Source organism: Flavobacterium adiutor (assembly GCF_048282555.1).
In the GTDB taxonomy this organism is placed as follows: Bacteria; Bacteroidota; Bacteroidia; order Flavobacteriales; family Flavobacteriaceae; genus Flavobacterium.
This window is the reverse complement of the sequence record NZ_CP182487.1, coordinates 1,153,427-1,211,097: the sequence shown is the minus strand read 5'-3', so window position 1 is coordinate 1,211,097 and position 57,671 is coordinate 1,153,427. Positions and strand designations below refer to the sequence as shown.

47 protein-coding genes and 3 tRNA genes (1 of these 50 cut by a window edge) are annotated in these 57,671 nt (G+C 34.7%); 33 read left to right on the top strand and 17 right to left on the bottom strand.

Going from position 1 to position 57,671, the window contains the following annotated elements; all coding sequences use genetic code 11:
• The first annotated feature begins 63 nt into the window (after positions 1 to 63).
• The 4 genes from rplT to ACNC7R_RS05310 all read left to right on the top strand — a co-directional run bounded on the left by rplT (position 64) and on the right by ACNC7R_RS05310 (position 2,428).
• Positions 64 to 408 (top strand): 50S ribosomal protein L20, encoded by a 345-nt coding sequence (gene rplT, locus ACNC7R_RS05325; RefSeq protein ID WP_008464948.1) that lies wholly within the window; start codon positions 64 to 66, stop codon positions 406 to 408.
• A 108-nt stretch (positions 409 to 516) separates the two neighbouring features.
• Positions 517 to 1,371: a hypothetical protein gene (locus tag ACNC7R_RS05320; RefSeq protein WP_417939928.1), complete on the top strand. Its 855-nt coding sequence runs from the start codon at positions 517 to 519 to the stop codon at positions 1,369 to 1,371.
• A complete protein-coding gene (locus ACNC7R_RS05315; RefSeq protein ID WP_417939927.1) occupies positions 1,343 to 1,915 on the top strand; it encodes a Crp/Fnr family transcriptional regulator in 573 nt (190 codons plus the stop codon). Before ACNC7R_RS05320 ends, ACNC7R_RS05315 begins: the two co-directional genes overlap by 29 nt.
• Before the next feature lie 78 nt (positions 1,916 to 1,993).
• Positions 1,994 to 2,428, top strand: a complete 435-nt coding sequence (locus tag ACNC7R_RS05310; RefSeq protein WP_417939926.1) for a carboxymuconolactone decarboxylase family protein — start codon at positions 1,994 to 1,996, stop codon at positions 2,426 to 2,428.
• Between the two features lie 83 nt (positions 2,429 to 2,511).
• Here ACNC7R_RS05310 and ACNC7R_RS05305 read toward each other — a convergent pair whose 3' ends face one another.
• The 6 genes from ACNC7R_RS05305 to ACNC7R_RS05280 all read right to left on the bottom strand — a co-directional run bounded on the left by ACNC7R_RS05305 (position 2,512) and on the right by ACNC7R_RS05280 (position 7,590).
• Positions 2,512 to 3,771, bottom strand: coding sequence for an asparagine synthetase B (locus ACNC7R_RS05305; protein WP_417939925.1), 1,260 nt, complete (start codon positions 3,769 to 3,771; stop codon positions 2,512 to 2,514).
• A 309-nt stretch (positions 3,772 to 4,080) separates the two neighbouring features.
• A complete protein-coding gene (locus ACNC7R_RS05300; protein WP_417939924.1) occupies positions 4,081 to 4,749 on the bottom strand; it encodes a response regulator transcription factor in 669 nt (222 codons plus the stop codon).
• A 90-nt stretch (positions 4,750 to 4,839) separates the two neighbouring features.
• Entirely contained in the window at positions 4,840 to 5,631 is a 792-nt protein-coding gene (locus ACNC7R_RS05295; protein ID WP_417939923.1) for a sensor histidine kinase, read from the bottom strand.
• Between the two features lie 151 nt (positions 5,632 to 5,782).
• The gene (locus tag ACNC7R_RS05290) at positions 5,783 to 6,550 is read right to left on the bottom strand and encodes a hypothetical protein (RefSeq protein WP_417939922.1); all 768 of its coding nucleotides are present in this window, start codon (positions 6,548 to 6,550) and stop codon (positions 5,783 to 5,785) included.
• A gap of 29 nt (positions 6,551 to 6,579) precedes the next feature.
• Complete coding sequence (locus ACNC7R_RS05285) at positions 6,580 to 7,218, bottom strand: hypothetical protein (RefSeq protein ID WP_417939921.1); 639 nt, start codon at positions 7,216 to 7,218, stop codon at positions 6,580 to 6,582.
• 21 nt (positions 7,219 to 7,239) lie between these two features.
• Positions 7,240 to 7,590, bottom strand: a complete 351-nt coding sequence (locus ACNC7R_RS05280) for a hypothetical protein (RefSeq protein WP_417939920.1) — start codon at positions 7,588 to 7,590, stop codon at positions 7,240 to 7,242.
• A 475-nt stretch (positions 7,591 to 8,065) separates the two neighbouring features.
• On the opposite strand from ACNC7R_RS05280, the gene ACNC7R_RS05275 reads away from it, so the two are divergent.
• From ACNC7R_RS05275 to ACNC7R_RS05250, 6 genes are all read left to right on the top strand, one after another.
• Positions 8,066 to 8,617 (top strand): phage tail protein, encoded by a 552-nt coding sequence (locus ACNC7R_RS05275; RefSeq protein WP_417939919.1) that lies wholly within the window; start codon positions 8,066 to 8,068, stop codon positions 8,615 to 8,617.
• Positions 8,618 to 8,652: 35 nt separating this feature from the next.
• Positions 8,653 to 9,207 (top strand): phage tail protein, encoded by a 555-nt coding sequence (locus ACNC7R_RS05270; protein WP_417939918.1) that lies wholly within the window; start codon positions 8,653 to 8,655, stop codon positions 9,205 to 9,207.
• A 56-nt stretch (positions 9,208 to 9,263) separates the two neighbouring features.
• A complete protein-coding gene (locus ACNC7R_RS05265) occupies positions 9,264 to 10,412 on the top strand; it encodes an ABC transporter substrate-binding protein (RefSeq protein ID WP_417939917.1) in 1,149 nt (382 codons plus the stop codon).
• A 3-nt stretch (positions 10,413 to 10,415) separates the two neighbouring features.
• Entirely contained in the window at positions 10,416 to 11,357 is a 942-nt protein-coding gene (locus tag ACNC7R_RS05260; protein WP_417939916.1) for a methionyl-tRNA formyltransferase, read from the top strand.
• 58 nt (positions 11,358 to 11,415) lie between these two features.
• On the top strand, positions 11,416 to 18,246 hold the full coding sequence (locus ACNC7R_RS05255) for an MBG domain-containing protein (protein ID WP_417939915.1): 6,831 nt from the start codon (positions 11,416 to 11,418) through the stop codon (positions 18,244 to 18,246).
• A 166-nt stretch (positions 18,247 to 18,412) separates the two neighbouring features.
• Positions 18,413 to 19,246, top strand: coding sequence for an outer membrane beta-barrel protein (locus tag ACNC7R_RS05250; protein WP_417939914.1), 834 nt, complete (start codon positions 18,413 to 18,415; stop codon positions 19,244 to 19,246).
• Between the two features lie 448 nt (positions 19,247 to 19,694).
• Here ACNC7R_RS05250 and dnaB read toward each other — a convergent pair whose 3' ends face one another.
• From dnaB to tgt, 5 genes are all read right to left on the bottom strand, one after another.
• Entirely contained in the window at positions 19,695 to 21,239 is a 1,545-nt protein-coding gene (gene dnaB / locus ACNC7R_RS05245) for a replicative DNA helicase (protein ID WP_417939913.1), read from the bottom strand.
• A gap of 140 nt (positions 21,240 to 21,379) precedes the next feature.
• Positions 21,380 to 22,333, bottom strand: a complete 954-nt coding sequence (locus ACNC7R_RS05240) for an acetyl-CoA carboxylase carboxyltransferase subunit alpha (RefSeq protein WP_417939912.1) — start codon at positions 22,331 to 22,333, stop codon at positions 21,380 to 21,382.
• Positions 22,334 to 22,445: 112 nt separating this feature from the next.
• Entirely contained in the window at positions 22,446 to 23,333 is an 888-nt protein-coding gene (locus tag ACNC7R_RS05235; RefSeq protein ID WP_417939911.1) for a DMT family transporter, read from the bottom strand.
• Entirely contained in the window at positions 23,320 to 24,408 is a 1,089-nt protein-coding gene (locus tag ACNC7R_RS05230) for an LptF/LptG family permease (protein ID WP_417939910.1), read from the bottom strand. The genes ACNC7R_RS05235 and ACNC7R_RS05230 overlap by 14 nt, the downstream gene beginning before the upstream one ends.
• Positions 24,409 to 24,497: 89 nt before the next feature.
• Positions 24,498 to 25,628, bottom strand: a complete 1,131-nt coding sequence (gene tgt, locus ACNC7R_RS05225) for a tRNA guanosine(34) transglycosylase Tgt (protein WP_269237213.1) — start codon at positions 25,626 to 25,628, stop codon at positions 24,498 to 24,500.
• Positions 25,629 to 26,025: 397 nt separating this feature from the next.
• On the opposite strand from tgt, the gene ACNC7R_RS05220 reads away from it, so the two are divergent.
• The 3 genes from ACNC7R_RS05220 (at position 26,026) to ACNC7R_RS05210 (ending at position 28,465) form a co-directional block, all read left to right on the top strand.
• Positions 26,026 to 26,343, top strand: coding sequence for a hypothetical protein (locus ACNC7R_RS05220; RefSeq protein WP_417939909.1), 318 nt, complete (start codon positions 26,026 to 26,028; stop codon positions 26,341 to 26,343).
• Positions 26,344 to 26,582: 239 nt separating this feature from the next.
• Positions 26,583 to 27,437, top strand: a complete 855-nt coding sequence (locus ACNC7R_RS05215) for a transketolase (protein ID WP_417939908.1) — start codon at positions 26,583 to 26,585, stop codon at positions 27,435 to 27,437.
• 74 nt (positions 27,438 to 27,511) lie between these two features.
• Positions 27,512 to 28,465, top strand: a complete 954-nt coding sequence (locus ACNC7R_RS05210) for a transketolase family protein (RefSeq protein WP_278010864.1) — start codon at positions 27,512 to 27,514, stop codon at positions 28,463 to 28,465.
• 64 nt (positions 28,466 to 28,529) lie between these two features.
• Here ACNC7R_RS05210 and ACNC7R_RS05205 read toward each other — a convergent pair whose 3' ends face one another.
• On the bottom strand, positions 28,530 to 29,744 hold the full coding sequence (locus ACNC7R_RS05205) for an FKBP-type peptidyl-prolyl cis-trans isomerase (protein WP_417939907.1): 1,215 nt from the start codon (positions 29,742 to 29,744) through the stop codon (positions 28,530 to 28,532).
• 79 nt (positions 29,745 to 29,823) lie between these two features.
• Between ACNC7R_RS05205 and ACNC7R_RS05200 the strand changes: the two genes are divergently transcribed.
• Positions 29,824 to 30,213 (top strand): RNA-binding S4 domain-containing protein, encoded by a 390-nt coding sequence (locus tag ACNC7R_RS05200; RefSeq protein ID WP_417939906.1) that lies wholly within the window; start codon positions 29,824 to 29,826, stop codon positions 30,211 to 30,213.
• Between the two features lie 182 nt (positions 30,214 to 30,395).
• A complete protein-coding gene (locus ACNC7R_RS05195; protein ID WP_417939905.1) occupies positions 30,396 to 30,896 on the top strand; it encodes a phosphoribosyltransferase family protein in 501 nt (166 codons plus the stop codon).
• Here ACNC7R_RS05195 and ACNC7R_RS05190 read toward each other — a convergent pair.
• The gene (locus ACNC7R_RS05190) at positions 30,888 to 31,406 is read right to left on the bottom strand and encodes a shikimate kinase (RefSeq protein ID WP_417939904.1); all 519 of its coding nucleotides are present in this window, start codon (positions 31,404 to 31,406) and stop codon (positions 30,888 to 30,890) included. The two genes, ACNC7R_RS05195 and ACNC7R_RS05190, sit on opposite strands and share 9 nt — an antisense overlap.
• A gap of 126 nt (positions 31,407 to 31,532) precedes the next feature.
• Here ACNC7R_RS05190 and ACNC7R_RS05185 point away from each other — a divergent pair.
• From ACNC7R_RS05185 to ACNC7R_RS05110, 16 genes are all read left to right on the top strand, one after another.
• Positions 31,533 to 31,605 (top strand) — tRNA-Lys (locus ACNC7R_RS05185).
• Between the two features lie 39 nt (positions 31,606 to 31,644).
• A tRNA-Lys gene (locus ACNC7R_RS05180) sits at positions 31,645 to 31,717 on the top strand.
• A 42-nt stretch (positions 31,718 to 31,759) separates the two neighbouring features.
• A tRNA-Leu gene (locus ACNC7R_RS05175) sits at positions 31,760 to 31,842 on the top strand.
• Positions 31,843 to 31,991: 149 nt separating this feature from the next.
• A complete protein-coding gene (locus ACNC7R_RS05170; RefSeq protein WP_417939903.1) occupies positions 31,992 to 32,897 on the top strand; it encodes a LytR/AlgR family response regulator transcription factor in 906 nt (301 codons plus the stop codon).
• 101 nt (positions 32,898 to 32,998) lie between these two features.
• Complete coding sequence (locus tag ACNC7R_RS05165) at positions 32,999 to 34,153, top strand: acyltransferase family protein (RefSeq protein WP_417939902.1); 1,155 nt, start codon at positions 32,999 to 33,001, stop codon at positions 34,151 to 34,153.
• Between the two features lie 336 nt (positions 34,154 to 34,489).
• Positions 34,490 to 35,053 (top strand): gluconate 2-dehydrogenase subunit 3 family protein, encoded by a 564-nt coding sequence (locus ACNC7R_RS05160; protein WP_417939901.1) that lies wholly within the window; start codon positions 34,490 to 34,492, stop codon positions 35,051 to 35,053.
• Between the two features lie 45 nt (positions 35,054 to 35,098).
• Entirely contained in the window at positions 35,099 to 36,802 is a 1,704-nt protein-coding gene (locus tag ACNC7R_RS05155; protein WP_417939900.1) for a GMC oxidoreductase, read from the top strand.
• A 17-nt stretch (positions 36,803 to 36,819) separates the two neighbouring features.
• Positions 36,820 to 37,974 (top strand): Gfo/Idh/MocA family protein, encoded by a 1,155-nt coding sequence (locus tag ACNC7R_RS05150; protein ID WP_417939899.1) that lies wholly within the window; start codon positions 36,820 to 36,822, stop codon positions 37,972 to 37,974.
• Positions 37,975 to 37,984: 10 nt separating this feature from the next.
• A complete protein-coding gene (locus ACNC7R_RS05145) occupies positions 37,985 to 39,037 on the top strand; it encodes a sugar phosphate isomerase/epimerase family protein (protein WP_417939898.1) in 1,053 nt (350 codons plus the stop codon).
• Between the two features lie 18 nt (positions 39,038 to 39,055).
• The gene (locus ACNC7R_RS05140; protein ID WP_417939897.1) at positions 39,056 to 39,418 is read left to right on the top strand and encodes a c-type cytochrome; all 363 of its coding nucleotides are present in this window, start codon (positions 39,056 to 39,058) and stop codon (positions 39,416 to 39,418) included.
• A 12-nt stretch (positions 39,419 to 39,430) separates the two neighbouring features.
• Positions 39,431 to 40,894, top strand: coding sequence for a Gfo/Idh/MocA family protein (locus ACNC7R_RS05135; protein WP_417939896.1), 1,464 nt, complete (start codon positions 39,431 to 39,433; stop codon positions 40,892 to 40,894).
• A 30-nt stretch (positions 40,895 to 40,924) separates the two neighbouring features.
• A complete protein-coding gene (locus tag ACNC7R_RS05130; RefSeq protein ID WP_417939895.1) occupies positions 40,925 to 41,635 on the top strand; it encodes a 3-keto-disaccharide hydrolase in 711 nt (236 codons plus the stop codon).
• 40 nt (positions 41,636 to 41,675) lie between these two features.
• The gene (locus ACNC7R_RS05125) at positions 41,676 to 42,905 is read left to right on the top strand and encodes a nucleoside permease (protein WP_417939894.1); all 1,230 of its coding nucleotides are present in this window, start codon (positions 41,676 to 41,678) and stop codon (positions 42,903 to 42,905) included.
• 19 nt (positions 42,906 to 42,924) lie between these two features.
• On the top strand, positions 42,925 to 43,815 hold the full coding sequence (locus ACNC7R_RS05120; protein WP_417939893.1) for a hydroxypyruvate isomerase family protein: 891 nt from the start codon (positions 42,925 to 42,927) through the stop codon (positions 43,813 to 43,815).
• A 17-nt stretch (positions 43,816 to 43,832) separates the two neighbouring features.
• Positions 43,833 to 44,705 carry a sugar phosphate isomerase/epimerase family protein gene (locus ACNC7R_RS05115; RefSeq protein ID WP_417939892.1) on the top strand — a complete coding sequence of 291 codons (873 nt, stop codon included), beginning with the start codon at positions 43,833 to 43,835 and terminating at the stop codon, positions 44,703 to 44,705.
• A gap of 391 nt (positions 44,706 to 45,096) precedes the next feature.
• Positions 45,097 to 46,503 (top strand): leucine-rich repeat protein, encoded by a 1,407-nt coding sequence (locus ACNC7R_RS05110; protein WP_417939891.1) that lies wholly within the window; start codon positions 45,097 to 45,099, stop codon positions 46,501 to 46,503.
• Here the strand turns inward: ACNC7R_RS05110 and ACNC7R_RS05105 are convergent.
• Positions 46,484 to 47,269 (bottom strand): IS982 family transposase, encoded by a 786-nt coding sequence (locus ACNC7R_RS05105; RefSeq protein WP_417943144.1) that lies wholly within the window; start codon positions 47,267 to 47,269, stop codon positions 46,484 to 46,486. The genes ACNC7R_RS05110 and ACNC7R_RS05105 overlap by 20 nt on opposite strands.
• A gap of 210 nt (positions 47,270 to 47,479) precedes the next feature.
• Between ACNC7R_RS05105 and ACNC7R_RS05100 the strand changes: the two genes are divergently transcribed.
• Positions 47,480 to 49,165 (top strand): COR domain-containing protein, encoded by a 1,686-nt coding sequence (locus ACNC7R_RS05100; protein ID WP_417943143.1) that lies wholly within the window; start codon positions 47,480 to 47,482, stop codon positions 49,163 to 49,165.
• Between the two features lie 108 nt (positions 49,166 to 49,273).
• Here ACNC7R_RS05100 and ACNC7R_RS05095 read toward each other — a convergent pair whose 3' ends face one another.
• Genes ACNC7R_RS05095 through ACNC7R_RS05085 form a run of 3 tightly spaced genes read right to left on the bottom strand, consistent with a single transcriptional unit; the run spans position 49,274 to position 56,009 of the window.
• Positions 49,274 to 53,263, bottom strand: a complete 3,990-nt coding sequence (locus ACNC7R_RS05095) for a T9SS type A sorting domain-containing protein (protein WP_417939890.1) — start codon at positions 53,261 to 53,263, stop codon at positions 49,274 to 49,276.
• A 40-nt stretch (positions 53,264 to 53,303) separates the two neighbouring features.
• Entirely contained in the window at positions 53,304 to 54,065 is a 762-nt protein-coding gene (locus tag ACNC7R_RS05090; protein ID WP_417939889.1) for a LytR/AlgR family response regulator transcription factor, read from the bottom strand.
• A 12-nt stretch (positions 54,066 to 54,077) separates the two neighbouring features.
• The gene (locus ACNC7R_RS05085) at positions 54,078 to 56,009 is read right to left on the bottom strand and encodes a tetratricopeptide repeat protein (protein ID WP_417939888.1); all 1,932 of its coding nucleotides are present in this window, start codon (positions 56,007 to 56,009) and stop codon (positions 54,078 to 54,080) included.
• A gap of 291 nt (positions 56,010 to 56,300) precedes the next feature.
• Here ACNC7R_RS05085 and ACNC7R_RS05080 point away from each other — a divergent pair, with 291 nt between their 5' ends.
• A protein-coding gene (locus ACNC7R_RS05080; protein WP_417939887.1) for a PKD domain-containing protein crosses the window boundary here: on the top strand, positions 56,301 to 57,671 show its start. 2,994 nt of this gene lie beyond the right edge of the window; only the first 1,371 of its 4,365 coding nucleotides appear in the window; it begins with the start codon at positions 56,301 to 56,303; the stop codon falls past the right edge of the window.

Genomic DNA, 57,671 nt, shown 5'->3' with positions numbered 1-57,671 from the left:
AGTATGGCTTTCAAGTTCCTTTGATTCAATTCAGGACGCCTGCTACAAAAACACATTAAAATTATGCCAAGATCGGTAAATTCAGTTGCTAAAAGAGCAAGAAGAAAAAAAATAATGAAGCAAGCCAAAGGTTTCTTTGGAAGACGTAAAAACGTTTGGACAGTTGCTAAGAATGCAGTAGAGAAAGCGATGAGCTACGCTTACCGCGATAGAAAACAAAACAAAAGAAATTTCCGTTCATTATGGATTCAACGTATTAACGCTGGTGCCAGATTAGAAGGAATGTCTTATTCTCAATTCATGGGAAAAGTTAAAGCTAACGGAATCGAATTGAACCGTAAAGTTCTTGCGGATTTAGCTATGAACCACCCAGAAGCTTTCAAAGCTATTCTTAATAAAGTAAAATAAACGTTTTATAAACTCAATTTAGAATTACTTACTTATCATAAAAAAACCATTCGTTTATTCGAATGGTTTTTTGTTTCTACTATCTTTCGATGCCAACACAATGACACAATGAAGAATCTTTTTGTAATTTTATTTCTTATGCAAATACTTTTAGCCAAAGCTCAAGAGAAGAATCTGAACAAGAATTCCATACAGACAGTTATTGGTGCAATTGATAAACGTGATGTAAATTGCCTATCAGAAATTAAGAGAGCTAAAGTTGATTTTAAAAACCATGAAGTATTCTACGAACTAATTCCCGAAGGATACCTTGATAACGATTATGATAGACACTATCCTCATCTAATAAAATTACTCCAAGAAAAAAGAATTGACTTTTGTGAAACTTATGACTTTGACTCGTGTTGGAGTTCCGATGATGAGAATAGATATCTATTAGTTACGAATTGTTACTGTAAAACATCTAATGAATTGTTGAATTTAAAATATGGAAAGAACTTTACCAAAAATATTGAAAGAACGGCCGATAGTTTGTATGTGCTAAGTAGAATCGACATACCTTTTGAATACTCCAATGGAGTAGATGATTATTGCAAGATATATCCAAAAGCAGTGGATTTCTTAGATCAAAAGATTCAAATTCAAAAAGATTTTTTCTCCTTTTTCGTATTTCCTGAAAAATTTATTCAAAGCGATGACAAAAGAGATTTTTTTGCCAAAGCTAAATTCACAATTAATAGAGACAATTCAGTATCTAACATTCTTGTAAAGATTGAATTTAAAGACAAAAAAAATGAGCATTTTCACGATTTAATTGTAGGTCAAATCACTGAATTTATTAAACATGCTGATTGGCAAGCTGCTGTTAGCAATGGCATAAAAGTAAACAGCAATTTTGATATTAATTTCTACAATCAATCTAAACACAGAAGTAATGCAAAACACACTTATCCTTCATATTGAAAAATTCGTTACTCTTGAGCCTTCAGATGTTTATAAATTAGAATCATGTCTAGAAGTTTCGAAAGTAACAAAGAAAGATCATGTTTTAAAACAAGGACAAATCTGCAATACAATATATTTTGTTGTTAAAGGCTGCATGAGACAATACATTATCAATTCTAAGGGATCTGAACAAACGCTTCAGTTTGGCATTGAAAACTGGTGGATTACTGATTATTTGAGTTATCACAATCATACCCCATCTAACTTTTATCTGCAGGCTGTTGAGAACTCAGATATCATTGCTATTGATAAAAATGTTTTAGAATCGCTATTAATTGAGATTCCAAATCTGGAGCGATATTTTAGAATCGTTACTCAAAAAAGTTTTGGTGCTATACAAATGCGAATTAAGTTTTTGTTTACGATGTCGGCAGAAGAAAGATATCATCATTTTAATGATCATTTCCCTGAATTTGTACAGCGGGTTCCTCAATACATGCTTGCCTCCTATTTAGACTTTTCTGCAGAATTTATGAGTAAAATAAGAGCCGGTAAAGTCTGAACAGAATTTCTTGAAGCAGTTCAAGTTTTTTAAAGTATACGTTACTGACCTTTGTAATGAACTTTAAAACATATAAAAATGAATTCAAGAATAGTTATTCCGCAAGTGGCTCCAGAAGCCTACCAAGCCTTAATGAATTTAGAAAAATACATTTCCACAACTTCACTAACTTCAACTCATAAAGAGCTAATTAAAATTCGTGCTTCACAAGTAAACGGTTGTGCTTTTTGCATCAATATGCATACAACTGATGCACGAAAATTAGGTGAAAATGAACAGCGTATTTACCTTACCAGCGCATGGCGAGAAGCTGATGTATTTAGCGAAGAAGAAAAAGCAATTTTAGCTTTAACTGAACAAGTGACTCTAATCAGTAATCATGTTTCTGATGAAGTTTATCAAAATGCTGCCAGTCTATTTGATGAAAAATATTTGGCTGAGATCATCCTTACCATCATTACGATAAACTCATGGAATAGATTAGCTATCACAACAGGATTAAGAGCAGTTTAATTCTTATTTAAAACAAACAAAAAAGGCTTTTTCATAAACTTTGAAAAAGCCTTTTCATTTTTTTTTACCTATCCAGAGCATAATTACGTTTTTAATTTTTTCTTTTTTGCTGCCGGAAATAGAACGTTATTTAAAATCAATCGATAGCCCGGAGAATTTGGATGCAAATCCAAAACTGTTGGCGGATCACCTACCTGATGCTGATAATCTTCGGGATCATGTCCGCCAAAAAAAGTAAACATTCCTTTTCCTTTCTCTCCATGAATGTAGCGTGCTTCACCATTAAGTTCACATGTTCCCATAATTAAAACATTAGATTTGATCAATCCTGAATCGAATGAAGTAGTCTGACCCATGAATCCTTTTACCAATTGTGTATGATTTTGACACAGCATGCTTGGTATCGGATCCCATTTTGCGGAATATTCCATTAAAGTAAAATAATCTTTATCAGGTGTGATTCTACGTTTTGTAGTCATATCAATGTCTGAGAACTCGTATTGTTCCGGTCTTCTTTCAAGTGCGAAATCTTTAAAGGCAAAAGAATTTCCATAGTTTAGTTTTGCCTGATAATTTGGTTCACTCGCATCTCCATCAAACATTGCTTCACAGATATCCACTCCATCTGCTGTCAAAGAAATATCAAAACTATCCGTTGCAGAACACATAGCAAACATAAAACCTCCTCCAATAACAAAATCTCTGATCTTTTTAGCTACAGCTCCTTTTTCCTGCGAAACCTTAGAATAGCCAAGCCTGGCTGCCAATGTCTCTGCATCTCTCTTTTGTTCAATATACCAGGGCGTAGTTTTGTATGCAGCATAAAATTTACCATATTGCCCCGTAAAATCCTCATGATGTAAATGCAGCCAGTCATAAAGCAACAACTGGTCACTTAAAACCTCTTCATCATAAATTGGTGTAAAAGGAATTTCAGCATAAGTCAAAACCAGAGTTACAGCATCATCCCAAGGTTGTTTTCCTTTAGGCGTATAAACAGCAATTTTAGGGGCTTTTTCTAAAATGACTGATTCCATGTTTTGTGAAGGGCTTGAAATTTGATCCAAAATTGAAATTTGTTCACTATCTGAAAGTATCTCAAAACTTACACCACGAATTTTACACTCTTTACGAATTTCATCAGCATCTGGCAATAAAAATGATCCACCCCGATAATTTAAAAGCCAACTGGCTTTATAATCTTTATTTAGACACCAATAGGTAATTCCATATGCCTTAAGATGATTTTGCTGCGTAGTTTCATCCATAGGGAGAAGTATAAAAGATGCTTTTGAAGACATAGACACTAAGAAGACTACTATACATATTAAGCTCTGTTTCATTTCGGTAAACTATTTTGTGTAAAGGTATAAAGGAAGTATTAAAAACTATATTGGAAACACTATTTATCGCTATAAATCATCGTTTTTTTTTGACGAAACAAGTAAAAACAGGTATAAATACTTACAATCAAAAAAGATATTCTAATTAAATTTGACATTCAATAATAAAAGTTTGAAATACAATGAAAATCAATGAAAGTGATAAAGAATCAAAACAATTAAATATGCTACAAAAAATAGCTCTTTGTATAATAGCCATAACTGTTATAACGTATTATGTACTGTCTATTCAATTTTTAACCAGTTAACTTAAAGAGTTAAAACTGCAATTTCATTTTGAATAGCGTATACAACCAATCCAGCAATATTTCTAGACTCAGTTTTAAGCAATAAATTATTTCTGTGTCCTTCAACCGTTCTTGGACTCAAGAAGAGTTCTTCGGCGATTTCAGCCGTGGTTTTTTGATTGCAAATAAGTTGAAGTATTTCGATCTCTCTTGGTGATAAAAAACCAGACTCTAAATTGACTCTAGAATTTTTTGAAGGATGCATAGTATCCTGTATTGTCTTTAAAATTTTCTCATTATAAAAAAATCCTTTTTTTGCAACTTCATTAATTGTGTTTATTAAATCTGTGGGAGTTGTATTTTTCACTAAATAAGCAACTGCTCCCACCTGAATCATATTTATCACGAATGATTTAGTATCATAACTAGTTAATGCAATAATTTTAATATCAGGGAAAAATTTTCTAATAACTTTAGTAGCTTCAACACCATTTAAAACAGGCATTTTCAGATCCATAATAATAATGTCTGGTTTAGTCTCACTATTATTCAAATTTGAAATCAATTCTTCTCCATTTGAAGCTTCAAAAAGAACTTCAATATTTTCTTCTCTTTGGAGTAAGAAAGAAATTCCTTTACGAAATAAGATTTCGTCATCAACTAAAACTATTTTAATAGCAAGATCATTCATTTTTTCATGAGTTTAAATCTTCTTAAAATTTCGAAATTACAAAATTATATTATCAACAAAACTAAAAAACTAGTATTTATAACAAATAAGTTAAAAAGTAAAACAAACCTCAATACCTTTATTTACTTCAGAATTTATAGTAATGTTTCCATTTAAAAAAGAAATCCGACTATCAATATTCTTCATTCCTAACCCCTTATGATTTTCGGCATTTTCTGAATCAAAACCGACTCCATTATCCTTATAAAAGCAGGTATTTAAACCTTTAACCTTATCAAAAATTATAGAGATTTCAGATGCCTTACCATGACGCAAAGAATTATTCATCAACTCTTGCAGAATCCTAAAAACATGTAAATGTTTATCTTTTTCATTTTCATCAAATTCAATTTTGTTTTGATAAAATACTTTAACCGATTTACTACTTTCAAATTCCTCACACAATTCTTCAATTCCGGCATGAAGTCCGAATTTATCAAAAACAGGAGGCAATAAATTATGGGCAATTTTTCTTGAATTATCTAATGCTTTTGCCGTAATATTGATAATATTATCGGTAATTTCTTTTATTTCAGTTTGTTTTAGATTGGGAGAGGTAAGTAAATAACTATTTAGTGAAACTACGTTTAATTTTGAGCTAATATCATCATGCAGATCCTGGGCTATTCTTTTTCTTTCTTCTTCCTGAGTAATAATAACAGCACGCAACTGTTCTTGTTGATGTGCTAATACTAAATCTTTTTTTTCTAATTCCTTTTGAATAATTTTTTTTCTGGAAAAATAGAAAAAGACAATCAAAGCAACTGCTACGATCATAAAAAAAAGGGAGATATACAAAATAATTGCGACAACTTCTTTTTCAGGAATGGAATTTACATTCATATAAATTGTGGTATTTTTTTATTATCGAATATAATAGTATATCAAAGATATTGATTTATTTTATCAATGAAGTAGCATCCTGTTAATTCTAAATAAAAAGTCTCCATCAAAAAATTGATGGAGACTTTTTATACTCTTCCTTATTTAGATACTATTCCACTGTATTTTCTTTTTCATCTTCTTCAACACAAGGTGGACATGGGCGTGTACCATCGTATATATCTCCCGTTTCTTCAGATTTGAATGATGTCTTTTTTAAATGATTACTTTTATCAAGCCCAATCAAAATAATAGTGGCTTTTCCTTTAGGATTAATCCCAAAAAATGCCCCTAAATTTACATTCCCCTGATACAGCATGGCTTTGACAACTTCGGCTTCTAAACTAAAATAACGAAAACGATTACCTTTATATGAAGTAGCTTCGTCAAGTTGAGAAATATTGCTAAGCTTTTTTTGCCATTCACTAATCCAGAGGAAAGCATCAACAGGAGTCAATAAATGTGAATTTAATAATTTTGTTCTCTTTGCAGTTGAACTTACAGATAATGCACTAAGATTCGTAAGTTGATCTCTAAAAATTGATTCTTTTAATATTGCAGACTTAACTATTCCTAATTCAACACCGGATTCACTAATTCCAGCTACTTGCATTTGTATTGTATTGTCAATAAATCCTAATTTGAAATGCACCTCAGTTATATCTGATTTTTCCAATAATGACTTCATTTCACTAATTGAAAACAAATAACCTGCCACCTGTTTTTGCGAACTTGCAAAGTTATTATCGAGCTTAGAAGATAACCAATCTTCATTTTGTAAAACTGATGTAGAGGCAACATCTTCCTGATTATTTTCATTTTGACAGGATAATCCAATAGCAATCAAAATATAAAACCCGAATATTTTTATTTTTTTCATAATTTAAAACTTCATTAAATTAAATAATACTATTTAACCTGAATAAAAGCTTTTTGGGAAAAGCTTGTTTTCCATTCATATAAAATAAATAATTGGTAAACCAGAAATAAAAAGGCATTTAATTTCCATGAAAGATATTTTAAATCATCACGCAAACTTATCGTTAGATTTCCTACTAAATACAAAATTGTAGAACCTAACATAAAAAAAATCACAGCTATAGTAATATAATAGTAAGATTTATGTTCAGTAAGCATATTATAAAAATGTATTAATGCAAAGGCTACTATTAACAAAGAAGCAATGGTTATTGCAAACAAGTTAAATTTTAAAAATTGCCTGTAATCAATAAAAAGCTGAATGCATAAAATAAATAAAGCGGCATATAAACTACGCTTTACTATTCGCTTTTGAGATTTTAATTTTACAATCGATTCATAAAATAAACTTAACAAAATCATCTGACCGATAACAAATATATTGATTACAAACAAATTATCAAATCTTAAATGGTACATAAGTTCCATAGTAATCTGCATTGTAAAAGAAAAAAGCAAATAACATATAAAAAAAACATTAACTCCATCCTTACAGAAAAAACTATAGCTGTATAAAATCAGATTAATTAGTAAGAATAAGTAACCTGAGTAAATTAAAAAATCTATCATTGATATTAAATTTCAGCATAATTAAAAAGGCGGAGAAGGACGCGTACCGTCATAAACAACATATTCTGTTGTTTTAGCTACTCCCTGATTTGAAGGTGGTCCGTATACATCAATATACTTCCCTGTTTCTTTATCTAGGTTTGCTCCAACAAAAAGCAATGTTTTTTCATTTTGATCATTAATACCTATATAAGCACGAACAGCATCCGTATTAAGCTGTAATACTATTTCTAAACTTTCTCTCGGTATCAAATAAGATTTCACCTTAGTGTTACTGTCTTCAATTGTAGTATCATGATCGTATCTCTTTTCCCATTCTTTCGCAACTGTTAATGGAATTTCAATTGGTCCCGGAAATTTTTCTTCTGACATAATTTAATTGGTTTTTGGTTAAACGTTAAGATTAATTATAAGCTAAACTAAGGAATTATTTTAAAACATTAGCTCTTACAAATAAAAAACAACCACTTAAGAATAATTAAAATCATTGACGAACAATTAGTTATACACCTATTTGTGTGAAAACAGGTATAAATACGTGTATCAGTTTTTTTATTATGATCTAATTTTGTTAACAAACATTAACAAAAAATTATGTAAAAAATTTCCCGAAAAGATTCTTTGAGCTGATTTATTAAGTATAAAGTAGTTTAAATAAAAAAAATCCGTCTTGTAACATAAAAAAGGGGTTTTATGACATATTCTTACTAAAAAAATCTACAAAAAGATATTTTTGAAAAGTTGGAATACTTAATCTTCATACATTATCTCATCGATGTTTGCATCAAAGAGATCAGATTAAAAGGCAAAACATATAATTTATTTTTTAACTATATAACTACAATCTATGTCTACAGAACCATTTATTGGAGAAATTAAAATTTTAGCTTTTAATTTTGCCCCAAGGAATTACATGCTTTGTGCGGGACAACTTCTTTCCATCTCAGCTAATTCGGCTTTATTTGCTTTATTAGGAACCAATTATGGTGGAAATGGTATTCAATCTTTTGGCTTGCCCGATTTAAGAGGGAGGGTTCCCGTTAGTCAAGGTAGTTTTAACCAACAACCTTATTCAATGGGCCAATTAGCAGGAACTCCAACCACCACATTGTTAAGTAGTAACATGCCTATGCACACGCACCCCGCAGATGGAATAACAGTGTCAGAACCTGTTGCAGCTACGGGTGGTGATACCGATAGTCCTGTAAATGCGTTTTTACCTAAAACAGGAACCGACTTCTATTCTACTGTTTCTACTCCAGGAAGTCACTATGGTTTTTTACAAGCCTCTGGACAAACATCAATAACAGGATCAGGATCGTCATTCTCTATAATGAATCCTTATTTAGTGATCAACTATTCAATAGCGATCTATGGTATTTTTCCTAGTCGAAATTAAACAAATAACGTATAACTTTAAAACTATTTTACATCATGTCTACAGAACCTTTTATTGGTGAAATTAAAATTTTCGCATTTGACTTTGCACCTGTTGGCTATTCATTTTGTGCTGGACAAACGATAGCAATTGCTCAAAATACAGCACTATTTGCTCTTATAGGAACAACTTATGGTGGTAACGGACAAACTACTTTTATGCTTCCTAATTTACAAGGAAGAGTACCTGTAGGACAAGGGCAAGGACCTGGACTTCCTAACTATGTTATGGGGCAACAAGCAGGTAATACAACAGCTACATTGACTACTAACAATTTACCACCTCACGTTCACCCAGCGCAAGGTATTACGATAAATATGCCTGTGGCTACTACAGGAGGAGACACTGATTCACCTGCTGGAGCCTTTTTAGCACAAGCTACAGGAGATTTTTACTCTTCTGTCGCTACTCCAGGCAACCATTATGGAGCGTTGACTGTAGGAGGTCAAACAGGTATTTCAGGTAGTGGATTTCCATTTAGTATTATGAATCCATACCTAACATTAAATTATTGTATTGCTACAGTAGGGATATTCCCAAGTAGAAATTAATTAAGCTTTATTAAGAGGAAGTTGACTAAAATTTCCTCTTTTTTTATCCTTTTTATATGCAAAAAATTGGTTTTTTATTGCCTAGGTCTAGTTTTTACGACACCATGGGTTTTGATTTATTTGAAGGCTTACGTTCTGGATTACAACATATTGAAAAATATGATGTAAAAATCATCATCGAGAACATAAGTTTTGGAGCCGATAAACAACAATGTTATCGCTGTGCCGAGAAGTTAGTGTTAGAAGAAAATGTAGCTATTGTAGTAGCTTATATTGGACATCGAATGGCTGAATTGCTAAAACCACTTTTTTTAGCGACTAATAAAATTCTATTAGTTTTAGATCCAGGAGCTAGCATGCCTCAAGAATGGCCTACTTGTTCGTCTATATTTTATCACTCTCTTCAAAATGCGTTTGGGGCATGGTTAACCGCTCAAAAAGCAGTCAAAGAAGGTTACCAAACAGGTGGAATGGTAACGAATTACTACGATGGAGGATACCTGCATACTTACGGTATTACCAAAGGTTATGAATGGGCAAAAGGAACAATTTGTTTCAATCACGCTACAGGATTCAAACCAGAAGATTTTACTATGGAACCTTTACAAAACCATTTGAGCCAAAATCCTAATAGTGCTTTATTAAGTCTTTTTAGTGGTGACTTTACTCAATGGTACTTTGCTGAACTAAAGAAATGGTTTGAAAATCAAGATGTACCTGTTTACTTATCTCCTTTTGGATTAGAAGAAACAATGCTAGAAAACGCGGTATTTGCAAGTAATAAAATAAGTGGAGTAGCTGCTTGGTCAAGAAACATCGCTACTCCAGAGAATAAAACTTTTATGGACACTATCGTGACATCTGGTCGTAAAGCGAACCTATTCAATTTGTTAGGATGGGAAAGTGCTTCCATCATTAATAAAATTTTAGAGCTTTTTGAAATTCACAAAAACAATACATCATCAATAGCGGCTGAACTTATGTCTTTTGATTTTGAAAGCCCAAGAGGTAAAATCAGTTTTGATTCTAAGACCAATACTACTGTAAGTCCTTTATATGATGTAACTGTGATAGAAAATATGGGGAACTGTGAAATTGTTGTAAATGGTAAAATAGATAATATAAAAACTGAATTCGAAACATTCTCTACTTTGAATCTTGATAATGCTGTTTCAGCTTGGTTCAATAGCTATACTTGCAATTAGTGTATGGAAGAAGTTAATAAAAAAATAGTGATCCTTTGTGGTGGAAAATTTGCTTTTAAAGCCATACAAGCTTTGGCTAATGAAAAATTTTTATATGGAATTGGGATTGGCAAAGGAAATCAACTAGTGGTGAACGCTTTGGAAAGAGAATGTGAAAATAACGGACTGCATTTTCAATCGTTTGAGAATAAAAAAAAGATGCAAAACATGAGAGAATGGTTAGATACTATACAACCTGACTATATTTTCTCCTTTTCTTTCCCTTTTTTATTGTCAGAGGATGTTTTGGCATATGGTCCAGAAAAATTTATCAATTTTCATCCAGGCAAACTTCCACAATATAGAGGTCCAATGCCTATTTTTGAAGTGCTACGGAATCAAGAAAAAGAAACTGCCTTTTGTGTTCATTTTATGAATTCAAAATTTGACGAAGGTAATATCATATTTAATGATCCCATTACTATTCTTCCACAAGAAACTTATGGAAAACTTGCCGTACGTATGAGCGCAAGACTTGCACAAGTCGCTGTAAACGTAGCCCATATGGTACAATTTGCAAGTAAAATTCCTAGTATCCCTCAAGAAGAGGAAAAATCTTGTTATTATGAAAAACCAGAACTGACAGATACCTACATTCAATGGAGAAATATGGATGCGGGTCAAATTATTGCACTTATAAATGCATGTAACCCATGGAATGGAGGTGCTGACACTAGCTTATTAGGAGAACAAATAAAAATTATATCCGCACAAATCGAAGAACAAAAACACGATAACAATACTATGCCTGGAATGATACTTTCTACTCAAAAAGAAGGATGCATTCAAGTTGCATGTATTGACAACCAACTCATAGCAATCCAATTGATTAGTACCGATGAAGGAATCATGAGTGCGGAAGAATTTAAAGCGAATAGAAATTTAACGCTACATTCCTTTAATTAACCCTATCCTTATGACTATAAATAAATTAAAAAAAAAATAAATATTAAATCTAACTGTTATGAAACAAAAAATTACTTTGTTAGTCACTTTACTACTATTTTGCTTTGCGGGTGAAGCGCAAGTGCAATTTTGGAGTGACACTTTTGAGACTGGGTCTCCGTCCAGCGGGATGCGAACCCCTGAAGAAAATGGAGGTACAACTTCACCAAGTACTGCCTATTTTAAACTAACCGATGGTTCTACTATTTCACAAGTAGTTCCGTTTACTGGTAAGGATGGCACCAATTTTTGGGCTGGAGAAGATCACAATGCTGCGGGAACTGGATTTACTGCGAGTGGTGCTCAAGGAGCAGCTACGAATAGCCCTAATAACGAACTACAAATATTATGGTCAAACATTAATATAAGTGGTAAAACTGGTTTAAGTTTTAAAGGATTATTAGCAGCGAATAGTACTAACGAACCTTGGGATAATACACAAGCTTGTAATAGTGGTGTTGGAACAACCAATACCGATTACATTATTATTGAATACAGTATAGACGGAGGACCATACACTAGTTTGATTCGTTTTTTTAACAGAGGAAGTGCTAGTGGTGTAGGAGATAAATATCTTTTTGAAGATACAGATGGCGATGGTTGTGGTGATGGAACCCAATTAACTAATGCGTTTAATGAATTTACTAAGTCTATCGCAGGGACAGGAACTACAATGAACTTATTAATTCGTGTTTTTTCTGAAGGTACAAATGAAGAATGGGGTATAGATAACTTTCGTTTGTTTGCCACACCCGCTTGTACAGCACCAGTGGTAACTACACAACCTAGCAACGTCACGGTTTGTAATAATGGTAATACTACATTCTCAGCAACCGCAACTGGTGCGACGGCTTACCAATGGCAGGTAAATACGGGTTCTGGTTTTACAGATATTACAAATAGTGGTGTTTACTCGACTGCTACAACAAATATCTTAACAATCACAGGGGCAACTTCTGGCATGAACGGTTTTTTATATCGCTGCGTGGCTAAAGATGGTTCTTGTAGTACCAATTCAAGTTCAGGTGTATTATCCGTAGCTACGATTACTCTAACAGCAGCATCTCAAACAAACATTGCTTGTAATGGTGGTTCAACTGGAGCTGCAACAGTAAATGCTGCTACTGGAGGAACAGGACCATATACCTACAACTGGACACCAGGCACTCCAACAGGTGATGGAACAGTTTCTGTTAGTGGTTTGACTCCTGGAGTCTGGACCTGTACAGTAACAGATAATATGGGTTGTTCGACGACTCGTGATTTTACAATTACACAACCAACGGCTATCAGTACGGCAACTGCGGCGCAGACCAATGTATCATGCAATGGAGGAAATAACGGAACTGCTTCTGTGACTCCTTCGGGTGGTGCTGGTGGATATACCTATCTATGGAGTAATGGTGCTACTACTGCTACAGTAACCGGATTAAGTGCAGGAACTTATACCGTAACAGTAACCGATGCTAACGCATGTACCGCTACTCGAAACTTTACAATTACACAACCAACGGCAATCACCACAACAGGTTCGCAGACCAATCTATCATGTAATGGAGCAACTAATGGAACTGCTTCTGTAATTGCTTCAGGTGGTGCTGGTGGATATACCTATCTATGGAGTAATAGTGCTACTACTGCTACAGTAACCGGATTAAGTGCAGGAACTTATACCGTAACAGTAACCGATGCTAACGCATGTACCGCTACTCGAAACTTTACAATTACACAACCAACGGCAATAACCACAACAGGTTCGCAGACGAATGTATCATGTAATGGAGCAACTAATGGAACTGCTTCTGTAATTGCTTCAGGTGGTGCTGGCGGATATACCTATTCTTGGGCTCCTTCTGGAGGAACAGCTGCCACAGCAACCGGACTTGCTGCAGGAAATTATACCGTAACCATAACAGATGCTAATGCATGTACTGCAACACGCAACTTTACTATTACACAACCAACGGCAATCACCACAACAGGGTCGCAGACCAATGTATCATGTAATGGAGGAAATAACGGAACTGCTTCAGTAACTGCTTCAGGTGGTGCTGGGGGATACACCTATTCATGGGCTCCTTCTGGAGGTACAGCTGCCACGGCAACCGGACTTGCTCCAGGAAATTATACCGTAACCATAACAGATGCTAATGCATGTACTGCAACACGTAACTTTACTATTACACAACCAACAGCAATCACCACAACAGGGTCACAGACCAATGTATCATGTAATGGAGGATCTAACGGTACTGCTTCAGTAACTGCTTCAGGTGGTGCTGGGGGATACACCTATTCATGGGCTCCTTCTGGAGGAACAGCTGCTACGGCAACCGGACTTACTCCAGGAAATTATACCGTAACCATAACAGATGCTAATGCATGTACTGCAACACGCAACTTCACTATTACACAACCAACGGCTATCACCACAACAGGATCACAGACCAATCTATCATGTAATGGAGCAACTAATGGAACTGCTTCAGTAACTGCTTCAGGTGGTGCTGGCGGATATACCTATTCTTGGGCTCCTTCTGGAGGAACAGCTGCCACAGCAACCGGACTTGCTGCAGGAAATTATACCGTAACCATAACAGATGCCAATGCATGTACTGCAACACGCAACTTTACTATCACAGAACCAACAGCAATCACCACAACAGGGTCGCAGACCAATGTATCATGTAATGGAGGAAATAACGGAACTGCTTCAGTAACTGCTTCAGGTGGTGCTGGGGGATACACCTATTCATGGGCTCCTTCTGGAGGTACAGCTGCTACGGCAACCGGACTTGCTCCAGGAAATTATACCGTAACCATAACAGATGCTAATGCATGTACTGCAACACGCAACTTTACTATTACACAACCAACAGCAATCACCACAACAGGGTCACAGACCAATGTATCATGTAATGGAGGATCTAACGGTACTGCTTCAGTAACTGCTTCAGGTGGTGCTGGGGGATACACCTATTCATGGGCTCCTTCTGGAGGTACAGCTGCTACGGCAACCGGACTTGCTCCAGGAAATTATACCGTAACCATAACAGATGCTAATGCATGTACTGCAACACGCAACTTTACTATTACACAACCAACGGCTATCACCACAACAGGATCACAGACCAATCTATCATGTAATGGAGCAACTAATGGAACTGCTTCTGTAATTGCTTCAGGTGGTGCTGGCGGATATACCTATTCTTGGGCTCCTTCTGGAGGAACAGCTGCCACAGCAACCGGACTTGCTGCAGGAAATTATACCGTAACCATAACAGATGCTAATGCATGTACTGCAACACGCAACTTTACTATTACACAACCAACGGCAATCACCACAACAGGGTCGCAGACCAATGTATCATGTAATGGAGGAAATAACGGAACTGCTTCAGTAACTGCTTCAGGTGGTGCTGGGGGATACACCTATTCATGGGCTCCTTCTGGAGGTACAGCTGCCACGGCAACCGGACTTGCTCCAGGAAATTATACCGTAACCATAACAGATGCTAATGCATGTACTGCAACACGCAACTTTACTATTACACAACCAACAGCAATCACCACAACAGGATCACAGACCAATGTATCATGTAATGGAGCAACTAATGGAACTGCTTCTATAATTGCTTCAGGTGGTGCTGGCGGATATACCTATTCTTGGGCTCCATCTGGGGGAACAGCTGCTACGGCAACCGGACTTGCTCCAGGAAATTATACCGTAACCATAACAGATGCTAATGCATGTACTGCAACACGCAACTTCACTATTACACAACCAACGGCTATCACCACAACAGGATCACAGACCAATCTATCATGTAATGGAGCAACTAATGGAACTGCTTCAGTAACTGCTTCAGGTGGTGCTGGCGGATATACCTATTCTTGGGCTCCTTCTGGAGGAACAGCTGCCACAGCAACCGGACTTGCTGCAGGAAATTATACCGTAACCATAACAGATGCCAATGCATGTACTGCAACACGCAACTTTACTATTACACAACCAACGGCAATCACCACAACAGGGTCGCAGACCAATGTATCATGTAATGGAGGAAATAACGGAACTGCTTCAGTAACTGCTTCAGGTGGTGCTGGGGGATACACCTATTCATGGGCTCCTTCTGGAGGAACAGCTGCTACGGCAACCGGACTTGCTCCAGGAAATTATACCGTAACCATAACAGATGCTAATGCATGTACTGCAACACGTAACTTTACTATTACACAACCAACAGCAATCACCACAACAGGGTCACAGACCAATGTATCATGTAATGGAGGATCTAACGGTACTGCTTCAGTAACTGCTTCAGGTGGTGCTGGGGGATACACCTATTCATGGACTCCTTCTGGAGGAACAGCTGCTACGGCAACCGGACTTGCTCCAGGAAATTATACCGTAACCATAACAGATGCTAATGCATGTACTGCAACACGTAACTTTACTATTACACAACCAACAGCAATCACCACAACAGGATCTCAGACCAATCTATCATGCAATGGAGGATCTAACGGTACTGCTTCTGTAATTGCTTCAGGTGGTGCTGGGGGATATACCTATTCTTGGTCTCCATCTGGGGGAACAGCTGCTACGGCAACCGGACTTACTGCAGGAAATTATACCGTAACCATAACAGATGCTAATGCATGTAGTGCAACACGCAACTTTACTATTACACAACCAACAGCAATTAATTTCACAACTACAGTTTTGTCTGGTTATGATTATAATACTGGATATAGTGAAACTATAGTAGCTTCAGGAGGAACAGGATCTAAAACGTATGCAGTTACAGCGGGAAGTTTGCCTTCTGGTTTCTCGCTATCAACAGCTGGACAGATAACAGGTACTTCAACTCAAATTGCTGATAGTAATTTTACGGTTACCGCTACTGATGCTAATAATTGTACTGCTAACTATGTTTATGTACTGAAATTAAATCAAATCCCAATTACGGTAACTGCAACACCTTCTCAAACTAAAATATATGGAGAGAATGATCCTGTTTTAACTTATACAGTATCACCAAGTTTGCTTTCTGGAGATTCATTCACAGGATCTTTAACAAGAGATAGTGGTGAAAATATTGGTAATTATGCTATTAATCAAGGTTCGCTTTCAGCTGGATCTAAATATTTAATTACTTATGTGGGTGCTAACTTTACTATTACCGCAAAACCAATTACAGTAACAGCAACTCCATCACAAACGAAAGTTTACGGAACAACGGATCCTGTTTTTGCTTATACAGTTTCACCAGGTTTAGTAGGTAGTGATGCCTTTACAGGAGCTTTAACTAGAGTTACTGGGGAAAATATAGGAACTTATGCTATTAACCAAGGAAGTTTGAGTGCCGGATCTAATTACACGATTAGTTACGCAGACGCTAACTTTACTATTACGGCAAAACCAATTACAGTAACAGCAACTCCATCACAAACCAAAGTTTATGGAACAACAGATCCTGCTTTTGCTTATACAGTTTCACCAGGTTTGGTAGGTAGTGATGCCTTTACAGGAACTTTAAGCAGAACTGCTGGAGAGAATATTGGAAACTATGCTATAACACAAGGAAACTTAAGTGCCGGTTCTAATTATAACATTACTTACGTAAGTAAAGATTTTACTATTACGGCAAAACCTATTACAGTAACGGCAGATGCTTCACAAACTAAAGTATATGGAACTACGAATCCGATTTACACTTATACGGTTTCTCCAAGTTTAGTAAGTGGTGATTCTTTCACAGGAACTTTAAGCAGAACTGCTGGAGAGAATATTGGAAACTATCCTATAACACAAGGAAACTTAAGTGCCGGTTCTAATTATAACATTACTTATGTAAGCAAAGATTTTACGATTACGGCAAAACCAATTACAGTAACAGCAACTCCATCACAAACTAAAGTATATGGAACAATGGATCCTATTTTTACTTATACGGTTTCTCCAAATTTAGTAAGTGGTGATTCTTTCACAGGAGCTTTAAGCAGAACTGCTGGAGAGAATGTGGGTGTTTACGCTATCACACAAGGTACCTTAACTGCCGGTGGAAATTATACCATTATGTATAATGGCTCTAATTTTACTATTACAAAAGCAGATCAGGTAATTACCTGGAATCAGACTTTGGGATTAGGTTGTAATGGAGAAACTAGTATTGTTTTGACTGCTGTTGCTAATAGTGGTTTAGCAGTAAATTATACTTCTTCTAATACTAACATTGCTTCTGTTTCAAATAATTCATTAATTTTTCAAAATTATGGGTCGGCGACTATAACAGCATCACAACCAGGTAACATGAATTACAACGCAGCTCCGGCTGTAGTTTTACCGGTAGTATCTAGTCAGCCTAACCTGATTAGAAAACAGTTTGAAAATATTATATTCTTTGACAATAGTTCTAAGAGTTTTAAATCGTATAGCTGGTATAAAAATGGGGTTCTAGTTCCGGGACAAACTTCACAATATTTCAAAGAAAATGGCCCTTTGAATGGAACTTATTACGCGGTAGCAACAAAACTAGACGGAACATTAATTACAACCTGTACCTTAAATTTATCTACTACAATAGAAGAAGAGTACATAAGAATTGTTCCAAACCCTGTTAGAAGTAATGCTACTTTCCAATTGATAACGAATGTTAGTTCAGGCAGATTACAAAATGCACGTATTGAACTGTATAGCTTAACAGGTAACTTACTGACTACTATTACAAACCCAAGTCAAAATACTATTGACATGAATGCTCCGAGCGTTGAAGGAATTTATATTGTAAAAATGACCTTAGCAAATGGTAAATATTTTACAAAAAACCTTCTCGTTAAAAATTAAAAATAATTTACAGAATATGACATCCTCATTTTTAATGAATGAGGATGGATTGTTCTAATTTAAAAACAAGTATGAAATCGTCATTAGCAACAAATTTGTGTGAACAAAAAACAATGAGTAAAAAGGCGATAACGTATAGGGTCACTAAAAAATAAATTTTACATCTATGAAACTCAATATTAAAAACATAATTGGAACTATAGCTTTCTTTATTTCCCAAGGAATAGCGGCACAGTTTTATGTAGGTATACAGTCGGGAATAGGGAATATAAAGAGTGATATTGCTGGTATACAAACAGGTAATCGCCTTGGCGGAGCTGTAAAAGCAGGTTATATCTACTCTTTAAATACTCATTTTGGTATCGGTTCAGGAATAGAGTTCTCACAATACAAACAAGAAGTTGCTCTTTCTCAGCCGTCTGCAACACTCAGTAGTTTTGAAGTTGATGCTTCCACTTCAGCATTTTTTTACAATGTTACCACGAACAATTATAGAGAAAAACAAACTTTACATGCTGTGCAAATCCCTCTTTTTGTGCAGTATAAAACAAATATCAACAAGGGTATTGATTTTAATTTTAGAGCCGGAGCTAAATATTTTTTACCTGTAAACTATAAAATTAAAGCAACAGCCGATTACGTAAATGGTAGCGCTTATTATCCAGATGTAAACCTGACTATTGATGATTTACCAGAATATGGTTTTGGTAGTCAGGATAATTATTCCTCATCAGGAGAGTATAAAACCAAAGGAATTATAATGAGTTCTTTTGAGTTAGGATTTACATTTGATGTAGGCAGAAAGAATTCGTTATATGCCGCCATGTTTCTGGAATATGGATATGGTACAATTTTAGACCAAAACAAGAATGAATCCTATATTGGTTATAACCCAACATCTGCATCTGATAGAAAAATTAATGGCTTGTACAGTACGGATAAAGATGCTGAAATTAAACCTGTAGCTTTTGGTGCAACAATAGGATGGAATTTTAAATAAATTTACTTTTTAAAATAACACAAAAGGTCTTGACTCTAAAATCAAGGCTTTTTTTTTGCAAAACATCTCGCTTTTCAAAGTATTCTTTTAATGTGTATTTAAACCAAAGTCCGAATTAGAAATCTACTACATCTGAATTCTTCTTCAAAACCAGGCACTTAATCCGATTTTTAAAATCAAAATAAAAAAGTATTCCTCATTTAAAAATAGTCCATGAGCACTTGCTTTTATTGAATTATTCAGCTTCATAACAATGTCTAATGCGGACTCTGGGTTAAAACTTGCAAACGGTGTTTATTTTGTAAACGAAAAAACGAATATAGTAGTTACACATAAATTAGTTCTGACGCAATAACGCAAAAGCTTCTATACTCCTTTAAACTCAAAAGAGGAAAAAATCCAATGATTCTCCCCTCTTCTATATAATAAGTTTTATTTTACACTTTTTTTAAAATGGCACATCGCTATCATCATCGTCATCATTTAGATTACTTCCAAAAGCTTCGTTAGCAGACGGCAGATTTTTAGTTATATACTGATTATCATCATGATTCATTTTTGATGGCAAATCATCGTAACTTCCTGAAAAATCATCAAGGTTATCAAATTTACCAAGGTGTCCTAAAAATTTTAATCGAATGTTTTCAATACCACCGTTACGGTGTTTAGCAATCATAATTTCTGCCTGACCAGCTGTTGGCGATGCTTCATCATCATCCCATTCGTCAATTTTATAGTATTCAGGTCGATATAAAAACGAAACGATATCAGCATCCTGCTCGATAGCTCCCGATTCACGAAGATCCGATAACAAAGGTCTTTTACTTGACCCACGGGTTTCTACAGCACGCGATAGCTGAGAAAGTGCAATTACAGGCACATTAAGTTCCTTTGCTAAAGCTTTTAAGTTTCGGGAAATTGTAGAGATTTCCTGCTCACGATTTCCTCCCCCTTTATTATTTCCACCTGCAGTCATCAACTGTAAATAATCAATAATGATGATTTTAATATTGTGTTGTGAAGCTAAACGACGGCATTTTGCTCTTAAATCGAAAATAGAAAGTGATGGGGTATCATCAATAAACAAAGGTGCTTTCTCTAAGTCTTTTACTTTGGTACTCAACATGGTCCATTCATGAGGTTCCAGTTTACCCGTACGTAATTTCTCTGATGACAATCCTGTTTCTGACGAAATCAACCTTGTAATCAACTGAACAGAAGCCATCTCCAGAGAAAACAAAGCTACTCCGTGTCCGAATTGAATAGCGATATTTCTGGCCATTGAAAGTACAAACGCTGTTTTTCCCATAGCAGGTCTTGCTGCAATGATAATTAAATCACTTGGCTGCCATCCTGAAGTCAGTTTATCTAAATTCGTAAAACCAGTTTCTACACCACTTAATCCCTCTTTTTTAGAAATTTCTTCAATTTTCTTTTTAGCTTGTAAAACTAAACTTTGTGCTGTTTCAGAACTACGTTTGATATTCCCTTGAGTTACTTCATATAGTTTTGACTCTGCCTGATCTAATAAGTCAAAAACGTCTGTAGTTTCATCATACGATGCTTCGATAATTTCAGATGAAATTCTAATCAAACTTCGTTGAATAAACTTCTGAAGAATGATTCGGGAGTGAAATTCGATATGCGCAGAAGAAGCAATCTTTTGTGTCAGCTGAATTAAGTAAAAGTCGCCTCCTGCTAACTCTAATTTACCATTCTTTTTTAACTGACTGGAAACAGTAAGCAAGTCAATTGGCTGCGTTTCTGTGAAAAGCTGAATAATAGCTTCAAAAATATATTTATGTGCATCTTTATAAAATGCATCAGGCTGTAAAATATCAATTACATCATCTACCCCTTTTTTATCAATCATCATAGCGCCAAGAACAGCCTCTTCTAAATCAAGCGCTTGCGGCGGTAGTTTTCCTTTTTCTAAATTAATTATGGTGGTTTTATCTACCTTTACAGGGTTTATATTTTTGAAATTTTCCATTTAGCGAAATTAGCGAAATTTAAAAAAATATTACTATCTAGTTATAAGTAATATTTGTTTATAAGTAAGTCTTTTTTGTTCATAACCAAAAAAAAATCCGAAACTGTAAGGCTTCGGATTTAATATCATTTAATATGAATTTATTCTTTATACTCGCCCATATTACTGTATTTGTCCATTCTCTGGGCAATTAAATCGGCTGTTGATAAATCTTTCAATTCATTATATCCTTTGGTAATATATTCAGCTACAGTTTTAAAAGTAGTTTCTCTGTCATAATGCGCACCGCCAAGTGGTTCCGGAATAACATCATCCACCAAATTTTGTTTTTTCATATCTGATGAAGTCAGCTTTAAAGCTTCTGCTGCTCTCTCTTTATACTCCCAGCTTTTCCACAATATAGAAGAACATGATTCAGGTGAAATCACAGAATACCAGGTATTTTCCAACATATATACTCTGTCACCAACACCTATCCCTAAAGCTCCTCCTGAAGCACCTTCTCCAACAATGATAGTAATGATTGGCACTTTCAAACGAACCATTTCAAAAATATTTCTGGCAATAGCTTCTCCCTGTCCTCTTTCTTCTGCTTCAAGTCCAGGATATGCACCCGGAGTATCAACCAGAGTCAAAACCGGGATTCCAAATTTTTCAGCCATTTTCATTAAGCGCAAAGCCTTTCGGTATCCTTCAGGATTTGCCATACCAAAATTACGGTACTGGCGTGTTTTAGTATTAAAACCTTTTTGCTGGCCCACAATCATAAACGACTGACCGTTTATTTTTCCTAATCCGCCAACCATTGCTTTATCATCTTTAAATCCGCGATCTCCGTGAAGTTCTAAGAATGTATCTCCACAGATAGCCCTAATATAATCCAGAGTATAAGGTCTGTTTGGATGTCGGGATAATTGCACACGCTGCCAGGCAGTAAGATTTTTATATATTTCTTTTTTAGTTTGCTCTAATTTTTTGTTGATTTCCTTACAGGTAGGTGTTACATCAACATCAGATTCTTTTCCAATTATAACACACTTTTCCAGTTGTTCTTCAAGTTCTTTGATTGGAAGCTCAAAATCTAAATATTCCATGGATTTTTTGAATTTTGTTTTTAAATCGAACCGCAAATATAAAAATATTATATCATTGGTGTAAATAATTCACACTAAAGTATTAATACGCAATTTATAAATAAGTAAAATATTACTTTTTTTTCTTGTTTTGAGAATGTTTGAAAACACCATTTAAAATAACAGTAATTACAATTATAAGAGCTCCAATATAAAACTCAGTACTCATCTTTTCTTTTCCGCCAAGTATAAAATAAGCCAGTATAATTCCGTAAACAGGCTCTAAATTAGTAGTTAACATAACAGTATAAGGTGTTAAGCGCTGCATTACTTTTACAGAAGCTGTAAATGCATAAGCCGTACAAACCGAAGCTAAAATGAGTAATAAAACCCAATTATTTAACGAGATTGTAAAAAATTCTGCGGTAAATTTTCCCTGTACTAAAAAATAAAGAGAGATAAAGAAAACGCCAGCACCAAATTCATAAAATGTTATAAGCGAAGGCTCATGATCTGAGATTAATTTACCATTTAGTAAAGTAAATACAACCCCTAATATGATAGATGCCAATGCATAATACACTCCTGTAAGATATTTTATTTCTACCTGTAGTATCAAAGCTAATCCAGCTATAATAATTAGTCCAAAAAAAACTTCGTACCACAATATTTTTCTTCCGTAGAAAAGCGGCTCTAACAATGAAGCAAAAAAAGCCCCTAATGAAAATATGGAAAGCGTAATCGAAACGTTTGAAACGTGAATAGCTTTAAAAAAGAATATCCAATGCAGAGCAATTAACAAGCCCACAAAAACCAACTTAAAAAGTTCCTTTACCGGAACCCGAAAAGATTGTTTTTTGTAAATAATAAAAGCTCCTAAAAAAATTAAGGCCAGCAACATTCTGTACCAAACCAAATTATCGGCATCAATAGTAATCAAAGCGCCAAGAATTGCCGTAAATCCCCATATAAAAACTATTAAATGAAGATTTAAATAGCTTTTTAAGTTATCGTTTCGCATTGCGTAGTAAGTAAATTGCCAGAGTCCCGAAAACAATATTCGGAAACCATACGGCTAAAAAAGGTGAGAAAGTTGATTTTTCGGCAAGAGTACCAAAGATTTTATCAAAAAACACGAATGAAAAAGCAATTGCAATCCCTATCGCCAGATTAACTCCCATTCCGCCACGGCGCTTCATAGACGAAACCGCAACTGCAATGATAGTCAAAATGAAAGCAGAAACTGGCACACTGTATTTTTTATACAATACCACCAAATAGGTATTGATGTTTCCGGAACCTCTTTTGCGTTCCTTATCAATAAAATCAATTAATTCACCTAAAGAAAGCGTTTCCGCAATATAGACAACCGGAGTTAAATCTGCCAGTTCAAACTTGAACTTCACTGGTTTTTCAGGGTTTTTCTCTATTATATCGTTGAGTTCTCCGACCGTTCTTTTGGTATAATCATATAAAATATAAGTCTTCTTTTTAGGGTCCCAAGTAATTCGGCTGGCAGTAATTTTATAGGTAAGTTTATCTTTTTCAAAATGCTCCAGTGAAAAGTTAAAAGCCGTTTTAGTTTCTTCATTAAAACTATTTACAAAAATAAAATCATTATCATTAATCTGTCTGTAAACATTAGTGTTTTCACCACGCATAAGTTGCTTACCATTCCCCTTTAGATAAGTATACCTAAAATTATTAAATCCTTCACTGGCAGCAGGAACTATAAAGAATCCCATTACTAATATAAAAGTAGAAACAATTGTAGCTCCAATTATAAAGGGTCTTAAAAAACGTGCAAACGAAATACCAGAACTTAAAATAGCAATAATTTCGGTATTATTTGCCAATTTTGATGTAAACCAAATTACCGATAAAAACAAAAATATCGGAAACAACATATTGATAAAATAGATTGTAAAGTTGTAATAATAGAAAGCGATTTCCATAAAAGGAATTTTATTCTCCAACATCTTATTTATCTTTTCAGAAACATCAACTACGATTCCTATTGGCGCAAACAAAAGCAGCATCACAGAAAAAGTCCCGAGATATCTTTTTAAGATATATTTATCTATTATTGTTAACATATATTTTTATGTTTTTTTGTTTCAGGTTTCAAGTTTCACGTTACTTACAGAACCTGAAACTTGAAACTAAAAAAACTTGAAACTTTTTCTTAAAGTCTTTGACTCATATTTTTAACCATCATTTCTTTCCATGGCCTGAAATCTCCTGCTAAGATATGCTTTCTGGCTTCTCGAACCAGCCACATATAAAAACCAAGGTTATGAATTGTAGCAATTTGTTTTCCCAAATATTCATTTGCGGCAAATAAGTGACGCAAATATGCTTTTGAATATTCTGTATCTACAAAAGTATGTCCCATTTCATCAATTGGTGAAAAATCAGCTTCCCATTTCTTATTTTTAATATTGATAGTCCCGTTTGCCGTAAACAGCATTCCGTTTCTTGCATTACGTGTTGGCATAACGCAGTCAAACATATCAATTCCTAACGCAATATTTTCTAATATATTAATAGGAGTACCAACCCCCATTAAGTATCGGGGTTTATCTTCCGGAAGAATTTCACAGACCACTTCTGTCATGGCATACATTTCCTCTGCAGGTTCGCCTACTGATAATCCTCCAATTGCATTTCCCTGCTGACCTGAATTCGCAATATATTCTGCCGACTGACGGCGTAAATCTTTATAAGTACTTCCCTGAACAATTGGAAAAAACGTTTGCTCATAACCATATTTATAAGGAACTTTCTCTAAATGATTAATACAACGATCTAACCAGCGATGTGTCATATGCATCGAACGCTGTGCATATCTGTAATCGCAAGGGTAAGGCGTACATTCATCAAAAGCCATAATAATATCAGCCCCAATCGTACGCTGAATTTCCATCACATTTTCGGGTGTAAAAAAGTGGTATGAGCCATCAATATGTGACTTAAACTTCACTCCTTCTTCCTTGATCTTTCTGTTTGAAGAAAGAGAATATACCTGATATCCTCCAGAATCTGTCAAAATATTACGATCCCAATTCATGAATTTATGCAATCCGCCTGCTTTTTCAAGAATCTCAGTCTGTGGACGCAGGTATAAATGATAGGTATTTCCAAGGATAATATCAGGGTTAATATCGTCTTTCAATTCACGCTGATGCACTCCTTTTACAGAAGCTACTGTTCCAACAGGCATAAAAATAGGCGTTTCAATTACACCGTGATCTGTAGTAATGCTTCCTGCCCTCGCTTTCGATTGCGGATCTTTTTGTAATAAATCAAACTTCATCTGTTTCTTTTTTCAGGGTGCAAAGATAGTTTAATTTCAGGGAAATTTTATCAATTAGAAAATTTGTCAATTAGAAAATTAGAGAATGTTTCTCAGAAACATCAAACCTGAAATCTGAGACATTGGAATTTTTAATTTCAACCTCTGAATTTAAAATTTATTTTGGGCGTTCCACAAGGGTCAGGCTCATTCGGTATATTCCCAATTAATAAAAACTAAGACTAAAAAGCCTTGCTTTTGTAAATCGGGAGATACTGCTACTATCCCTAAAACAAAAGCCTCATCAGAAAGTTAACTGATAAAATAATGTAAAAACTGCAAGAATCAAAACATAAAAATGTAACTGTTTCAGCGATTCCTTTTGTAATTTTAATACACAACTAAAAAATTACAAATCATGATAAATTCAGAAGACAAACAAAATCAAATCAAGGATGCTCAAATCGAAAAAAACATTGAAAGAAATCTCGAAAACTTAGATTATCCGGAAACAGAAGACATCTACAATCAGCAGGAAAACCTCGAAGACATTGATCCGGAAGAAATCTCAGGCGAAAGAATTATCCTCAATCCGGAAGATCACGAATGGAAACAAAATAGTGACAAACTCGGTAACGACCTCGATATTCCAGGCTCAGAACTTGATGACGTACAGGAAGAAATTGGCTCTGAAGACGAAGAAAACAATTTTTACAGCGAAGGTGATACCGAATAAAACCTGAAACTCAATTTAAAATTAAAGTCCCATTTGGGGCTTTTTTAGTTTTAATTATCATCAAGAAACAACAAAACAGAAACATCTCTTTTCGAAAATTCAAATCATTTCAGTTATTTTTTTAAGATTAATAAAAAAAGCACCGGAATTTCACAATTGCAGCAAACTAAAGCAGAAAATCATTTGTCAGCCCGCAAAATAAAAATTACTTTTGCACCAGTTTAACTTTTACATATAAAATGAAGCCTAACACACAACAATTAAGCGATTTAACGATCCAGGTAAGAAGAGATATTCTTAGAATGGTACATGCTGTCAACTCAGGTCACCCAGGTGGTTCATTAGGTTGCACCGAATTTTTGGTAGCATTATACCAAAATATTATGGAACGTAAAGAAGGTTTTGATATGGATGGAATCGGAGAAGACCTTTTCTTCCTTTCAAATGGCCATATTTCACCTGTATTTTATAGCGTTTTAGCAAGAAGCGGTTATTTCCCTATCTCAGAACTTGCTACTTTCAGATTATTAAACTCTCGTTTACAAGGACACCCTACAACTCACGAAGGGCTACCTGGAGTTCGTATGGCTTCCGGATCATTAGGACAAGGTTTGTCTGTCGCTCTTGGTGCTGCACAGGCTAAAAAATTAAATGGTGATAACCATTTGGTTTATACTTTACACGGAGATGGTGAATTACAGGAAGGTCAAAACTGGGAAGCTATCATGTATGCTTCTGCAAAAAAAGTAGACAACCTTATCGCCACAGTTGACCTTAACGGAAAACAAATCGACGGAACAACTGACGAAGTTTTAGCAATGGGAAGTCTGCGTGCTAAATTTGAAGCTTTTGACTGGGAAGTTATTGAAATTACTAAAGGAAATGACATTGAAGCCATCATTGACGGAATGAATGAAGCCAAAGCAAGAACAGGAAAAGGAAAACCTGTTTGCGTATTACTTCATACCGAAATGGGTAATGGTGTAGATTACATGATGTACAGTCATGCATGGCACGGTAAAGCACCAAATGATGCTCAGCTTGCAACTGCTTTAGAACAAAACTATAACACTGGAGCCAATTCAGATTATTAAAACAAAGCTTTATGCTTTAAGCGCTAAACCTGGTTTATCGCCTAATGCCTAATGCGTACAGCAAAAAAACAAAAATGAAAAAATACACAAATACAGGAAGCAAAGATACCCGTTCAGGTTTTGGAGCGGGAATGACTGAACTAGGTCAGAAAAACGAAAAAGTGGTAGCATTATGTGCTGACCTGATTGGATCATTGAAATTTGACGAATTCAAGAAAAACCACCCGGAGCGCTTTTTCCAAATCGGGATTGCAGAAGCCAACATGATCGGAATCGCTGCAGGTTTAACAATTGGAGGGAAAATTCCGTTTACAGGAACTTTCGCCAACTTCTCTACAGGAAGAGTTTACGACCAGATTCGTCAGTCTGTTGCTTATTCTGATAAAAATGTAAAAATCTGCGCTTCTCACGCTGGTTTAACTTTAGGAGAAGACGGTGCTACTCACCAAATCTTAGAAGATATCGGATTAATGAAAATGCTGCCTGGAATGACTGTAATCAACACTTGCGATTACAATCAGACAAAAGCTGCTACTTTAGCTTTAGCTGATCACCACGGACCTGCATATCTACGTTTCGGACGTCCGGTTGTACCTAACTTCACTCCTGCTGACGAACCATTCGTAATTGGAAAAGCAATTTTATTAAACGAAGGAACTGATGTTACAATCGTAGCAACAGGACACTTAGTTTGGGAAGCTCTTATTGCTGCCGAAGCTTTAGAAGCAAAAGGAATTTCTGCAGAAGTAATCAACATCCATACTATCAAACCTCTAGACGAAGAAGCTATTTTAAAGTCAGTAGCTAAAACCAAATGCATCGTAACTGCTGAAGAGCACAACTATCTTGGTGGCCTTGGAGAAAGCATTTCAGGCGTATTAGCTTTAAACAATCCTACTCCTCAGGAATTTGTTGCTGTTAAAGACAGTTTTGGTGAATCCGGAACTCCTGAGCAATTAATGGAGAAATACAAACTAAACAATCAGGCGATTGTTGAAGCTGTAGAAAGAGTTATCAAAAGAAAATAATACTTCATTTTCTTTAATAAAAAACCTCGAAATTAACATTTCGAGGTTTTTTTATTCTATCTTTTTAATTCTTTTTATAAGGATAAGAATTATCTAAGTGTATTCTTAATCTTCCTGAAGCAGTATAATCATCGTCTGTAAACTTTCTAGGATTACTCCATGATTCAGGCAATTTATCATTAGTAAGCTCTCCTGTAGGTTTTCGAGGAATTCCTCTTTTCTCACTATTTAAAGCTTCATTTGTATTTGGTGTTGCCGGATCATCTACAACAGTAAAGGCTTCAAATGGAAAATATTTACTTGGGCCATAATTTACTTCTACACCATTTTCCATAACCTTACCTACTTTTCCAGTTGGCTTTGTAATTTCTAAAAGAGTCGTATATCCATCTCCGTCATCATCTATGTCTATAAAATCCGCCAGACCATCTTTATCAGTATCGTCAGGATTTACCGGAGCAACAGGATACAAAGTTGTATTACGATAATCACGAACAAAACCATCTCCATTTATATCTTCATCAACATCCAATACACCATCGCCATCATGATCCAATCTTTGCAGTTTATACAATTTAAAACTAAACACCAAAGGTGAATAAGACGGAATAGACCCATTTCCTGTATTATAATATCCTAAACCAGAAGGTATAAACATTACACCTGCACCGAAATCCATATAACTAATATTCCCATCTTCTTTTCCAACGGCATTTCCAGTCTTAAATTCAGGAAAAATCTCTGACCACCCTAACACAACTCCAGTTAAATCTGTAAAAGATTGCGGATACACAAGTTGTTCGAAAAAAGTAGCCTTAACATATGCAGAATGCTTATCAGTTTTAGCTACATCTTTTAAATAACTACCGCTATAAGAAGCCAAAACACCATCTGTATTCATAGGTGAATCACCCGTTCCTTCTCTTAACACTAAATAATAATATTGATAAGTTATACCATGCAAATCAACATTTTTAGATTTTAATTGAGGATAGACCGCAGTTCCTACATTAGCCTTATAAGACATAATCGGGACTTGCGTCATTGGATCTTTAATAGAGTCAATAACCACATCCATGTCTTCCACATTACCAGAACTTTCGGTAACAACTATATAATGTGTATTCAAATATCCCTCTATAGTTGCTTTATCAGTTGCATATTGAGTAGCAAAATCTCTCAATGGCTCAACTTGAAAATCATCATCATCATTTTTATTACAAGAAACCAAAGCAGTTGCAGCAATCAGTAAAATAAAAAAATATTTAAATTTATTCATTATTGTTAATTTTTTAGGTGCGCAAGATACAATATTGATTTATTTTTGTAAAGAATTTAACTCTGATTTTAGAAAAATTATGCGAATAGATAAATACCTCTGGTGCGTGAGATATTACAAGACACGAAATATGGTTACAGAAGCTTGTAAAAAGAACCATATCACCGTAAATGGACAAATAGCAAAACCCTCTAAAGAAGTTTTTCCTACAGACAGAATCACATTTAGAAAAGATCAGATCACACAAATTATAACTGTACTGGATATCCCCGAAAGTCGCGTCGGAGCAAAATTGGTTGACATATATCGTAAAAACGAGACACCGCCAGAAGCTTATGCTCATTTAGAATTATTAAAACTATCCAAAGAACATTATCGCAAAAACGGAACCGGACGACCAACAAAAAAAGACAGAAGAGATATTGATGAGTATGGAGAGGATTTTTTTGACGAAGAAGAAACAGAATAAATCCTAATTTTCAAATCCAAAATTCCAACATCGAAATTCAATTTCTCACAACTTGAATTTAAAATTAAAAAATTGAGATTTCCTTTTATATAACATTGGAATTTGCACCCGAGCGACAGCGAATTGGCGAAGCAATTTTTATATTGGAATTTAAATTAATTATATTAGCAAAAAAATAAATCATGAGCCAAAACATCATCTTAACTAATCAGGAAATTGAACACAAAATAAAACGTATCGCCTATCAGATTTATGAGACTTTTGTTGATGAAGATGAAGTTGTAATAGCCGGAATTGCAACTAACGGATGTGTTTTTGCAGAAAAAATTGCTTTAGCATTAAGCAATATATCTACCCTTAAAGTATCTTTATGTGAAGTCATCATAGACAAACAGAACCCACAATTACCCATTCAGACTTCGTTGAGCGTATCAGAATACGAAAACAAAGGTCTTGTATTAGTTGATGATGTATTAAATTCAGGAACCACATTAATATATGCTGTCCGTCATTTTCTCGACGCCCCTTTAAAGAAATTCAAAACCGCAGTACTTGTTGACCGAAATCACAAAAAATATCCTGTAAAAGCCGATTTTAAAGGCATTTCGCTTTCCACATCTCTATTAGAGCATGTCAAAGTTGTTTTTGACGAAAACGGAGGCAATTACGCTTCTTTAAGCTAATATCTCTAAAATATCCTGAACTGTTTCCTCAACGGTTTTATCATCGACAGAAACTTTATACTGCGCATGGTTGTAATAAAAGCTTCTGTCGAATAAATGTTTCGCAATAAACTCTCTCATTTCCTCCTCATCCATATTCGCAATTAGCGGTCGCTTGCTTTTATTATATACTAATCTATTATATAAAGTATCTATTGAAGCTTTTAAATAAACTGAGATAACATCATCTCTCTTTAATAACTCATGATTATTAGCGTAACATGGTGTCCCGCCACCCAAACCAATTATACTATTTTCTGAAGACTGAAGTAATTCTACAAACATTTCGTGTTCTAATTTTCTAAAATAGATTTCTCCATACTTCTCGAAAATCTCTTTTATAGACAAATTTGCTTTTTTTTCAATGCAATTATCCAAATCCAAAAATGGAATATTGGTTGCTTTTGATAAATTTTGGGCAATTGTAGACTTTCCGCAGCCCATATAACCTAATAATATGATTTTTTTCATTTTAATAAAACCCTATAAACTAAGGCATTGTGAAATTTGGTTAAAAAAAGACAAATTTATAATAAATTTGCTTGCAAATAATAAAATAAACTCCTTATATTTGCACCCGCGTTCAAGAAACATAATGACTCGATAGCTCAGTCGGTAGAGCACATCACTTTTAATGATGGGGTCCTGGGTTCGAGCCCCAGTCGGGTCACAAATTTTGTGATTAACAAATTCAGTTTCTTGAAGCAATGACTCGATAGCTCAGTCGGTAGAGCACATCACTTTTAATGATGGGGTCCTGGGTTCGAGCCCCAGTCGGGTCACAAAAGGTCGAGTATTTATTTACTTGACCTTTTTTCTTTTCCGGCCATGTGGAGAAACGGTAGACTCGCCATCTTGAGGGGGTGGTGCTCGCAAGGGCGTGAGGGTTCAAATCCCTCCATGGTCACTATAAAAAAGAAAGCCTGAGAATCTAAATTCTCAGGCTTTTTTATGATTCGGAATTTTGGATCAAATCCCATCATGGATCAAATCTAATAATTCAAAAGCAATGAGATTGTTGTTTTTTGTATTTTTATTCCCAAATAAATCCATAACATGCCTTTCTACATCAATACACAACATTTGCGAAATGAAATTGAATACCCACGACGATATCAATCTCAAAATCTCGTAAAAAGTTCAGCTATTGTTTTTCTTATCATTTTACTATTTCTTTTAGCATTCAAACCATTTGGAGTTTATGATCCAGAACTTAGGATGCATTATTTCTTTATTTGCTTTTTACATGCATCAGCTCCATCTCTCATTTTGTTTATTTATTTTAGAACACTAAATTATTTTAGAGCACTAAAAAATAAAACAGAATGGACTTTAGTGAAAGAATATATTTGTATTGGAGTATTATTAGTTTTTATTGGCATAACCAGCTTTTTAATGCGTGATTTACTTTATACAAATTCAAACAACTGGTCGTGGAAATATCTTTTTGAGGAAATTAGAAATTGCTTTGTAGCCGGTATCTTCTTTTATTTCTTTCTAAGATTATCGAGTTTTTATTTTGAGTCCAAAAAAGGATCTCCATTTATTCTTCAATTTACTCCTTTAGAAATTGAACCCGAAAAAACAGTTATAACACCTAATCGTTTCATTAGCACACAGGTAAAACAAGATGATTTTAACTTAGATATGAACCAGCTGCTCTTTGTAAAAGCTGATGGAAATTACATCGAGTTAACAAAATCGAATGGTAGCCAAATTATCACAGAAGTAAAAAGGATTTCTTTAACTCAATTTGAAAGTCAAATAACAGATTATCCACACTTTTTTAGATGCCACAGAACCTATTTGATAAATATGTTTAAGATTGAAAAAGTGTCCGGAAACTCACAAGGATATCTTCTTTCATTCAATGAAACCGATGTTAAGATTCCTGTTTCAAGAAAGCAGGTTGAGAGTTTCAACACATACTATCAGGAGCTTCGAAGCCAATGCATTACTTAAGTTTGTTATTCATCACAAAACCTAGTTATCAGTAACAAGCCTCACGTTACTATATTTTCTTACTGTATGTTTGCCATCAATAACACAAAACAAAAATTATTATGACAACTGCAACAGCATCCATGAATGATGATTCTGGGTCTTCGAAAAAACTTCTTTATATTGACAACACCAAGGTTCTTCTTACCATATTAGTGGTACTTCATCACACTTTTATTGCTTATAGTTCTTCTGAAGGCTGGTACTATAATGAAGAAACTAGTTTTTTAGGAATGCGTATTTTTACAACAGCATGCATTAGTATCAATCAATCTTTCTTTATGGGCTATTTCTTTCTATTGGCAGCCTATTTTACCAGCTCTTCCTATTCTAAAAAAGGAATCTCTAAATTCATTAAAGAAAGGCTAATTCGACTTGGAACCCCAATATTATTCTACTGTTTCATTCTTACCCCATTTATATGTTACTTGGTTTACTATTTTGCGAAGAACCATCATATTTCTTTCTTCGAATATTTAAGCGGATACAATAGCTGGATCGACCTAGGCGTTACATGGTTCATCGCTGCTCTATTACTTTTTACGTTACTTTATACAGGAATAAAAAAGATATTCAAAATTAACTTCAACAAATCTATACACGCGCCAGATTCACGTACCATACTATTGTTTTCAATAATAATTGGAATTATTAGTTTTTTGGTTAGAATTATATTTCCTGTTGGCTGGGTTCTTAAACCAGTTGGATTTCAGCTTGGGCATTTTCCACAATATATTGCCTTATTCATTATCGGCTTATTGGCCTCAAAAAACAATTGGTTTGATCAGCTTTCAGGAGAAACAGCTAAGCAACTCAAAAAAGTAGTATGGTATTGTCTATTATTTTTTCCGGTATTTTTTATTATAAAATTTAAACTCAATACGCCTTCTTCCTGGTTTTCGGGAGGTTTTCATTGGCAGGCATTGTTATATGCCGTATGGGAACAAATGATTGGTATTTCGATTCTGACAACGCTTTTAATTAAGGGAAAAAGAAACTGGAATAAAACGTCAAAACTGCTAACCAAAGCATCACGCAGCAGTTTTGCAGTTTACATTTTTCATCCGTTAATTATAGTAGTTTTTACATTATGTGTGAGAAATTGGGATATTGAACCTGCAACAAAAATTTTAGTCATGACTCCCTTAATAATAATAAGCAGTTTCATATTTGGTTCACTTGTTTTATTGATTCCGGGAGTAAAGAAAATTATTTAATATCCTATTTAAGTAGATCACAATTTCAAAGCGCATACCTACCAATAATAAAGGTTGCGCTTTTTTTATTATCCAATTATACTATTTCTTTCTTACAACCCTATTTACACTTCTATTACATTTTCTTAATATTTTACATTTATCTCACTTTTTAATAATTGACAGGTTTTATTTTACAAAACAAACTCTAAAGTTTGTAATTATTTTGTAAAATATAAAATTTATTCAATTAATTATACTTAAAAATAAAAATATATCTGTTTTTTTCATATTATTGTAATACATTGATAATTAAGTTATTTTCAATATTTATACTTTATTTTTAATATTTTAGCAATGGAAAGAAGAGAGGCGCTAAAAAAGATGGCTTTTTTAATGGGTGGAGCCATTTCTGCAACAACAATGGGTGTTTTATTTGAAAGTTTTACAGTTTATAATCCGGAACAAGGGACTACCTATTCCTTTTTAGCTACCGATGAAGAAATTTTTGGAGAATTTGCCGAAATTATTTTACCTACAACCACAAATTCACCAGGGGCAAAAGCTGCAGGTATTGGCACTTTAATCCCATTGATTATAAAAGATTGCTACCCTCTAAATCTTCAGGAAATCTTTAAAAAAGGCTTTGAAGATATGCTGGCAAAATGCAGGACCAAATTCAATAAAGAATTCTTAAGTCTGAATAGTGCAGAGAAAAACCTGCTCATGAAAGAACTAAAACAAGAAACGATTGACAATAACAGAGAGCCATCATTCTTTTTAATTACCAGAGATTTAACGCTTTTAGGTTACTTTACTTCAGAAATTGGCTGTACAATCGCGAGAGAATATTTGCCCATACCCGGGAAATACGATGGAAATGCAGACTACATCCCCGGACAGAAAGCGTGGGCGATATAAAGCTAATCGCTTTCGACTCATTTACTAACTTATTAATAAGACATCGTGAACATCAATACTGATTTAAAAAAACAAAATACGTATGACGCCATAGTTGTAGGTTCAGGAATAAGTGGAGGCTGGGCAGCCAAAGAATTAACACAAAAGGGCTTAAAAGTCCTAATGTTAGAGCGTGGTAAAAACATAGAACACATTAAAGACTATGATTCGGCAATGAAAGCGCCCTGGGAAATAGCCTATTGCGGAAAATTAACCGAAGAACAAAAGAGAACACATCCGGTACAAACCAGAGACTACCCCTACCAACAAGCTAATGAAAGCTGGTGGGTGAATGATTTGGAATGTCCTTACACAGAAGATAAACGTTTTGATTGGTACAGAGGTTTTCATGTTGGTGGAAAGTCCCTAATGTGGGGGCGTCAAAGTTATCGTTTAAGTGATATCAATTTCGAAGACAATAAAAAAGATGGCCACGGAAATGACTGGCCAATCCGATACAAAGATATTGCTCCATGGTACGATTACGTAGAAAAATTTGCCGGTATAAGTGGTCAAAATGAAGGTTGGCCTTTATTGCCTGATGGTCAGTTTTTACCTCCTATGGAAATGAACTGTGTTGAAAAATCCGTAAAAGAACGCATTGAAAAACATTATAACAAATCCCGAATTTTAACTATTGGCCGTACAGCAAACTTAACGGTACCCCATCTGGGCAGAGGCAGCTGCCAGTATAGAAATTTATGCAGCAGAGGTTGTCCTTTTGGAGCTTATTTCAGTACGCAGTCCTCTACCTTACCAGCTGCAATAGCTACAAAAAAATTAACGGTTCGCCCCTATTCTATTGTCAATCATATTATTTACGATAAAGAGAGTAAAAAGGCAAAGGGCGTAATGGTCATAGATAGCGAGACTAATGAAAGCATAGAATTTTATGCCAAAATTGTTTTCGTTAATGGATCAACTTTAGGTTCTACTTTTATTTTACTGAACTCAACATCAGAAGCGCATCCAAATGGATTGGGTAATGGCAGCGGACAACTTGGACATAATTTAATGGACCATCACTTTAGATGTGGCGCAGAAGGAACTGTTGAAGGTTTTGAAGATAAATACACATATGGTCGAAGAGCCAATGGAATTTACATTCCAAGATACCAGAATTTTAAAGATGACAAAAGAGATTATTTACGCGGTTTTGGGTATCAGGGTGCCGCAAGCAGAGGCCATTGGCATAAAGAAGTAGCCGAATTAGACTTTGGCGGCGATTTCAAAGAAATTTTATCCAGACCGGCTGAATCATGGACAATGGGATTAGGCGGTTTTGGAGAAATGCTTCCTTATTATGAAAATAAAGTGTACATCGATCATACAAAAAAAGATAAATGGGGACAGCCTGTATTGGCAATCGACTGTGAATACAAAGAGAATGAAGCCAAAATGCGCGAAGACATGATGTATGATGCTGCTGAAATGCTTGAAGCTGCTGGTGCCAAAAACGTAAAAGCATACGATAACGGCTGCTATCCGGGAATGACCATTCACGAAATGGGAACAGCCCGAATGGGGAATGATCCTAAAGAATCTGTACTGAACAAATGGAATCAAATGCATGAAGTCAGCAACGTATTTGTTACTGATGGTTCCTGCATGCCTTCAAGTGCCTGTCAAAATCCTTCGCTGACCTATATGGCATTAACTGCCAGAGCTTGTGATTATGCTGTAAAAGAATTAAAGAAAAAAAACATCTAGATTACGATTATTCAAATATGAGAAAATTAAAAATGGGAATGATAGGCGGTGGCAAAAATGCTTTTATTGGAGCAGTTCATCACATTGCAGCTAACATGGACGGATTAATTGAATTACATTGTGGTGCTTTTAGTTCTAATCCGGAATTATCCCTTGAATCCGGTAAAGAATTAGGTTTGTCTCAGGATAAATGTTATGAATCCTACACCCAAATGATTGAAACCGAAGCAAAATTATCTACTGAGGAAAGAATGGATTTTGTTTCGATAGTAACACCCAATCATGTTCACTTTGCTCCTGCTATGCTCGCATTAGAAAATGGTTTCCATGTTGTTTTGGATAAACCGATGACACTGACTTTAGCGGAAGCCAAATTATTAGAACAAAAAGTAAAAGAAACAGGACTCTATCTGTGCTTAACACATACATACACAGGATATCCGATGGTAAAACAGGCAAGGGAAATGGTCGCTAAAAATGATTTTGGAGCCATTCGGAAAATAATGGTGGAATATCCGCAGGGATGGCTGAGTACTGACTTTGAAAACGCCGGAAACAAACAGGCAGCCTGGAGAACAGATCCGTCTAAAAGCGGAATCAGCGGTTGTATGGGTGATATTGGAACTCACGCAGCACACTTAGCAGAATATATTTCAGGATTGCAAATTACTCAGATTTGTGCCGATATCAATACTGTAGTTGCCAACCGGAAACTGGATGACGACGGAAATGTACTGCTTAAATTTGATAATGGTGCCAATGGAATTTTGGTAGCCAGCCAAATTGCAGCCGGTGAAGAAAACAGCTTAAAAATTAAAGTTTATGGAGAGAAAGGTGGTTTAGAATGGCATCAAATGGAACCCAATACTTTAATCGTAAAATGGTTAGACGCTCCTGCCCAGTTGTATCGTACCGGAAACGGATATCTATCACCAATTGCAACCTTCAATACCCGAATTCCAAGCGGACATCCGGAAGGATATCTCGAAGCTTTCGGGAATTTATACAAGAATTTTGCCCTGACTTTACAATCAAAATCAGAAGGAAAAGAACCAACAGCAAACATGCTTGATTTTCCAACAGTAGCAGATGGTGTACGTGGAATGGCTTTTATAGAAAATGTAATTGCATCAGGGAAATCATCTCAAAAATGGACTGATTTTTTAATTTAAATCACAACAAATGAACACAATGCAAGGACCTGCGGTTTTTTTAGCGCAATTTATTTCTGACAAAGCTCCTTTTAATTCTTTGGAAAGCATTTGCCAATGGGCAGCCAGTCTGGATTTTAAAGGAGTACAAATCCCTACTCTGGATTCACGTTTTATTGATTTACAAAAAGCCGCTGAAAGCAAAACCTATGCTGATGAACTTACCGGTATTGTTGGCTCATACGGATTAAAAATATCGGAACTCTCCACTCATTTACAAGGTCAGCTGGTTGCTGTTCATCCTGCTTACGATGACTTTTTTGATGGATTTGCTCCAAAGGCTTTGCGAGGTAACCCAAAGGAAAGACAAGAATGGGCAGTACAGCAATTGCATTATGCTGCAAAAGCTTCTCAAAATTTAGGGCTTAATGCACATGCTACTTTTAGTGGTTCATTATTGTGGCAATATTTTCATCCATGGCCACAACGCCCGCCCGGTTTAATTGAAGATGGATTCAAAGAACTGGCGAATCGCTGGCTCCCAATCCTTAATGAATTTGATAAAAACGGAGTCGATGTTTGTTATGAAATTCATCCGGGAGAAGATTTATTTGATGGTGAAACTTACGAAATGTTCCTCAAAGCAGTAAACAATCATGAGCGTGCCTGCATTCTGTACGACCCTTCACATTTTGTGTTGCAGCAACTGGATTATATTCAGTATATCGATTTTTACCATGAACGGATCAAAGCTTTCCATGTTAAAGATGCCGAATTTAATCCAACAGGAAAACAAGGAACTTTTGGAGGTTATCAAAGCTGGCTGAATCGTGCAGGACGTTATCGTTCACCCGGCGATGGTCAGATTGATTTTAAAACCATTTTCAGCAAACTAGCGCAATACGATTACAAAGGCTGGGCTGTAATGGAATGGGAATGTTGTTTAAAAAATCAGGAGGATGGTGCCCGTGAGGGAGCAGAATTCATAAAAAAACATATCATCAAAGTGACCGATAAAGCTTTTGATGATTTTGCTGCGGTAGAAACCAACACACAGCTTAACAGGAAAAATTTAGGATTATAAACTGTTTAATTAATACATATGAAAATTAAAATTTTAGTTGCAATGATAGTTTTGGGCGCTTTATGCTCTTTTTCGAATTATAATTCAATTCCTGCAGAATATAGTGTTATAAAGCAAACTAAACCATCTGAAGGAGAAACTTTAATAAAAAAAGAAGATTGTGCTACCTGTCACAAAATAGATAAAAAGGTAGTCGGTCCCTCATATTTAGATATCGCCAAAAAATATCCAATGAACGATAAAAACGTCAAATATTTAACGGAGAAAATCACAAAAGGAGGTTCAGGAGTCTGGGGCGCAATACCAATGTCGGCTCATACTGCATTAAAAAAAGAAGATGCAAAGAAAATTGCAATATACATTCTATCATTGAACAAATAAATTAAAATCTATATGGATCAGGACTTCAATAAAAGTAAAGAACCAGAATCGATTATACGCAGGGATTTTCTAAAAAAAGGAGTGCTGGCCACTACGGCTTTTTTGATTATTCCAAGACATGTTATGGGCAGAGGTTTTGTCGCTCCCAGTGACAAATTAACGATTGCGGGTATTGGTGTTGGCGGAAAAGGAAAATCTGACATCTCATCTTTTGAAAACAGCGGCATCGCTAATATTGCTTATTTATGCGATGTGGATACCAGAAGAGCCGCTGATAGTGTAAAGGGTTTTCCGAAGGCAAAATTCTACAAGGACTGGCGAGAAATGTTTGATAAAGAGCATAAACATTTCGATGCAGTCTCTGTTTCTACCCCTGATCATAATCATGCCATTCAGGCCTTTTCAGCCATGCAGTTGGGCAAACATGTGTATGTGCAAAAACCAATGGCACACGATATTTATGAAGCACACATGATGACTCAGGCGGCTGCCCGTTATAAAGTAGTCACACAAATGGGAAATCAGGGATCATCCAATGATGGTACCCGAATTTTAAAAGAATGGTACGATGCTGATTTAATTGGTGATGTACATACGGTTTACGCCTGGACAGACAGACCTGTGTGGCCACAAGGAATTCCCTGGTCAACAGTAAAAACTGAAGTCCCTAAAGAACTGGATTGGGATTTATGGCTTGGCACTGCTCCTTACAAAAATTATGTAGACAAATTAGTACCGTTCAACTGGCGTGGCTGGTGGGATTATGGAACTGGCGCATTAGGTGACATGGGTTGCCATTTGATGGAAGCGCCATTCTCAGTATTGAATCTAAAATATGCCAAAGATGTGCAGTGCAGCGTTGGCTCGGTTTATATTGATGAATTCAAAAGAGGCTATTTCCCGGAGAGCTGTCCACCGTCAAGTCATGTGACATTGACATTTCCAAAAACCAATAAAACAAAAGGCGATATCAAACTGCACTGGATGGATGGCGGAATTCAGCCTGAACGTCCGGAAGAATTAGGGGCTAATGAAATCTTTGGTGATGGCGGAAACGGTACTTTATTCATTGGAACAAAAGGAAAAATGCTATGTGATACTTATAGTGAAAACCCACGATTGTTGCCTTTAAGCCGGAATGAAAATCTAAAAATAAAAGAGAAATACCCAAGGGTAAAAGATGGTGCCAGTGGACATCAAAAACAATGGATTGAAGGATGTATTGCAGGTTATGGCAAAAAAGAACTGAGTTCACCATTTGAAATAGCAGGTCCTTTAACAGAAGCTTTATTAATGGCCAATCTTGCTGTAAGAGGATACGATTTATACAAAGAAGTACTTGGCGAAGATGTTTATCCGGGACGTTCCGTGAAATTGCTTTGGGATAATGATGCCAAGAAAGTAACCAATGTAGATGATGTAAATCAATTTGTAAAACGCGATTACAGAGAAGGCTGGAAAAACCTGAGCTTCTAAAAAACAATAAAGAATTAAAAAGTAAAAATCATGAAAAAGATTATCACAGCTGTATTAGCATTCACTTTATTTCAAAACCTACACGCTCAAAAAGGATTCAAACCTATCTTTGACGGAAAAACAACTACAGGCTGGCATACTTACGGAAAAACAACAGCAAGCGCCGGATGGAAGGTTGAAGACGGCGTATTGCATTTTGACCCTGAAGCTGCCAAAAATGGTCAGGGAGGAGATTTAGTAACAGATGCCGAATATGAAAACTTTCATTTAAAATTAGAATGGAAAGTCGCTCCAAAAGCGAATAGCGGAATTATTTTTTATGTGAATGAAAACCCGCAAAAATATAAAAACACGTATGAAACCGGTTTAGAAATGCAGGTTTTAGACAATAATGGCCATCCCGACGGAAAAATAACGAAACACCGTGCCGGAGATTTATATGATTTAATCCAAAGCAAATCGGAACCGGTTAAGCCAGTAGGAGAATGGAATACGGCAGAAGTGGTTTGTAAAAACGGAAAACTGACTTTTGTCTTAAACGGAGTTATTATTGTAGAAACGGTACTTTGGGATGATAATTTTAAAGCCCTGGTAGCAGGAAGCAAATTCAAGGAATGGCCAGCTTTCGGAACATTCAAAAAAGGAAAAATTGCTTTGCAGGACCACGGCGATAACGTATGGTACCGCAATATTTCCATTAAAGAATGGAATACTATGGAAACGACAACAGGCTGTAAATAATATTAGTTCAAAAGCTATCAAACCAAATTAACCACTACGTATGAATACAACTATCCGCATTAAATTATCTGTAATGATGTTTCTCGAATTTTTTATCTGGGGAGCATGGTTTGTTACTCTTGGCACTTTTTTAGGAAGCAATCTGAAAGCTTCCGGTGCAGAGACAGCAGCCGTTTTTTCTACCCAATCCTGGGGAGCTATCATTGCTCCTTTCATTATTGGTTTGATTGCAGATCGTTATTTTAATGCGGAAAAAATCTTAGGTATTTTACATTTAGCAGGTGCCTTTTTAATGTATCAAATGTATCAGTCTACAGATGTTGGGATATTTTATGCCTATGTATTGAGTTATATGGTTTTGTATATGCCAACACTGGCTTTAGTAAATTCGGTTGCATTTAATCAGATGAAAGATGCGGAGAAAGAATTTGCAAACATTAGGGTTTGGGGTACAATAGGCTGGATTTTGGCAGGCATATCTATTAGCTTTCTGTTTCATTGGGATTCTGCAGAAGCTGTTTCTAACGGATTGCTTAAAAATACATTTCTTTTGGCCGGAATTGCGGCTTTGGTTTTGGGCTTATTGAGTTTTACTCTGCCTAAAACCCCTCCAAAAATCAGTGAAGGAAAAATTAAAATTGGTGATATTATTGGTCTGGATGCTTTAAGGCTTTTAAAGGATAAAAATTTCTTCATCTTTTTTATTTCATCGATTCTGATTTGCATTCCATTGGCTTTTTATTATCAAAATGCACACCCTTTCCTTACTGCTGCCGGGGTTGAAAATCCAACAGGAAAAATGGCTATCGGCCAGATATCCGAAGCCTTGTTTTTGTTGTTCATTCCTGTATTTTTTGCCCGTTTTGGTTTTAAGAAAACAATTCTGGTGGGAATGCTGACCTGGGCAGTACGATACGTTTTATTTGCTTACGGAAATGGCAGCGATTTGAGTTTGATGTTGATTACCGGAATCGCTTTACACGGAATTTGTTACGACTTTTTCTTTGTATCAGGACAAATTTATACCAATTCAAAAGCAGGCGAAAAATACAAAAGCGCCGCTCAGGGTTTGATTACGCTCGCTACTTATGGTATCGGAATGTTAATTGGATTTGCAGTTGCAGGCTGGATTACGGATAATTATAAAACTGTTGAAGGAGCAGTCAACTGGTTCATGGTATGGATTATTCCTGCGGGAATCGCTTTTGCCGTATTCCTTGTTTTTGCTCTTTTATTTCAGGACAAAAATAAAATGGCAAATGAAATTTAAGTATTTCAAAAATAAAAAAATGAGTACAAATTTTGATAGAAGGACTGTTATAAAAGGTATTCTTGCCGGAACTGTGACTTTAGGTGTTCCAGCGGATTTATTCGCTTTAGCCAAACCTGACGAAGAACTTAAATTAGATTCGATGCTGAAAGGAAGAATTAATCATTCGGTAGCGCGTTGGTGCTTTAATGATTTTGATATTGAAACACTTTGTTCAGAAGCCAAAAAAATTGGAATTACCGGTATTGATCTGGTAGGTCCAAAAGACTGGCCGGTACTCAAGAAACACAATCTTGTTTCGACTATGTGCAATGGAGCCGAATTAAATCTTGTGGATGGTTTCAACGACCAAAAGTTTCATGAACAGCTGATTAAAAATTATACGGAAATGATTCCGCTGGTAGCTCAGGCAGGCTATAAAAACCTGATTTGCTTTAGCGGAAACACCAGAGGAAAAACAGATGAAGAAGGCTGGAATAATTGTGTGCTTGGGTTACAAAAATTGATTCCATTAGCAGAGAAACATAACGTAATCCTGGTTATGGAACTATTGAACAGCAAGATCAACCACAAAGATTATCAATGCAGCAAAACATCCTGGGGAGTTGAACTGGCGAAACGAATCAACTCTGAAAATTTCAAGCTGCTCTATGACATTTACCATATGCAAATTGACGAAGGCGATGTTATCAGAACCATTCAGGAAAACCACAAATACATTGTTCACTACCATACGGGCGGTGTTCCGGGTCGAAATGAAATCGATGAAACGCAGGAACTCAATTATAGTGCAATAATGAAAGCTATTGCAAATACTGGTTTTACAGGTTTTGTGGGACAGGAATTTATTCCAAAACAAAAAGATAAAATAGTCTCTTTGAAAAAGGCAATTGCAATTTGTGATATCTAATTTAATAAAGTAAAACAATGATAAAGAGAAGAGATTTTATAATTAATAGTGGTCTGGCTTTAGGTGCATTGGCAATCGCTCCTTCCCTAGCGTTTTCGGCTAAGCCAAAAAATATTGGACTTCAGCTGTATACTTTGAGAGAAGATTTTTCTAAAAATGTCAAAGGAGTTTTAGAACATGTGGCCAAATCAGGCTACAAAGAAGTTGAAACGTATGGATTCTCAGCTGATAAAGGCTTTTTTGGCACTTCTGCAAAAGATTTCAAAAAGATATTGGTTGATAATGGCCTAAAAGCGCCAAGCGGACATTATGATTTTAATTCGTTTATAAAAGATAATAATGCTGATTTTCTAAAAGCTTCTATTGAATGCGCGAATCAATTAGGAAGTGACTACATAACGGTTCCGTATTTAGATGAACAATTAAGAAGTGACTTAGACAGTTACAAACGAATTGCGCAGAAAATAAATGAAGCAGCGGTTTTATGTAAACAATCTGGATTAAAATTAGCGTATCATAACCATGATTTTGAATTTAAAAAGTTTGGGAATCAAACAGGATATGATATTTTACTCCAGGAAACCGATAAAAAGTTAGTTGATTTTGAACTGGATTTATACTGGGTTGTACGCTCAGGAAATGATCCTTTGCAAATGTTCAAAGCGAATCCGGGCCGATTTACGATGTGGCACGTAAAAGACATGGACAAATCCAAAGCTGAATGGAATACGGAAGTTGGTGAAGGAAGCATCAACTTTAAAACCATTTTTGCAGAAGCAAAACTATCCGGAATGAAGCACTTTTTTGTGGAACAGGAAACGAATTACTCTCCAAATCCAATGGAATCTGTTAAAACAAGCTGGGATTTTGTTTCTAAGAATTTGATTTAAGCATAACGATTCAGCCTAGAGTGACACATCACTAGTTAGAACATTGGGATTGAAACACCTCAATGTTCATCAAATAAAAGGATTATTTCGTCATGAAATAATCCTTTTATTTCTCCTTTTAGATTTTTTGCATTTTTTTTTGCTACAAATACTACAGCTTTATAATCTCACAAAGTTAAATTTGATCGAATTAGAGCTATATATTTTAGAATTTCTTATATAAATTTTCAAAGTTTTTGATAACTTTTTTTGAAATACTCCTAAAAACCTTTTATTAATGATCTAATTAAATATCCTATATTAGCTACAATTTTAGCTTTTATCTAAATTATATTTAAAAGGATTGTAAGCTTAGAATTTGAGTGTATAATTTAATCTTCATAAAATAGTAATGAGTAAAGAACTTGATATTCAAAATTTAATAAGAGAAACAATAGACAAGAACCTTCCTAAGTTAGATTTTTATTCTATTGACAAATCGGATCAAGAAGAATTAACAGAAATTCCAGACATTCTATTTGATCTTACTAATATTGAAGAATTAGATCTAAGTATACATTTTTCGATTTCAGAAGTTCCTATAATGTTTCAACGACTAAAAAGTCTTAAAAAACTAACGATTAAGGGAGATTTCGAAAAATTCCCCATTTCATTAATTGGGATGAAATCTTTAACTGAATTAACTATTTACAGCGATACCTTAACTTTTCTACCGCAAGAATTAGACGATTGGGATTCTTTAACTTACCTTAATATTAGCGGTTGCCCAAATGTAAATAGTATCATTGGCTTACCTCCTAATTTAATATATATTTACATAGTTGGCCAAAATTTTAAAGAGTTCCCTGATAAAATATTTGGACTGCATCAATTATACAAAATTGTATTAAGAAATTTTAGATTGAAAGAATTACCGAAGGGATTGTTTAAATTGAAAAAATTGGCAGCATTGTTCGCTGGTGATAATTTTTTAAGTGAATTGCCTAATGACATCTTAGAACTCTCAAATCTTCGTGAGATATGGTTAGATAATAACTTATTTGAAAAATTTCCTGAAGTTCTATTTCAAATAAAAAGTCTCAAACGAATAAATTTAAGGAGCAATTTACTTCAGGAAATACCCGATTCAATTTCTAATCTTACGGAACTTACGGAACTAAGCTTAGGAAAAAATAAATTTAAAGAAATACCACCATCAATTTTTAAATTGAAAAAAATGATGGATCTTCAATTTGGAAATATTAATATTGGAAATAGAGATGAAAAAGAAAATATAAATGAAATAAGAATAATTCCAAACGAAATTCTAAATTTAGAAAATTTAGAAAATTTAGAACTAGATAGTAAGTACATCGAAAATGTACCGGAAGAAATTGTTAGAGAAGGTGTCGAACCAATTAAAAATTTTCTTAGATCTTTAAAAGAAGCTGATCAAGAAGAATTTTTATACGAAGCTAAAATGGTTGTTGTTGGTAGGGGTGATGTAGGAAAAACGGTCTTGACAAAAAAACTCACTTTTCCAAATTACTCTTTATCAAAAAGCACCACTACAAAAGGAATAAATATTTTAAAAAATCCATTCGATTTCCCTATGAAAGGATTGAAGAATGATCAAAATTTCCGATTTAATATATGGGATTTTGGTGGGCAAGAAAAGTATGATGCAACTCATCAGCTTTTTATAACTAATCGATCTATATATTTGTTTCTTACTGAAGCTAGATCAGAAAGTAATTATCACGATGTATTCTATTGGTTAAATAACCCGTTGGGTGAAATTAAATTAGTTGATTTTTAATATTGTTGATAGGTCTGTCAAATATGAATTTATTAATGTATTGAATTAATGTCATGGCCGTTATTTTTGCTAAAATTCTTGTTTTAAAACCATTAAAAGATTTAGCATAATTTCTTCGAATTAAAAACTGGTCGCATAGTTGTGAAAACAAAGTTTCAATTCTTTTTCTGGATTTTCTAAAAATATATGGCTGTGGTTTATAGTCTTTCTGATTGATTCTTTTTGGGGTTTCTAATTTGATTTTAACTGTTTGAAATAGGTCTAATTGAACACTCTGGGAAAGATAACCTCTATCTCCAAGAATAACACAATCAGACATTTGGTTTTTGATGTTATTTAAAAAATGAACATCATGAACTTCTGCTTTTGTAATGTCTAAAGAATGAAAAACTCCAGATACAGAACAAACCCCATGAAGCTTATAACCATAAAACCAGCTGTTTTGTGAAGCACAAAAACCTTTAGAAGGAGCTGTTTCAAATTCATCTTTACAGATCTTAATTCTGCTGTGACGAGAAAATTTACAGATTTCCAACGGCATACTGTCAACAATAAAATAGTTTTCGAACTCCAAGAATCGGTTGGCTAATTTGGTTCTGATTTCTTCAGAAAACAAAAACAGTTTTCTTCTTCTTTTATTGAATTGACTACGTTCAATTAAATTAGGAATCATACCGGAACTAATCTGTTTAAAAAGTGAATTCTCACTATCAATAGACATGAATTCAGCTGTTAGACTAAGTGCTATTACCTCTAAATCAGACATCTTGCTACTTCTTCCAACTCTTGATTTAGATACTGAATCATAATTCAAAGAACTTATAACTTCTAAAACCTTAAAATAATTTTTAACTATATTTGACATGGATATTGGTTGTTTAGCGACTTCAAGATACTGCTTTGCAGTGTCTTGACCAATATCTAATCGTTTTTAATTTAACTCAAATAATTTCACCCAACGGGTTGGTTAAATACTATAAGTCTATTTAGTTATAATAGTCCAATTATAGTTGTTCTCAGTAAATATGACGAACGAAAAAAAATATTACCAGAATCTCTTTATAAAGAAAAATTTGAGAATATAGTTCAGTTTGTTGATGTTAGTTGTGCAGATGAATATGAGTATACTATCGAAAATTTAAAAGATGCTATAAAAGATGCTATTCAATTACTTCCACAAACAAAATTAACACTTTCTAATCATTGGGTAAACATAAGAAATGAATTAGAAAGACTTTCTCAACATCAGGATTATATTGAATATCAAGATTATTTAAATATATGTTCGGCAAATAAACTTGACAAAGAGAGAGCTGATTTTTTAAGTGAGTATTTAAATGATTTAGGAGTTATTATTCATCATAAACAAGACCTTCTTCTCAAAAAAACAGTTTTTATAAATACGGATTGGTGTGTAGATGGAATGTACAAAGTTTTAGATGATGAAAAAGTTTTCCAAAATAAAGGAAGATTTTCTAATGATGATTTAAATACTATTTGGAAAGAAGGAAGATTTGAAAACAAACAAGCCGAACTAATAAGATTAATGCAAGATTACGGCTTGTGTTTTGAGTTAGTAGACAGAACAGGATATATAGCACCAGATTTACTTGCTCCTGACAAACCGATTGATTTAGTTTGGGACTATCATTTAAATTTGAAATTTGAATATCAATATACTTTTATGCCTGCTGGGATGATTAGTCGTTTTATTGTCAAAGCACATAGTTTTGTAAAAGATGACTTATACTGGAAGTACGGAGTTGTGCTTACATATGATAGTACAGAGGCTTTAGTAGAAGAAGATTATATAAACAATAAAATAAAGATTTCACTTAAAGGTGAAAATAAGAAGAGTTTATTATCAGCTATTAAAATGTTCATTGAAGAAGTTCATAAAGATTTTGATAAGTCAAATAAACTTGTATTCGTTGAAATGATTCCTTGTAATTGTGTGGAATGTATAGCGAGTAATAATCCACATTTTTACAAGTTTAATGTGCTGAAAAAATTTGAACAAAAACCTATCTTAGAAATAAATTGCGAAAAAAGTAGTGAAGCAGTTAATATTAAAAGCTTAATTAATGATGTTCAGGTTAAGAGTCCTGGTAATCAATTTTATAGTAATAGTGATCTAAAGTCTTTTATTTTAAAGCTATTTGAAGATGTTTTAGAAAACGAAATTAGTTTGAAAGAAGGATATATTAATTTTTGGCGAGATAAACATTGCACACAACCAAAAGATGAAGTTGAAGTTCAACCTTATATTTGTAATGCAATAGATTCTTATTGTAAAGTTAGAGGTGTAAATCTATCTCGAGAAGTTAAAGAAGGAAATGGAAATGTTGATATTTTGTTTTCTTACACAAATAAGGAAAATCAGATTCTTAAAGTTTGTGTGGAAATAAAAAAAGCTCATCATCAAGATATTGAAACAGCTATTAGCACACAACTTCCAGTATATATGAAAAGTACTGGAACAGAATCTGGAATTTATCTTGTTATTTGGTTTAAAAATGATATTTTTCCGCAACCAAAGAAATTCAATTCTTCGGAGGAATTATTTAATGCAATTAGCTCGAAAAATCCAATTGATAAAAATATATCAATAAAAATTGTAAATTGTACTAAAAACATTGCGCCATCAACTATAAAAACTTAAACTTTTTAATTATAATAAATGGGAAGATTGATAATAAAATCATCTTCCCATTTAATTTTATATGAGCTTAAAAAAGCTCTTTAAACAGAATAAATAATGTACCTAAATTTATTCCTTAATTAATTTTTCTACTTTGCTTCCCTTCTCAGTAGTGATTCTGACAAAGTAAAGTCCATTTGGTTTATTCGAAATATCAAACTTAGCTGTAGTATCATTTTCAATTGCAGTCTGAAGCAATCTTCCCTGAACATCAAACAGTTCAATATATTTTATAATAGTATCACTGCTGATATTTACATTACCTTTAGTAGGATTTGGATATAGCGAAATACTTTTATCAACTTCAAAATCCTTATTTCCTAATGATTCAAAAACGGTTTCAGCTTTATTGGTTTCAATTGGTGCATTGTAATCAAAAAAGATATTAGCCGTTTTGTCTACGTAATCACCATTAAGAAGATCATCTGCGCTTTTTATTTTAAATAAAATGTTTCCGTGCCCTCCTACAGGGTTTTTCTGTTTGGAAGTAGTAGAAGCAGCCAAATGGATTTTTTCAAAAACAAATTCAACAATATTTCCGTGAATGATAGTCTTAGAAGAATGTGATGAATTTAATAGCTGCAAAGAATTAAGATCATATTTACTTTCATCAACAGCTATTTTTACAACTATATTCTCAGCTTCATACGTTCCGGTATTTTCAAAATTGACAATATAATGCAAATATTCGCCAATGGTACTAGGAGAAACGCTCTCGCCTTCCAGACAGGTAATATCATTAGGGTCAAATGAACCTACAACGGTTTGATGATACGTAAAACTATTGTCAGCAGGCGATTCATCTCCGGCAACCGGCGTTATGGCAACTGTAAAATGGAATATATCACCATTATTTACCGCTGGAGTTTCTACCGGACTATTTACATTGAATTCCAGATCAATTGTACGGCTTTCAAAAGGCAGAAGACCATTATAAGCCCACTCTAAATTATTCGTTGTTTCTGTGTCAACAACAGGAGTAGCAGAAAGTAAATCCATTTTTGAATCATCAAAAGCCAATGTAATATTGCCTGAAAGCACTTGATTCCCTTTATTTTTGTAAACAATTCTGTATGCTGAATCAAAGCCCGGCCTAGCAGGCGTTATTGGGCTAATCACTATTTCGACATCTGGATGTACACCATTTGCTGACAAACAAAAGCTTTGATAATTTGTATTGTAGTTATTATCAGTAAAGTCAATTGTAGCGCTTGCAGGTGAGATATTGAAAGCCCCTGCATTTTCTATGTTTGGAAATATACTATAAGTTCCTGCCTGGGTATAGAATGTAGAAGTTCCGTCAGTATTGGTAAAAGCAGAACCTGTAGTAGTGCCATCGTTTATATCAATTCGGATGTTCGGATGCAAAGGATCGTTAAGATTACAGCCGTTATTATTTCCGTCAAATATTGTGGTTCCTACTACTGTATTGTGTTGTCCTCCAGGAGTGAAGCTGCAGTAAGAGTTAGCCACTGTTGCAGTCATTCCCATACTGTTCAGTTGCGATTGCACATAACCCATTTGAGCATCATCGGCACAAATGTAAGCTAAGCCCGGATTTCCGGAAAAATCGAGATTGCTTTCGTTGCGCCCGTTTTTCATGAATAAATTCGTGAGCAAATTATTAGCACAATGTAAACCTGAAAGATTTTTTAATGAACTCACATCAAGGGTTGTAATTTGATTGTTAGTACAAGATACAGTATGAAGTTCAGGGCAATTACTTACATCAAGATTTGTAATTTGATTAAATCTACAATCAATAGACCGCAAATTTGATAAAGCACTGATATCAATATTCGCTAATTGATTGTTTCGGCATTCTATATCCAAAAGATTGGTTAAAGCTGTAAGATCAATAGACGTAAGCTGATTAACACTGCATCCTAAATATAATAATGACGTTAAACTGCTGATATCAAGATTTGTCAGCTCATTACCGCTGCAATATAAACTTGTGAGTTTGGTCAGGTTATTTACATTCAGTCCGGAAAGTTTATTAGCACCGCATTGCAAATAGTCAAGGTTGGTTAAATTATTTACATCCAGCGTCGTCAGTTTGTTATTGTTACAGCTTAATTCAGTGAGGTTTGTAAACGTATTTACATCGAGATTTGTGAGTAGATTATTACCGCAATGTAGTTTTGTAAGCTGACTTAGTCCGTTTAAATCTAAAGTAGTAAGGGCATTATAGCTGCAATTTAATGTTGTAATGTTAGGCATTCCTAAAACATTTAACGTGCTTATAGTATTATAGGAACAGTCTAATTCTTTAATATTTACCAATCCAACCATATTAAGATTTGACAATTGATTATGAGCGTAATTCAAATTTGACAATTGTGTCAATCCTATCAAATCTAAACTCGTCAATAAATTATACGAACAATCTAAAGTAGTCAGATTTGTCAATCCGTTTACAATTAACGAGGGAAGACGGTTTTTGGAACATTTTAATTGTTCCAGCAGCGTTAAATTATTTACATCCAAAGAAGTAATTACGTTCCCTAATGCTCCCAAAACCCCATCATAACCATAATTGGAACAATCTAAATATTTTAGTTTTGTTAATCCACCGACAGCTAAAGAAGTAATTTGGTTGCCTATTGCGTTTATCGAAATATGATTCGAGCAATCTAAATATTCCAGATTTGATAATCCGCTTACATCTAAACTCCCCAGTACGTTATTGTTGCAATCCAGATGTTTCAAATTCGGAACACTGCTTAAATTGATGTTAGTGATTTTGTTTATGGCAAAATTTAAGGAAGTCAAATTGGTCAAATTAGTTAAATTTAGGCTCGTCAGTTTATTATTGTTGCAGTTTAGCGAAGTCAGATTGCTTAAACCGTTTAAATTTAAACTTGTCAGTACACCATTGGAACAATTGATCGATTTAATATGGGTTGTACCTGAACCATTTACAGTCAAACTGGTAGTTTGGTTATTAAACAGATAAATATTGGCAAGAGCACTAAACCCGGATACATTTAATGTGATGTTTGCCGGAGTTAAATTTAAATTCAGATTTTCAATAGCAGGAAAACCATTTAAGGTTAAAACTGAATTTGAACCTGTGTATTGAAAAGTTTTTAAAGCAGTTAAATTAGCCCCATTAATAACTAAATTATCTGGCAGATACGAGCAGGCCAAAGTCTTAAGACTACTTAGACCATTCAGATTTAAAGTTGTAATATGATTTTCGCCACAGCTTAAATCAGTTAAAAGAGTAATATTGCTTAAATCTAAACTTGTAATTTGATTGTAAAAGCAGGAAAGATAAGTAAGTTTAGTCAGAGTGCTAACATCCAGACTTGTAAGCAGGTTATAATTACATTCCAGTTTATCAAGATTTGTTAGCCCATTTAAGTTAAGGTTAGCCAAATTATTATAGCTGCAAAGCAATGATTTAAGATTTGTTAATCCGCTTACATTAAGATTGGCGAGTTTATTGGTTTCGCAGAGCAGTATATCCAGATTGGTTAAACCGGTAAGATCAAGGCTTGTAAGTTGGTTGTTGCTGCAAAATAAAGTCTTAAGACTGGTTGCGCCATTTACATTAAGGTTTATTAATTTATTATTGCTGCAAAATAAAATTTTAAGATTATTTAAACCACTAACATTCAGACTAGTTAGCTGATTTTGATCAAGAAAAAGATTGACAAGATTGGTTAATGTACTAACATTGAATGTAGTCAGATAATTGACCGAACAATTTAAGTTAGTCAGATTGGTTAAAGCTGTAACATCAAGGTTTAAAAGAATGTTACTGGAACAATCTAAATTTTTAAGATTGGCAAAACTGGCAATCCCGGTTAAATTAAGAATTCCTGAATTCGAAACTTTCAGCTGAAATACTGCCAAGGCTTCATTAGTATCAATTTCGCCGTTGTCGTTGGCGTCGATTTTAATTGAGATTCCGGCAGCATTTAGTGCTATAGAATTTGTAACATCAGCTTCCAGCAATTTGGCTTTGAAATTTGCATCGGGGATAGCAACATTTTGTGCCTTTACTATAGTGGTTAGTAATAGCACAAACAAAAGTATTTTTCTTTGCATAATAATTATTTAGGATTAGTTTATAGTTTGGAGATATCTCTTATAAGGATTTGATCAGTTCCTGTAGTTTTTCCTTTTTACTTTGAGCTATTGGTATGTTGCTGTTATCAGCCATGATTACATAACCACCGTCTGATTTTATATACGATTTCAAATAAGAAAGGTTGATTAAATGTGATTGGTGAATGCGTTCAAAGCCATGTTCTGTAAGCAGTTCTTCGTATTCTTTTAATGTTTTTGAAATCAGAACCGGTTTGTGATTTTTGATAAAAAACTCGGTATAATTGGCTTTAGCTTCACAACGAATAATATCTGCGACTTCAAATAAATGAATTCCGTCGCTTGTCGATAAAGCAATCCGTTTGAAATTATCTACTTTTTTTCGAATGTTTTCAAGAAGCAAATCAATGTTTTCAAAAGAGTTCTTTTTGCCGACAGCTTCCTTTATTTTGTCCATTGTATCCTGTAATTCTTCTGGATCAACAGGTTTTAAAATAAAATCCAGGGCACTGAACTTAAACGCTTTTAACGCATATTGCTCATGAGCTGTTATAAAAACAACATGTGCCTTTAGTTTTCCGTTTACTTTCGAAAGATTTTCCAGAATATCAAAACCAGTTCCGTCCGTCAAATGGATATCAAGAAAAATAACCTGAGGCTTTAGTTTTTCAATAGCAGCTATTCCTGTTTTGACACTTTCGGCTTCACCAATAATAAAAATATCATTAGTATAACGCTCCAAAAGTGCTTTTAAACCTGTCCTTAAATGTTTGTCATCGTCAATTAGTAATGCTGTGATCATTGGCTTGTGGGATTATGATATATATTGAACCGGCAAATATAAAATTGCTTTGGTACCTGTTTGAGAGTCAGACTTTAACTCCTGTATTTCAATTTTAGCCGATTTAGAAGTTATGGATTCCATAATTTTCAACCGCTTTTTTGTAATGCTTAAGGCCATTGAACGATGGGCCGTAACCGAATTTTCTTTGAGCAGTTTCGATTCAGACAAACCAATTCCGTCATCGGTAATAGTACAAATCAGCTGTTCGTTCTGCACATCAAAATCAACGTTTATTTTTCCTTTACCATTTTTAGGAACCAGACCGTGAAGAATAGCATTCTCTACAAAAGGCTGAATCAGCAACGGAGGCAGTCCTACGTTAAATTCTACATTTTCAGTTGAATTGATTTCGAATTCAAATTTATTATCAAAACGGAGCTGTTCCAGTTCCAGATAATTCTGAAGACTTTCGATTTCTTTATCTATCGGAATAAGCGAACCTTTAGAATATTCAAGTGTCAGACGCATCAGTTTCGAAAATTTCGATAAATATTTCAGGGCCGAATCGGTTCCGTTCTGCACAATAAAACTCGAAATCGAGCTCAGACAGTTGAATACAAAGTGAGGGTTCATCTGCAGATGCAGTGCTTTCTGTTCATACTCAGCTAATTCTTTTTTAAGTGTTAGCTGGCGTTTTACCTGCATCCGGTTATAAATTACCCAGCCTAAAATAAGCAGCAAAATCCCTCCCAAAACAGAGAACACAATCAATTGAAATTCTCTTTTGTGCTTTTCCGAAAGTAAGGCCTCTTTTTTCTTGTACTCATAATTCATTTCGGCCATTGCAAACTTTTTGCTCGTTTCCTGATTACTGATACTGTCACGGGCTATAATTGAATTTTTATAATGAGCCAGTGCTGCTTCAGGTTCTTTTAAGGATTCATACAATTCACTTAACAATTCTTCCGAGTGATACGTTTGATCCAGAACGCCAATTTCCTCAGCATAGGTCAATGATTTCGAAGCAAAATGTACAGCCTCTTTATATTTTTTCTGCTCCCGCAATAACAATCCAATGTTATACAAAGCCAGGGAAGCTCCGAATTTATTCTGAATTTCCTCATACAGAGCCAATGATTTCTGATAATATTCATTCGCCAGAGTAAAATTCTTCTGTGCTTTATAATAATCTCCTAAATAATTATTGAGTAATGCAGAACCGCGTTTGTTTTCGTTATGCTCAAATCCTTTTTGAGCTTTTCGGTAAAACTGAATTGCATTTTGATATTCCCCAGTTTCAAAATAAATAACACCAATGTTAGTCAATGTCATGGGAGCATTTTTTTCACTTAAAAGAGTTTGTATCTTGTGTGCCTCCTTAAGATATTGCAATGCTTTAGGGTATTTTTGCTGGGATTTGTAAAGAATTCCAATATTATTCAGGGTTTTAGAAATGCCTTCCTTTTCGTCAATCTGCTGATATAATTTTAGCCCTGTTTCATAATTTTTTAAAGATGAGGTATAATCGCCTTGTTCTGAATAGACCACTCCTGAACTTGCATAAGCACGCGCCAGACCGCTTTTTATTCTCTTTTTATCAGTTTCTTTTTGTAATGCGGTTTCAAATTCTAATTGTGCCTTTTTAAAAAATTTCAGTGCCCCCTCATAATTTCCCAAAATAATAGAAGCATTTCCTTTGTTTACATAAGCAGTTGCAAGTCCAAAATGGTATTCTTTTTTTAAACTGATAATAATTGCTTTTTGAGCGTAAGAAAAAGTCAAATCAGGGTCGATTTCTTTATATAAATCGGCTATTTTATTGTACCTATCAGCTTTTACAGTATCAATTTTAGTATTCTCAACAATTCTTTTTAAACTATCCAGCTGAGCATTTTGCCCATGGAATATTCCGCAGATATGAAAGATCAAAAAGAAAATTATAAGCTGTAATTTTAGATTCACTTTGCTTGTTTTTGTTTGTTGTCTGACAAATGTATAATATGTTTCTTAGTATTATAATAACAATTATTATTTACAAGGTTCTGATTATTATTTGATTCTTTTGACTTATTGTTAAAGAATTAAAACGATATTATATTAAATGATTAGTGATTTATCCCAACAAGAGAAAATTTCAGGTGTTATCAATTTTGCTATAAAACTTACAAATGATACAAAATCATTATTCGTAATCTTTCTTTGATTAAAAAAAAACACATACTTTTACAGCCGAAAATAACCGAATTATACTACATGAAGAAACTTTACTTCTTAACATTACTTTTTATTTTAATCATTTCTACTGCTGGCTATAGTTATAATGGTAGCGATAGAAATAATTCTACGAATAATGATTACAGCAATTTTATAGCGCCAGGCGTTGATTTTAATTTTACTAATGATGGTGCTTGTTCAGGAACTCCTGTTACATTTACCCCAATAGTAACCGGAAGCGCACCCTTTTCTTACAAATGGGATTTTGGAGATGGAACTACTTCAACAGAAATGAATCCAAGTCATAACTTTAGAGCGGTTGGCTGCGGAACTCAAAATTTCAGTGTAAAACTAACCGTTAAAGATGCCAGTGGCGAAACTTCTATTACAAAAACTGTTTCTGTAAAACAAAAACCCGATTTGAAGTTTACAGATCTGAATGCTCCGGGTTCTAATAAACCTTTTGAGAGATGCGGGGACAATAATTCAAATCCAAAATATACTATTAATGTCGGAAACAGTTCAGCTTCTGCTTCATGCATTGCATCTTATAATGTTAGCTGGGGAGATGGAAGTACAGAGACAAATGTAACTTTCCCAAAAAGCCATGAATACCAGAAATTAGGTTCCTTTAATATGGTGATTACTGCCGTTGGAAGCTGTAATAATTCTGTCACTTATGTAGTTAAAAATTCTAACAATCCTATTGGTTCCCTTATCGCCCCTGGGAATACTACGAATTTATGTGTTCCGGTTGATCCGATGGATTTTGCGATTGGATCGTGGGCACTTAATCCTTCAGATACCAGATATGTGGTTGACTATGGAGATGGTACTACTCAACCTTATACTCAGGCACAACTGGAAAGCTCTGTTTATTATAACAGTCTAAATCCTCAGGCCTCACAAAACTATCCCATTCCTCATAAGTTTACAAGAGCCAACTGTCCGTCTGGAAATACCGTTACCCTAACTATAACAACATCCTGTGGAAGCACCTATCTTACTGCCGGTCCCATTATTATTTTAGACGTGCCGGTAATCAGTTTTAGCATTCCGTCAGTTGCATGTGTAAATTCAGGTGTACGCTTCAATAATTCAACTTATGCAGGTTATACTAATGGCTGTAGTACTGTAAATGTTTATACATGGGATTTTGGAGATGGTACAACTTCGAGAGAAGTTAATCCCTATCACTCCTATTCAGCACCAGGTACTTATAAAGTTACCCTGAATGCTACAACACCTTGCGGTGTCGGGATCACTCCTGCTGCACAATATATATGTGTTGAACCCGTATTACAGCCACAATTTACTTTTAGCAATGCCTGTGCATCTGAAACGGTTCAGATAAACAATACGACTGATACAAATTTAAGCTGTGGTGTTTCAAGCTTCTTTTGGGATGTG

What these genes read in the sequence shown, in the direction of transcription:
- ACNC7R_RS05320 (WP_417939928.1), top strand. Translation starts at nt 517, where the DNA reads ATGAAGAATCTTTTTGTAATTTTATTTCTTATGCAAATACTTTTAGCC.
- ACNC7R_RS05160 (WP_417939901.1), top strand. Translation starts at nt 34,490, where the DNA reads ATGGAAAGAAGAGAGGCGCTAAAAAAGATGGCTTTTTTAATGGGTGGA.
- dnaB (WP_417939913.1), bottom strand. Translation starts at nt 21,239, where the DNA reads ATGGAAAATTTCAAAAATATAAACCCTGTAAAGGTAGATAAAACCACC.
- ACNC7R_RS05285 (WP_417939921.1), bottom strand. Translation starts at nt 7,218, where the DNA reads ATGATAGATTTTTTAATTTACTCAGGTTACTTATTCTTACTAATTAAT.
- ACNC7R_RS05305 (WP_417939925.1), bottom strand. Translation starts at nt 3,771, where the DNA reads ATGAAACAGAGCTTAATATGTATAGTAGTCTTCTTAGTGTCTATGTCT.
- ACNC7R_RS05240 (WP_417939912.1), bottom strand. Translation starts at nt 22,333, where the DNA reads ATGGAATATTTAGATTTTGAGCTTCCAATCAAAGAACTTGAAGAACAA.
- ACNC7R_RS05265 (WP_417939917.1), top strand. Translation starts at nt 9,264, where the DNA reads ATGCAAAAAATTGGTTTTTTATTGCCTAGGTCTAGTTTTTACGACACC.
- tgt (WP_269237213.1), bottom strand. Translation starts at nt 25,628, where the DNA reads ATGAAGTTTGATTTATTACAAAAAGATCCGCAATCGAAAGCGAGGGCA.
- ACNC7R_RS05150 (WP_417939899.1), top strand. Translation starts at nt 36,820, where the DNA reads ATGAGAAAATTAAAAATGGGAATGATAGGCGGTGGCAAAAATGCTTTT.
- ACNC7R_RS05315 (WP_417939927.1), top strand. Translation starts at nt 1,343, where the DNA reads ATGCAAAACACACTTATCCTTCATATTGAAAAATTCGTTACTCTTGAG.
- ACNC7R_RS05250 (WP_417939914.1), top strand. Translation starts at nt 18,413, where the DNA reads ATGAAACTCAATATTAAAAACATAATTGGAACTATAGCTTTCTTTATT.
- ACNC7R_RS05130 (WP_417939895.1), top strand. Translation starts at nt 40,925, where the DNA reads ATGAAAAAGATTATCACAGCTGTATTAGCATTCACTTTATTTCAAAAC.
- ACNC7R_RS05270 (WP_417939918.1), top strand. Translation starts at nt 8,653, where the DNA reads ATGTCTACAGAACCTTTTATTGGTGAAATTAAAATTTTCGCATTTGAC.
- ACNC7R_RS05260 (WP_417939916.1), top strand. Translation starts at nt 10,416, where the DNA reads ATGGAAGAAGTTAATAAAAAAATAGTGATCCTTTGTGGTGGAAAATTT.
- ACNC7R_RS05215 (WP_417939908.1), top strand. Translation starts at nt 26,583, where the DNA reads ATGAAGCCTAACACACAACAATTAAGCGATTTAACGATCCAGGTAAGA.
- rplT (WP_008464948.1), top strand. Translation starts at nt 64, where the DNA reads ATGCCAAGATCGGTAAATTCAGTTGCTAAAAGAGCAAGAAGAAAAAAA.
- ACNC7R_RS05110 (WP_417939891.1), top strand. Translation starts at nt 45,097, where the DNA reads ATGAGTAAAGAACTTGATATTCAAAATTTAATAAGAGAAACAATAGAC.
- ACNC7R_RS05105 (WP_417943144.1), bottom strand. Translation starts at nt 47,269, where the DNA reads ATGTCTGATTTAGAGGTAATAGCACTTAGTCTAACAGCTGAATTCATG.
- ACNC7R_RS05290 (WP_417939922.1), bottom strand. Translation starts at nt 6,550, where the DNA reads ATGAAAAAAATAAAAATATTCGGGTTTTATATTTTGATTGCTATTGGA.
- ACNC7R_RS05170 (WP_417939903.1), top strand. Translation starts at nt 31,992, where the DNA reads ATGCCTTTCTACATCAATACACAACATTTGCGAAATGAAATTGAATAC.
- ACNC7R_RS05135 (WP_417939896.1), top strand. Translation starts at nt 39,431, where the DNA reads ATGGATCAGGACTTCAATAAAAGTAAAGAACCAGAATCGATTATACGC.
- ACNC7R_RS05200 (WP_417939906.1), top strand. Translation starts at nt 29,824, where the DNA reads ATGCGAATAGATAAATACCTCTGGTGCGTGAGATATTACAAGACACGA.
- ACNC7R_RS05205 (WP_417939907.1), bottom strand. Translation starts at nt 29,744, where the DNA reads ATGAATAAATTTAAATATTTTTTTATTTTACTGATTGCTGCAACTGCT.
- ACNC7R_RS05295 (WP_417939923.1), bottom strand. Translation starts at nt 5,631, where the DNA reads ATGAATGTAAATTCCATTCCTGAAAAAGAAGTTGTCGCAATTATTTTG.
- ACNC7R_RS05255 (WP_417939915.1), top strand. Translation starts at nt 11,416, where the DNA reads ATGAAACAAAAAATTACTTTGTTAGTCACTTTACTACTATTTTGCTTT.
- ACNC7R_RS05140 (WP_417939897.1), top strand. Translation starts at nt 39,056, where the DNA reads ATGAAAATTAAAATTTTAGTTGCAATGATAGTTTTGGGCGCTTTATGC.
- ACNC7R_RS05115 (WP_417939892.1), top strand. Translation starts at nt 43,833, where the DNA reads ATGATAAAGAGAAGAGATTTTATAATTAATAGTGGTCTGGCTTTAGGT.
- ACNC7R_RS05210 (WP_278010864.1), top strand. Translation starts at nt 27,512, where the DNA reads ATGAAAAAATACACAAATACAGGAAGCAAAGATACCCGTTCAGGTTTT.
- ACNC7R_RS05235 (WP_417939911.1), bottom strand. Translation starts at nt 23,333, where the DNA reads ATGCGAAACGATAACTTAAAAAGCTATTTAAATCTTCATTTAATAGTT.
- ACNC7R_RS05195 (WP_417939905.1), top strand. Translation starts at nt 30,396, where the DNA reads ATGAGCCAAAACATCATCTTAACTAATCAGGAAATTGAACACAAAATA.
- ACNC7R_RS05120 (WP_417939893.1), top strand. Translation starts at nt 42,925, where the DNA reads ATGAGTACAAATTTTGATAGAAGGACTGTTATAAAAGGTATTCTTGCC.
- ACNC7R_RS05230 (WP_417939910.1), bottom strand. Translation starts at nt 24,408, where the DNA reads ATGTTAACAATAATAGATAAATATATCTTAAAAAGATATCTCGGGACT.
- ACNC7R_RS05145 (WP_417939898.1), top strand. Translation starts at nt 37,985, where the DNA reads ATGAACACAATGCAAGGACCTGCGGTTTTTTTAGCGCAATTTATTTCT.
- ACNC7R_RS05275 (WP_417939919.1), top strand. Translation starts at nt 8,066, where the DNA reads ATGTCTACAGAACCATTTATTGGAGAAATTAAAATTTTAGCTTTTAAT.
- ACNC7R_RS05280 (WP_417939920.1), bottom strand. Translation starts at nt 7,590, where the DNA reads ATGTCAGAAGAAAAATTTCCGGGACCAATTGAAATTCCATTAACAGTT.
- ACNC7R_RS05220 (WP_417939909.1), top strand. Translation starts at nt 26,026, where the DNA reads ATGATAAATTCAGAAGACAAACAAAATCAAATCAAGGATGCTCAAATC.
- ACNC7R_RS05165 (WP_417939902.1), top strand. Translation starts at nt 32,999, where the DNA reads ATGACAACTGCAACAGCATCCATGAATGATGATTCTGGGTCTTCGAAA.
- ACNC7R_RS05310 (WP_417939926.1), top strand. Translation starts at nt 1,994, where the DNA reads ATGAATTCAAGAATAGTTATTCCGCAAGTGGCTCCAGAAGCCTACCAA.
- ACNC7R_RS05095 (WP_417939890.1), bottom strand. Translation starts at nt 53,263, where the DNA reads ATGCAAAGAAAAATACTTTTGTTTGTGCTATTACTAACCACTATAGTA.
- ACNC7R_RS05125 (WP_417939894.1), top strand. Translation starts at nt 41,676, where the DNA reads ATGAATACAACTATCCGCATTAAATTATCTGTAATGATGTTTCTCGAA.
- ACNC7R_RS05090 (WP_417939889.1), bottom strand. Translation starts at nt 54,065, where the DNA reads ATGATCACAGCATTACTAATTGACGATGACAAACATTTAAGGACAGGT.
- ACNC7R_RS05300 (WP_417939924.1), bottom strand. Translation starts at nt 4,749, where the DNA reads ATGAATGATCTTGCTATTAAAATAGTTTTAGTTGATGACGAAATCTTA.
- ACNC7R_RS05190 (WP_417939904.1), bottom strand. Translation starts at nt 31,406, where the DNA reads ATGAAAAAAATCATATTATTAGGTTATATGGGCTGCGGAAAGTCTACA.